Origin of the sequence: Shimia litoralis (assembly GCF_005518135.1) — a bacterium.
Taxonomy (GTDB): domain Bacteria; phylum Pseudomonadota; class Alphaproteobacteria; order Rhodobacterales; family Rhodobacteraceae; genus Shimia_E; species Shimia_E litoralis.
Genome location: NZ_SULI01000013.1, coordinates 1 through 57,671, shown reverse-complemented (window position 1 = coordinate 57,671; position 57,671 = coordinate 1). Strand labels below are relative to the sequence as shown.

At 53.8% G+C, this 57,671-nt stretch carries 45 protein-coding genes and 2 pseudogenes (1 of these 47 running past the window's edge); 22 read left to right on the top strand and 25 right to left on the bottom strand.

The window, feature by feature from the left end; genetic code table 11:
- The 9 genes from gltB to FAP39_RS11485 form a co-directional block, all read left to right on the top strand.
- Nucleotides 1-878, top strand: the final stretch of a protein-coding gene (gene gltB, locus FAP39_RS11520; protein WP_138016554.1) for a glutamate synthase large subunit. The gene continues 3,661 nt to the left of window position 1, outside the view; only the last 878 of its 4,539 coding nucleotides appear in the window; its start codon lies beyond the left edge, outside the window; the stop codon is at nt 876-878.
- 145 nt (nt 879-1,023) lie between these two features.
- On the top strand, nt 1,024-1,746 hold the full coding sequence (gene mtgA / locus FAP39_RS11515) for a monofunctional biosynthetic peptidoglycan transglycosylase (RefSeq protein WP_138016553.1): 723 nt from the start codon (nt 1,024-1,026) through the stop codon (nt 1,744-1,746).
- Between the two features lie 58 nt (nt 1,747-1,804).
- Nucleotides 1,805-2,470, top strand: a complete 666-nt coding sequence (gene fzlA / locus FAP39_RS11510) for an FtsZ-binding protein FzlA (protein WP_138016552.1) — start codon at nt 1,805-1,807, stop codon at nt 2,468-2,470.
- A gap of 30 nt (nt 2,471-2,500) precedes the next feature.
- Complete coding sequence (gene queG, locus FAP39_RS11505) at nt 2,501-3,565, top strand: tRNA epoxyqueuosine(34) reductase QueG (protein ID WP_138016551.1); 1,065 nt, start codon at nt 2,501-2,503, stop codon at nt 3,563-3,565.
- Between the two features lie 44 nt (nt 3,566-3,609).
- The gene (locus tag FAP39_RS11500) at nt 3,610-5,616 is read left to right on the top strand and encodes a hydantoinase/oxoprolinase N-terminal domain-containing protein (RefSeq protein WP_138016550.1); all 2,007 of its coding nucleotides are present in this window, start codon (nt 3,610-3,612) and stop codon (nt 5,614-5,616) included.
- A gap of 39 nt (nt 5,617-5,655) precedes the next feature.
- Nucleotides 5,656-5,781: a hypothetical protein gene (locus FAP39_RS17900; RefSeq protein WP_281280254.1), complete on the top strand. Its 126-nt coding sequence runs from the start codon at nt 5,656-5,658 to the stop codon at nt 5,779-5,781.
- The gene (locus tag FAP39_RS11495) at nt 5,778-6,623 is read left to right on the top strand and encodes a peptidyl-prolyl cis-trans isomerase (protein ID WP_138016549.1); all 846 of its coding nucleotides are present in this window, start codon (nt 5,778-5,780) and stop codon (nt 6,621-6,623) included. The genes FAP39_RS17900 and FAP39_RS11495 overlap by 4 nt, the downstream gene beginning before the upstream one ends.
- Complete coding sequence (locus tag FAP39_RS11490) at nt 6,620-7,633, top strand: HupE/UreJ family protein (protein WP_138016548.1); 1,014 nt, start codon at nt 6,620-6,622, stop codon at nt 7,631-7,633. The genes FAP39_RS11495 and FAP39_RS11490 overlap by 4 nt, the downstream gene beginning before the upstream one ends.
- A gap of 128 nt (nt 7,634-7,761) precedes the next feature.
- A complete protein-coding gene (locus FAP39_RS11485) occupies nt 7,762-11,364 on the top strand; it encodes a hydantoinase B/oxoprolinase family protein (RefSeq protein ID WP_138016547.1) in 3,603 nt (1,200 codons plus the stop codon).
- A gap of 80 nt (nt 11,365-11,444) precedes the next feature.
- Here FAP39_RS11485 and FAP39_RS11480 read toward each other — a convergent pair whose 3' ends face one another.
- Both FAP39_RS11480 and FAP39_RS11475 read right to left on the bottom strand, forming a co-directional pair.
- A complete protein-coding gene (locus FAP39_RS11480; RefSeq protein ID WP_138016546.1) occupies nt 11,445-14,579 on the bottom strand; it encodes an efflux RND transporter permease subunit in 3,135 nt (1,044 codons plus the stop codon).
- 3 nt (nt 14,580-14,582) lie between these two features.
- A complete protein-coding gene (locus FAP39_RS11475; protein ID WP_138016545.1) occupies nt 14,583-15,725 on the bottom strand; it encodes an efflux RND transporter periplasmic adaptor subunit in 1,143 nt (380 codons plus the stop codon).
- Between the two features lie 330 nt (nt 15,726-16,055).
- On the opposite strand from FAP39_RS11475, the gene rimP reads away from it, so the two are divergent.
- Genes rimP through infB form a run of 4 tightly spaced genes read left to right on the top strand, consistent with a single transcriptional unit; the run spans nt 16,056 to nt 21,402 of the window.
- On the top strand, nt 16,056-16,628 hold the full coding sequence (gene rimP / locus FAP39_RS11470; RefSeq protein WP_138016544.1) for a ribosome maturation factor RimP: 573 nt from the start codon (nt 16,056-16,058) through the stop codon (nt 16,626-16,628).
- Nucleotides 16,629-18,251 (top strand): transcription termination factor NusA, encoded by a 1,623-nt coding sequence (gene nusA, locus FAP39_RS11465; protein ID WP_138016543.1) that lies wholly within the window; start codon nt 16,629-16,631, stop codon nt 18,249-18,251.
- A 23-nt stretch (nt 18,252-18,274) separates the two neighbouring features.
- Complete coding sequence (locus FAP39_RS11460) at nt 18,275-18,907, top strand: RNA-binding protein (RefSeq protein WP_138016542.1); 633 nt, start codon at nt 18,275-18,277, stop codon at nt 18,905-18,907.
- Nucleotides 18,904-21,402, top strand: coding sequence for a translation initiation factor IF-2 (infB, locus tag FAP39_RS11455; protein WP_138016541.1), 2,499 nt, complete (start codon nt 18,904-18,906; stop codon nt 21,400-21,402). Before FAP39_RS11460 ends, infB begins: the two co-directional genes overlap by 4 nt.
- Nucleotides 21,403-21,502: 100 nt before the next feature.
- Here the strand turns inward: infB and FAP39_RS17895 are convergent, their stop codons facing one another.
- The 4 genes from FAP39_RS17895 to FAP39_RS11440 all read right to left on the bottom strand — a co-directional run bounded on the left by FAP39_RS17895 (nt 21,503) and on the right by FAP39_RS11440 (nt 24,292).
- Entirely contained in the window at nt 21,503-21,637 is a 135-nt protein-coding gene (locus FAP39_RS17895) for a hypothetical protein (RefSeq protein ID WP_281280253.1), read from the bottom strand.
- A 156-nt stretch (nt 21,638-21,793) separates the two neighbouring features.
- Entirely contained in the window at nt 21,794-22,195 is a 402-nt protein-coding gene (mutT, locus tag FAP39_RS11450; RefSeq protein ID WP_138016540.1) for an 8-oxo-dGTP diphosphatase MutT, read from the bottom strand.
- Nucleotides 22,192-23,421 (bottom strand): bifunctional glutamate N-acetyltransferase/amino-acid acetyltransferase ArgJ, encoded by a 1,230-nt coding sequence (gene argJ / locus FAP39_RS11445; RefSeq protein ID WP_138016539.1) that lies wholly within the window; start codon nt 23,419-23,421, stop codon nt 22,192-22,194. Before argJ ends, mutT begins: the two co-directional genes overlap by 4 nt.
- A gap of 4 nt (nt 23,422-23,425) precedes the next feature.
- Nucleotides 23,426-24,292 carry a peptidylprolyl isomerase gene (locus tag FAP39_RS11440; protein WP_138016538.1) on the bottom strand — a complete coding sequence of 289 codons (867 nt, stop codon included), beginning with the start codon at nt 24,290-24,292 and terminating at the stop codon, nt 23,426-23,428.
- Between the two features lie 172 nt (nt 24,293-24,464).
- Here FAP39_RS11440 and secA point away from each other — a divergent pair, with 172 nt between their 5' ends.
- The 3 genes from secA to FAP39_RS11425 all read left to right on the top strand — a co-directional run bounded on the left by secA (nt 24,465) and on the right by FAP39_RS11425 (nt 29,863).
- Nucleotides 24,465-27,158 (top strand): preprotein translocase subunit SecA, encoded by a 2,694-nt coding sequence (gene secA, locus FAP39_RS11435; RefSeq protein WP_138016537.1) that lies wholly within the window; start codon nt 24,465-24,467, stop codon nt 27,156-27,158.
- A gap of 96 nt (nt 27,159-27,254) precedes the next feature.
- Complete coding sequence (locus FAP39_RS11430) at nt 27,255-28,283, top strand: translocase (RefSeq protein ID WP_138016536.1); 1,029 nt, start codon at nt 27,255-27,257, stop codon at nt 28,281-28,283.
- A gap of 17 nt (nt 28,284-28,300) precedes the next feature.
- Nucleotides 28,301-29,863, top strand: a complete 1,563-nt coding sequence (locus FAP39_RS11425; RefSeq protein ID WP_138016535.1) for a phosphate ABC transporter substrate-binding/OmpA family protein — start codon at nt 28,301-28,303, stop codon at nt 29,861-29,863.
- On the opposite strand, the gene radC is transcribed toward FAP39_RS11425, so the two are convergent.
- Nucleotides 29,860-30,621: a RadC family protein gene (gene radC, locus FAP39_RS11420; protein WP_138016534.1), complete on the bottom strand. Its 762-nt coding sequence runs from the start codon at nt 30,619-30,621 to the stop codon at nt 29,860-29,862. The genes FAP39_RS11425 and radC overlap by 4 nt on opposite strands.
- Nucleotides 30,622-30,773: 152 nt before the next feature.
- Between radC and FAP39_RS11415 the strand changes: the two genes are divergently transcribed.
- Nucleotides 30,774-31,613, top strand: a complete 840-nt coding sequence (locus FAP39_RS11415; RefSeq protein ID WP_138016533.1) for an amino acid ABC transporter substrate-binding protein — start codon at nt 30,774-30,776, stop codon at nt 31,611-31,613.
- 80 nt (nt 31,614-31,693) lie between these two features.
- Here FAP39_RS11415 and dnaJ read toward each other — a convergent pair whose 3' ends face one another.
- From dnaJ to FAP39_RS11395, 4 genes are all read right to left on the bottom strand, one after another.
- Nucleotides 31,694-32,833, bottom strand: coding sequence for a molecular chaperone DnaJ (gene dnaJ / locus FAP39_RS11410; protein ID WP_138016532.1), 1,140 nt, complete (start codon nt 32,831-32,833; stop codon nt 31,694-31,696).
- Between the two features lie 80 nt (nt 32,834-32,913).
- Nucleotides 32,914-34,824 (bottom strand): molecular chaperone DnaK, encoded by a 1,911-nt coding sequence (gene dnaK, locus FAP39_RS11405; RefSeq protein WP_138016531.1) that lies wholly within the window; start codon nt 34,822-34,824, stop codon nt 32,914-32,916.
- 324 nt (nt 34,825-35,148) lie between these two features.
- Nucleotides 35,149-36,762, bottom strand: coding sequence for a polysaccharide biosynthesis protein (locus FAP39_RS11400; RefSeq protein ID WP_246059099.1), 1,614 nt, complete (start codon nt 36,760-36,762; stop codon nt 35,149-35,151).
- Between the two features lie 529 nt (nt 36,763-37,291).
- A complete protein-coding gene (locus FAP39_RS11395; RefSeq protein WP_138016529.1) occupies nt 37,292-37,480 on the bottom strand; it encodes a DUF1127 domain-containing protein in 189 nt (62 codons plus the stop codon).
- Nucleotides 37,481-37,672: 192 nt separating this feature from the next.
- Here FAP39_RS11395 and hslV point away from each other — a divergent pair, with 192 nt between their 5' ends.
- Complete coding sequence (hslV, locus tag FAP39_RS11390; protein WP_138016528.1) at nt 37,673-38,230, top strand: ATP-dependent protease subunit HslV; 558 nt, start codon at nt 37,673-37,675, stop codon at nt 38,228-38,230.
- Between the two features lie 56 nt (nt 38,231-38,286).
- Here hslV and FAP39_RS11385 read toward each other — a convergent pair whose 3' ends face one another.
- The 10 genes and pseudogenes from FAP39_RS11385 to regB form a co-directional block, all read right to left on the bottom strand.
- Nucleotides 38,287-38,658 (bottom strand): Lin0512 family protein, encoded by a 372-nt coding sequence (locus FAP39_RS11385; protein ID WP_138016527.1) that lies wholly within the window; start codon nt 38,656-38,658, stop codon nt 38,287-38,289.
- Entirely contained in the window at nt 38,655-39,005 is a 351-nt protein-coding gene (locus FAP39_RS11380; RefSeq protein WP_138016526.1) for a Lin0512 family protein, read from the bottom strand. Before FAP39_RS11380 ends, FAP39_RS11385 begins: the two co-directional genes overlap by 4 nt.
- Before the next feature lie 93 nt (nt 39,006-39,098).
- A complete protein-coding gene (trxA, locus tag FAP39_RS11375; RefSeq protein ID WP_138016525.1) occupies nt 39,099-39,419 on the bottom strand; it encodes a thioredoxin in 321 nt (106 codons plus the stop codon).
- A gap of 36 nt (nt 39,420-39,455) precedes the next feature.
- Nucleotides 39,456-42,863: a double-strand break repair helicase AddA gene (gene addA / locus FAP39_RS11370; RefSeq protein ID WP_138016524.1), complete on the bottom strand. Its 3,408-nt coding sequence runs from the start codon at nt 42,861-42,863 to the stop codon at nt 39,456-39,458.
- Nucleotides 42,860-45,731: pseudogene (addB, locus tag FAP39_RS11365) on the bottom strand (double-strand break repair protein AddB). Before addB ends, addA begins: the two are co-directional and overlap by 4 nt.
- Nucleotides 45,724-46,416, bottom strand: a complete 693-nt coding sequence (locus tag FAP39_RS11360) for a nucleotidyltransferase family protein (protein ID WP_138016523.1) — start codon at nt 46,414-46,416, stop codon at nt 45,724-45,726. The pseudogene addB and the gene FAP39_RS11360 overlap by 8 nt, the downstream one beginning before the upstream one ends.
- Nucleotides 46,392-47,414, bottom strand: coding sequence for an aminoglycoside phosphotransferase family protein (locus FAP39_RS11355; protein ID WP_138016522.1), 1,023 nt, complete (start codon nt 47,412-47,414; stop codon nt 46,392-46,394). The genes FAP39_RS11360 and FAP39_RS11355 overlap by 25 nt, the downstream gene beginning before the upstream one ends.
- Nucleotides 47,407-47,883 (bottom strand): tRNA (adenosine(37)-N6)-threonylcarbamoyltransferase complex ATPase subunit type 1 TsaE, encoded by a 477-nt coding sequence (tsaE, locus tag FAP39_RS11350; RefSeq protein ID WP_138016521.1) that lies wholly within the window; start codon nt 47,881-47,883, stop codon nt 47,407-47,409. The genes FAP39_RS11355 and tsaE overlap by 8 nt, the downstream gene beginning before the upstream one ends.
- 45 nt (nt 47,884-47,928) lie before the next feature.
- Nucleotides 47,929-49,368, bottom strand: coding sequence for a PAS-domain containing protein (locus tag FAP39_RS11345; protein ID WP_171006840.1), 1,440 nt, complete (start codon nt 49,366-49,368; stop codon nt 47,929-47,931).
- Between the two features lie 213 nt (nt 49,369-49,581).
- Nucleotides 49,582-50,976, bottom strand: a complete 1,395-nt coding sequence (regB, locus tag FAP39_RS11340; protein ID WP_138016519.1) for a sensor histidine kinase RegB — start codon at nt 50,974-50,976, stop codon at nt 49,582-49,584.
- 89 nt (nt 50,977-51,065) lie between these two features.
- Between regB and FAP39_RS11335 the strand changes: the two genes are divergently transcribed.
- The gene (locus FAP39_RS11335; RefSeq protein WP_138016518.1) at nt 51,066-51,689 is read left to right on the top strand and encodes an SCO family protein; all 624 of its coding nucleotides are present in this window, start codon (nt 51,066-51,068) and stop codon (nt 51,687-51,689) included.
- Between the two features lie 73 nt (nt 51,690-51,762).
- Entirely contained in the window at nt 51,763-52,317 is a 555-nt protein-coding gene (locus tag FAP39_RS11330) for an ActR/PrrA/RegA family redox response regulator transcription factor (RefSeq protein WP_138016517.1), read from the top strand.
- A 5-nt stretch (nt 52,318-52,322) separates the two neighbouring features.
- On the opposite strand, the gene FAP39_RS11325 is transcribed toward FAP39_RS11330, so the two are convergent.
- From FAP39_RS11325 to FAP39_RS11315, 3 genes are all read right to left on the bottom strand, one after another.
- Nucleotides 52,323-52,817, bottom strand: a complete 495-nt coding sequence (locus tag FAP39_RS11325; RefSeq protein ID WP_138016516.1) for a GNAT family N-acetyltransferase — start codon at nt 52,815-52,817, stop codon at nt 52,323-52,325.
- Nucleotides 52,814-53,407: an HD domain-containing protein gene (locus FAP39_RS11320; RefSeq protein ID WP_138016515.1), complete on the bottom strand. Its 594-nt coding sequence runs from the start codon at nt 53,405-53,407 to the stop codon at nt 52,814-52,816. Before FAP39_RS11320 ends, FAP39_RS11325 begins: the two co-directional genes overlap by 4 nt.
- 94 nt (nt 53,408-53,501) lie before the next feature.
- Nucleotides 53,502-54,446: a glycosyltransferase family 8 protein gene (locus FAP39_RS11315; protein WP_171006839.1), complete on the bottom strand. Its 945-nt coding sequence runs from the start codon at nt 54,444-54,446 to the stop codon at nt 53,502-53,504.
- 223 nt (nt 54,447-54,669) lie between these two features.
- Between FAP39_RS11315 and ahcY the strand changes: the two genes are divergently transcribed.
- A complete protein-coding gene (gene ahcY / locus FAP39_RS11310) occupies nt 54,670-56,061 on the top strand; it encodes an adenosylhomocysteinase (protein ID WP_138016513.1) in 1,392 nt (463 codons plus the stop codon).
- Between the two features lie 64 nt (nt 56,062-56,125).
- Here ahcY and FAP39_RS11305 read toward each other — a convergent pair whose 3' ends face one another.
- A complete protein-coding gene (locus tag FAP39_RS11305; RefSeq protein ID WP_138016512.1) occupies nt 56,126-57,079 on the bottom strand; it encodes a hypothetical protein in 954 nt (317 codons plus the stop codon).
- Between the two features lie 294 nt (nt 57,080-57,373).
- Between FAP39_RS11305 and FAP39_RS11300 the strand changes: the two are divergent.
- A pseudogene (locus tag FAP39_RS11300) lies at nt 57,374-57,604 on the top strand (DUF2853 family protein); the annotation flags it as partial.
- Nucleotides 57,605-57,671 lie beyond the last annotated feature (67 nt).

Here is a 57,671-nt window from a genome sequence, read left to right as displayed (position 1 = left end):
TCGATGGGGCTGCGGATATTACCTATAACCGTGACAAGCCGCGCAATGCGGTACCAGATACACTGGACGCGGAAATCGTACGGGACGCCGCGCGTTTCCTTGAAGACGGCGAAAAGATGCAACTGTCTTATGCGGTGCAGAATACGCATCGTACGGTAGGCACCCGCACGTCGAGCCACATTGTGCGGAACTTTGGAATGCGCAATGCGCTCCAAGAGGATCACCTGACGGTGAAACTCACGGGGTCTGCAGGCCAGTCTCTGGGCGCGTTTGCGGCTCCAGGCCTCAAGATTGAGGTCTCAGGCGATGCAAATGATTATGTTGGCAAAGGTCTGTCCGGTGGGATGGTTGTTGTGCGGCCTCCGATGGCATCGCCATTGACGGCTTCTGAAAATACCATCATCGGCAACACAGTTCTGTACGGTGCCACAGACGGGTATTTGTTTGCTGCTGGGCGTGCCGGGGAACGGTTTGCTGTGCGTAACTCGGGTGCCAAAGTGGTGATCGAAGGCTGCGGTGCCTGTGGGTGTGAATACATGACCGGCGGCGTCGCTGTGATTTTGGGCTCGATTGGGGCCAATTTCGGGGCGGGTATGACAGGGGGCATGGCGTATCTCTATGATCCCGACGGCAAGGCCGAAGACCTCATGAACCTTGAAACGCTGGTGACATGTCCTGTGGCGGTCGCGCATTGGGAAGATCAGCTTAAGGGGATGGTGGAACGCCATCTGGCAGAAACCGGAAGCCGTAAGGCAGCGGACATTCTTCAGCATTGGGATATCGAAAAATCTAACTTCTTGCAGGTGTGCCCAAAAGAGATGCTCGCGCATCTTCCGGCGCCTTTGACAGAAGAAAAGACCTCGATTCCGGCCGAGTAAACTGGTCTGTCAAGACAATGTAAGAGTACCCCGCAGGCGTGATGTGTGCGGGGTATTTCTTATTCTGAGAGATGACCACCGTATCCCACTGTTGCGTGAACGCCGGGACTGGCGTAGTCACCTTTGCTAGGTTTGGTATGGTACGATGGCAAAGAAAACAGCAGCAAAACCCAAGAAAACAGAGGGCTTTCGACAGCGGCACGCCAGACGTCTTCGACGCTGGTTTCGACGAGGGTTGATTTGGGCTGTGTCGTTGGGGATATTTGCAGTTTTGTTGTTCGCTGTCGTAAACCCGCCGATCACGTGGACCATGTATTCAGAAAAGCAACGCTTGGGGCGGCTGGATTATGAATGGGTGCCGATAGAAGAAATTGCCCCTGTCTTTTTGAGATCTGTGGTCGCTGCCGAAGATGCAAATTTCTGTCACCACTGGGGGTTTGACATGAAGGCTATTCGTGCGGCTTTGGCCGAGGGTGGTGCGCGTGGGGCGTCCACCATAAGCCAGCAAACTGTCAAGAATATCTATTTATGGCAGGGTCGCAGCTGGATAAGAAAATCATTAGAAGGTCTTATCACGCCAGTTATCGAGATTGCGTGGACCAAGCGCCGAATTCTGGAACTTTACGTGAATGTAGCCGAGTTCGATGCCGGCGTGTTTGGTGTGGAGGCGGCGTCGAGGCACTATTTTGGTGTTGGTCCCGAGCGGTTGACCGCGACACAAGCCGCGCGCCTGGCCGCGGTTCTTCCCTCGCCTCGCACGCGGTCTGCGTCGAAACCTTCGGCGGCTCTGCGCAAAAGGGCGCTGTCGATTATCGATGGAGCGGCAACTATTCGTCAGGATGGGCGGTCCGCGTGTTTCGAGGATTGAAAAACTTTGTACATCAGGGCATTGAGGGTGAACACTTTCCAAAACCAATGATGTGCTGATGAATCGCCTTTTCCATGTTCCGCTGTCTCCTTTCTGTCGAAAGGTTCGCCTGTCTTTAGCTGAAAAGCGGATCGAGGTTGAACTGGTGGAAGAACGATATTGGGAACAGGACCCTGATTTTTTACGGCGAAACCCTGCCGCCAAGGTGCCGGTTCTGAAAATTGACGGGAAGATAATGGCCGAGAGCGCCGCGATCTGTGAGTACTTGGAGGAGAAATATCCTGATCCTTCATTGATGCCGCGTGATCCTGATGCGCGGTACGAAGTGCGCCGCTTGGTCGCGTGGTTTGATGACAAATTCCACCACGAAGTCACGTCCAAGCTGTTGTATGAGCGTGTGAACAAAAAGGTTATGGGCGCTGGCTATCCCGATAGCACCAACGTCAAATCGGGCGCAAAGACCATCAAATATCACTTGGATTATATGGCGTGGCTGTTGGACCATCGGCGCTGGCTTGCCGGAGATTCGATGACGCTGGCTGATTTCGCCGCTGCTGCACATTTGTCCTCTTTGGATTACATTTGCGATGTCGATTGGAACCGGTCAGAGATTGTCAAAGACTGGTACGCCAAGATCAAGTCGCGGCCCGCTTTTCGGTCCATTCTTGCAGATCAGGTTCCAGGCTTCCCGCCGCCTGCACATTATGCTGATCTGGATTTTTGATCTTCGGGTCCAGAAGCATGGGGGCTAATGATGTCGTCTGATCTCAAGGCCCGTTTGGTTGCCGAAGCACAGGCGATTGGCTTTGATCTATGCCGAATTTGTCGGCCGCATGATGTCGGGCACGTTCCCGAGGGGCTCGCTGGTTTTCTGGCACAAGACTATCAGGGCCAGATGGGGTGGTTGAACGAACGCACCCATTGGCGCAGCAATCCCGCGGCGCTTTGGCCCGAGGCGCAATCTGTCATCATGCTTGGCGAGAGCTATACGCCCGAGCACGACCCCACTGCGGTTCACACTATGCCAGAGCGCGGCGCCATTTCCGTTTATGCTCAAAACAAAGATTATCATGACATTGTGAAAAAACGCCTGAAGCGGTTGGCCAGATGGCTGATTGCAGAAACAGGTGACGCCACTCAGGTCAAAGTGTTTGTCGATACTGCCCCAGTGCCAGAGAAACCGCTTGGTCAGGCGGCGGGATTGGGTTGGCAAGGTAAGCACACCAATTTGGTAAGCCGAGACCTCGGGTCGTGGTTCTTTTTGGGGTCGGTGTTCACCACCGTGCACCTAGAAGCTGACGCGGCTGAGGTTGACCATTGCGGATCGTGTCGGTCATGCTTGGATGCGTGTCCGACTGGTGCATTTCCCGCACCTCACCAGATTGATGCACGGCGCTGCATCTCTTACCTGACGATCGAACATCATGGTCCTGTAGATGAAGATCTGCGCCCAATGCTGGGCAACCGGATATACGGTTGTGACGATTGCCTTGCCGCCTGTCCATGGAACAAATTTGCAGTTGAAGCCAGCGAGATGCGGTATTTTGCTCGGGATGATTTGAAGGCGCCCGAACTGGCGTTTTTGGTGACTTTGGACGACGCAGAGTTCCGCAAGTTCTTTTCAGGGTCCCCGATCAAGCGCATCGGCAGAAACCGATTTATTCGCAATGTGCTCTATGCCATGGGCAACAGCGGTAACGCCGAATTTATGGCACCCGCGAGTTCTCTTTGCGCTGATCCTGACATGACGGTTGTTGACGCTGCCCAATGGGCTTTGAAACGACTGAAAGCTGTCGCAAATGGACAGGCACAGGCTTAGGTGCCCGAGGGAGTATCGGGCACGCGAAACTGGAAGGGCACCTCATGACATTGTCTTTGGGAGTGGATACAGGCGGCACGTATACCGATGCTGTGCTGATCCGTGATGAAAAAACTGTGGTGTCTTTCGCCAAATCCCTGACGACCCGTCACGATTTGGCCGTTGGGATTGGCAAGGCAGTACGTGCTGTACTTGCAGAGGCCGCGGTGGATGCATCAGAGATTGGGTTGGCGTCTTTGTCGACAACGCTGGCGACCAACGCTCTTGTTGAAGGGCAGGGCGGACGTGTCGCCCTTATTTTGGTTGGGTTCCGGGCGGGTGATCTTGAACGGCATGGGTTGGCGGATGCGTTGTCTGGCGATCCTGCGCTTTTGTTAGAGGGGGGGCATAATCATGCCGGAGGCGAGGCCAAACCCTTAGACGAAGCCACTCTGCGCGACTGGTTGGAGCAGCATGGCGCTGATGTGTCTGGATTTGCTGTTGCTGCTCAGTTTGCAACGCGAAATCCCGCCCATGAAATACAGGTCTCTCGATTGATTCATGATCTTACTGGGCGTCCTGTCAGTTGTTCGCACCATCTGTCGTCCAAGCTGAACGGTCCCAAGCGTGCGATGACCGCTGTCTTGAACGCACGGCTTGTCGGCATGATCGACAAATTGATTGGTCGCGCCCAGGACGAGCTCGAAAATTTGGGAGTCACTGCGCCCTTGATGGTTGTGCGAGGAGATGGAGCATTGATCTCGGCCGATTTCGCGCGTGAGCGGCCCATTGAAACAATCCTGAGCGGCCCTGCGGCATCTATTGTCGGGGCACGATGGATGACGGGTGCCCAAGAGGCATTGGTCAGCGATATTGGGGGCACTACGACAGATGTGGCGGTGTTGCGTCAGGGGCGTCCGGCCATTGATCCGAACGGCGCGCGCGTTGGCCGTTATCGCACCATGGTCGAAGCCGTTGCTATGCGTACAACAGGTCTCGGTGGGGACAGCGAAGCCCATTTTCTGACAGAGGGCCTCGCAGGGGGGGTGACTTTGGGGCCGAGACGGGTGTTGCCCATCGCGTTGGTCGCGTCGGAATCTCCGGAAATTGTGCATCGGGCGCTTGATGCTCAGCTGCGCAGCGTCATGCCAGGTGAGTATGATGCAAGGTTCGTCCGCGCAGTCCAAGGTGTACATGCGGGCGGTCTCGAGCCGCGCGAGGCAGCGCTGCTCGACCGTCTTGGTCAAGATTTGCACCCTGTTGGAGATGTGTTGCGATCGCGCATCGAGAGTAAATCGTTGCGGCGTCTTGTGGATCGAGGGTTGGTGCAATTGGCTGGCGTAACTCCCTCGGACGCAAGCCACGTGATGCGGACTTCAGATTCGTGGGATGCCGAAGCTGCGAGCAAAGCGCTTGCCTTGTTTGGCCGCCGTCGTACGGGGTCAGGCAATATGCTGGCGCCAAACCCTGAAGACATGGCCAAGATCATCGTGGATCAACTGACGCAGCAGACGGTTTTGGCTTTGCTAGAGACCGCTTTTGATGAAGAACAAGAAGACTTTGGTCTGCCCGCGGACGTGTTGTCACGACATGTGTTGATGCAACGTGGCCTTGCCAGACATCGAGGTTTGGTGCGACTTGAGGCAGCTCTCAATATTCCTGTGGTGGGTTTGGGAGCATCGGCGCGCACCTATTATCCTGCTGTGGGCGAACGCCTTGGCACGGAAATGAACCTGCCTGAACATGCCGGAGTCGCGAACGCGATTGGGGCTGTCGTGGGCCGTGTCACCATCCGCAAGTCGGGAACAGTCACATCTCCCGCCGAGGGGCGCTTTCGCGTGCACCTTCCAGAGGGGCCGAAAGATTTCTCTGATCCAACGGAAGCGCTTGATGAGTTAGAGCAGTATTTGCGCTTCGTCGCCGAAGAAGATGCGGTTAAGGCGGGCGCAGAAGGTATTCGGTTGGTGGCAGAGCGGGACCTTAAGACGGCGCAAGCCGAAGGCCGCGAAGTTTTTCTGGAAGGTGATATTTGTGTCGAGGCGTCAGGGCGGCCACGCATCGCCGAAGCATAGTACCTCAAGCGAGCGTTTTGGGGGGAAGAAACAGAAAATGTGCCCAGTTTTCGGCAGAAGCTCTTGCGAAATCTGGGCGATCTGGGTTTTCTGATCAAACAGACCTCGACCTTGATGATTGACTGTCTTGAAACGGGTTTGACCAAAACCGGAGAGCTCAATTGAAGCGCATACTAAGAGAGCCAATTTTCCAATTCCTGATACTCGCGTTTGTCATTTTCGCGTATTTTAACGTTGTTCAAAAGGATCGCCCAGCAGAGATCGAGGTGGATCAGATTGTGATCGCAGAAAATGATCTGCGCGTGCTGATCGAACAACATAAGTCAATTTGGAATAGATTGCCCACCGAAGATGAATTGAATGCGCTCATCGAGCGCACCATCCAAGAAGAAGTGATGATGCGCGAAGCGATCGCTTTGGGGCTTGATCGTGGGGATGCCGTAATACGTGCGCGCTTGAACCAAAAAATGCAATTTTTCAGCGACTCTGCAGTTCAAATGCTCGAACCTGATGATGCGATCCTGCAGGCCTTTATGGAAAGTAATCCAGCGTCCTATATGACCCCTGCAAAAGTCACATTCGAGCAGATTTTTTTAGGTGACGCTATTGATGAACAAGATGTGCAGCAGGCCCTTGAATTGCTCGCATCCGGCGCGTCCCCCGCATCTCTTGGGCGGCGCGGATTGTTGCCCAAGTCATTGTCCCAAGCCTCTGAACAAAACACTGACGGGACATTTGGGAACGGTTTCTTTGCTCAAGTTGCGAACACTAAAATCGGTGTTTGGGCTGGCCCGGTACGATCCGGCTTTGGTTGGCATCTGGTGAATGTGGGGCAATACGTTCCGGAGCAATTGCCGCCATTTGATCACGTCCGAAACAAGGTTCTCGCAGATTGGCGCAATGAACAACGCCAGATCGTGTCCAAGGCACAATATGCGAAGTTTTTGGCGGGCTATGACATTGTCAAACCCACGGCTGCGACTCTGCAAGCGGTTCTGAGCGAATGAAGTGGGCTCTGTGCCTTGTCTTGGCGTGTTGTGTCCTTCTGAGTCCGGATCGGTCTGCGCAGGCGCATGCGCTTGATCCTGGGTATCTGCAGATCGAAAACCTGTCAGAGACCACTTGGCGTGTGTTTTGGCGCAAACCAGCTGTCGCGGGAAAACCGATGGCTATTTCGGCGGTGCTGCCCGCCAATTGTCAGGGCCCAGAGCAGGAAGCACCACGCTTTGATGGCATAGCTTGGGTTGCTCAATGGGTTGTGCACTGTCCCAAAGGTTTGATCGGCGGGATCGTTGAAATTAGGGGGCTCGAAGCAACGCAAACCGATGTTTTGCTCCGGATCGAAGATGGTGATGCGCGGATATACACCGCACGCCTCACACCAAGCGCGACCAGCTTTCAAGTTCCCGAAGACGCCTCTTGGGGGCAAGTCTTCGCAAGCTATCTGGGACTCGGATTTGAGCATATCCTAGGTGGCACCGACCACTTGTTGTTTGTGTTTGCGTTGCTGTTACTGGTGCCAACGACCACACGATTGATCGGGGCAATCACCGCATTTACGGTGGCGCATAGCATCACGTTGGCGTTGGCCTCACTGGGATATCTCAGCGTACCGCCTCCGCCGGTTGAGGCGGTGATTGCATTATCTATTGTGCTGTTGGCCGTCGAAATCTTGCGACACCAAGAGGGAAAGCCGACCCTTACACAGTTGTACCCGTGGATCGTGTCGTTTGTCTTTGGGCTTCTTCATGGGTTGGGGTTTGCGGGCGCGCTCTCGGAAATTGGTCTACCACAAGGCGATATTCCCTTGGCGCTTTTGGCGTTTAACCTTGGCGTAGAAGCTGGTCAGATTGCGTTTGTGTGCGGTGTTGTGTTGATTTTCTGGGTGATCCGGCGCGTGGCGCCAAAGTTGGCGGATATTTCGAAACATCCCGGGTCAATCGGTATGAACACGGCCGGGTATGCAATCGGTGCTGTCTCGACGTATTGGCTGGTGGAGCGCATCGCCGCATTCTAGCCCGGCAGTTCGTTCGTGGCGTGGGGCTTTCCAATCTAGACCCCTGCAAGATGCAGGACTAAAGAATATCGACTGAACCTTTCGGGCGTTGCCCGGACAGAGGCAAACCAAGTGAAGGGCGCAAGTACATGTGGCAGTTTTGGATTGATCGTGGCGGGACATTCACCGACATCGTGGCACGCACACCGGACGGCGCGCTTCGCACGCACAAACTATTATCTGAGAACCCAGAGCAGTATCAGGATGCCGCCGTTCACGGCATTCGAGACATTCTGGGGGTGGGCGCGACTGGAGCAATCGAGCCGGGCACCATTGACGCCGTAAAAATGGGCACCACCGTTGCAACAAATGCTTTGCTGGAACGCAAAGGCGACCGCACGGCCCTGTTGATCACCAAAGGTTTTGGCGATCTTCTTAAGATTGGGTATCAGAACCGACCCAAGATTTTCGACCTGCATATTCAACTTCCTGATATGCTGTATGAGCAAGCCATCGAGGCTGATGAAAGACTTGATGCCACAGGACAGATACTGACACCGCTTGATGGTGAAGGTGTCAGAGCGGCACTTCAGGTTGCCTACGATACTGGCATTCGATCCGTCGCGATTGCGTTTATGCATTCTTACAAGAACGGAATTCACGAGCTTGAAGCAGCAGGCATAGCGCGTGAGATCGGATTTACCCAGATTTCAGTTAGTCACAATGTCAGCGCATTAATGAAATTGGTTGGTCGGGGCGACACCACGGTTGTCGATGCGTATCTGTCACCGATTTTGCGCCGCTATGTTGAGCAGGTGCGGGATGCCTTGGATGGCGGGGGACAAGACCAGAAGCAGCTGTTGTTCATGCAATCCAGTGGCGGCTTGACGGATGCGTCTCTGTTTCAGGGCAAAGATGCGATCCTCTCAGGACCCGCGGGTGGCGTCGTGGGTATGGTCAAGACCGCCGCGCAGGCAGGACATGATAAGTTAATCGGCTTTGATATGGGCGGGACATCCACAGATGTGTGCCATTTCGCCGGAAGCTATGAACGCAGTTTTGATACCGAAGTGGCCGGCGTGCGGATGCGCGCGCCAATGATGAATATCCACACGGTGGCGGCTGGCGGCGGGTCTATTTTGACCTTTCGGGACGGGCGTTACCAAGTCGGCCCAGAAAGTGCAGGAGCCAATCCGGGACCTGCGTGCTATCGACGTGGCGGACCGCTTACGGTTACGGATTGTAATGTTTTGCTCGGTAAACTTCAGCCACAGCATTTTCCGCATGTGTTTGGTCCAGATGCCAACGCCCCCTTGGATGTGGAGGTTGTCCGTCAAAAGTTTGCGAACCTTGCGCGCGAGATATCCGATGAAACTGGAGACCCTGTGCTGGCCGTCGAAGAGGTCGCAGAAGGTTTCTTGCGAATTGCTGTGGAAAACATGGCGCGGGCCATCAAGAAGATCTCGGTTCAGCGCGGGTATGATGTCACCAGCTATACCTTGAATTGCTTTGGTGGCGCGGGTGGTCAACACGCCTGTCTGGTGGCAGATGCGCTGGGCATGACCAAGGTATTCATCCACCCGTTTGCGGGTGTTTTGTCTGCCTATGGTATGGGGCTTGCTGAAATTAGGGCGCTGAGACAGGGCCAGTTTAACAAACCTCTTGCGGCTCAATCGACGGCAGAGGCGGCTGAAATGATGCTGCGGATGCAAAATGCGGCATCTGACGAAGTCATGGCGCAAGGCGCGGATGCGGTTGACCTATCGCTCGTTCAATTGGCGCATGTACGTTATGCAGGGTCGCATCAGGCGCTTGAGGTTCCGTTTGGTGCAGCGCTGGACATGCGTGCTGCGTTCGATGAATCGCATCGGGCAATCTATGGATTCGCCGATCCTGATCGCGAAGTTGTTTTTGAAGCAATCTCGGTTGAGGTGATCGGTCTTGCAGACACGGTGGCTCAAGACACCCTTGAGCACCAGAACACGGACCCAGTGCCGGTTGATCAGGTTGAGATCACGGCGGGTGGAGAAATGCAAACAGCACCGCTGTATTGGCGGGATGATCTACGACCCGGACAGTCCATTCAGGGGCCGGCAATCATTTCAGAAACAACCGGTACAGTGATTGTGGAACCCGAATGGGGTGCCGAGGTCGACCAGTTTGGCAATTTGATCTGTACACGCCTTGTCGCGCGCAGCTCTGTTGAATTGGTTAGCGCCCAAGCCGATCCTGTGATGCTCGAAGTCTTTAACAATCTCTTTATGTCTATTGCCGAGCAAATGGGCGCAACTTTGGCCAACACCGCATACTCTGTGAACATCAAAGAACGTCTCGACTTTTCTTGTGCGTTGTTTGATCCAGAGGGAGGTCTTGTTGCCAACGCACCGCATGTGCCTGTGCATTTGGGATCAATGGGCGAGTCTGTGCGCACGATCATCGACGGCAATAAGGATACCATGGTCGCTGGCGATGTCTTTATGTTGAATGCGCCATTCAATGGGGGGACGCACCTACCGGATGTGACGGTCATAACACCAGTGTTTGACGACATGGGAGAAGAGGTTCTGTTCTATGTCGGTTCACGCGGGCACCACGCCGATATTGGCGGGCGCACCCCGGGATCAGCGCCGCCTGACAGCACCCATATTGATGAAGAAGGCGTGTTGATTGATAACTTTAAGCTGGTCGATCAAGGTCGGTTCCTAGAGGCTGAAACGCGTGCGCTGCTTGGATCGGGCCCTTACCCATGTCGCAACATCGATGACAATATTGCAGATTTGGCCGCTCAGATAGCGGCGAATGAAACGGGCGCAAAGGAAGTGCGCAAAATGGTGTCGCAATTTGGCATTGGCGCTGTGCAAGCCTATATGGGGCACGTTCAGGACAATGCCGAAGAAAGCGTGCGCCGGGTTCTTGGGGCGCTGACCGATGGGCGCAATGTCTATCATCTGGATTCGGGGCAACAAATTCAGGTGGACATCAAGGTGGATCGGGGTGCGCGCAAGGCCACGATCGATTTCACGGGCACATCAGAACAGGATCGCGGGAATTACAACGCGCCGATCTCGATTTGTAAGGCGGTGGTGCTCTATGTGTTCCGCACGCTGGTTGGGTCGGATATCCCAATGAACGAGGGCTGCCTGAAACCACTGACCATCAAGGTTCCAGAAGGGTCCATGATTAATCCAAAGTATCCGGCGGCAGTTATCGCGGGAAATACCGAGGTCAGTCAGGCCATTGCCGATACGCTGTATGGTGCGCTGGGCGTTTTGGCGGGATCCCAAGGCACAATGAACAACCATATTTGGGGCAACGAAACGTTCCAAAACTATGAAACCATCTGTGGAGGAACCGGAGCCGGCCCCGACTTTGACGGGGCGGATGCGGTGCATTCCCATATGACAAACACGCTGATGACCGATCCCGAAATTCTGGAATGGCGCTTTCCGGTTCGGATTGACGAGTTTTCCATTCGCAAGGGGTCCGGTGGCGTCGGAAAACATACTGGCGGCGAGGGTATTCGGCGTAGGTTGCGGTTCTTGGAAAAAATGACCACCACGGTTTTGACCTCGCATCGTATCGTCCCGCCTCAAGGTGCCAATGGCGGTGGCCACGGCGGTTGCGGTCGGAACGCAGTAGAGCGCGCCAACGGAACGATTGTCGAAATGAAAGGCAATGACGCGTTGGATGTCGACATCAATGATGTGTTCATTATGGAAACCCCCGGCGGTGGAGGTTTTGGCAAGGCCTAACGTCGAGTGAGACAGTCATGATACAAAAGGCGCCGCACTCGGGAAGAGTGCGGCGCCTTTTTAGTCAAATATGTGGATCATTATTCAGCTTGGGGTGCTGCATCGTCTTGCTTGACGCCTTTGACCCATTCGCGGGACCGCTGCAGGATAACATACAACACCGGCACGATGATCACGCCGATCACTGTGGCCGCGAGCATACCGCCAAAGACGGCGATACCAATCGCCTTCTGGCTGGCCGCACCGGCTCCGCTTGCCATCAACAGTGGTACAACACCCAGCAAGAACGACAGCGCCGTCATCATCACAGCGCGGAATCTTTGGGTGGCGGCTTCGATGGCGGCGTCGCGAATGGACATACCGCTTGCGCGGCGTTCCATGGCGAACTCTACAATCAAAATCGCGTTTTTGGATGCCAGACCAATAAGCATGATCATCCCGATTTGGGTATATAGGTTCACATCCCCGCCCGACACCGACACAGCCGCCAGCGCCCCAAACAAGGCAACGGTTACAGACAGCAGGATACCTATGGGCATTGTCCAGCTTTCGTATTGTGCCACTAGGAACAAATACCCAAAGACGACGGCCATTACGAGGATCAGAACAACCAACCCGCCAGAGGCTTGTTGCTGTTGTGCGGTGCCGGTCCATTCAAACGAGTATCCGGGTGGAAGGGCTGTCGCGGCTTCTTCCTCGAGAATCCTGATGGCATCTCCGGTCGAAAGCCCCGGGGCAGGCACCGCGGTGACGGTTGCCGCACGGAACATGTTGTAGCGGTTCAATGCGACGGGACCGAGTTCTTTGCGCACGTTGATCAGCGTTCCCATCGGCACCATTTCGCCGGCTTGCGACCGTACGTAAAGGGTATCAAGATCCTCGACCTTATCGCGGTATTCACCGTCGGCCTGAATCATCACGCGATACACGCGGCCAAACAGGTTAAAGTCGTTCACATAATAGGACCCCATATAGGCCTGTAGTGTCTGGAACACGTCAGAAATTGCGACGTTGAGGGATTTGGCCTTTTCTCTATCCAGATCAATAAACACCTTGGGAACATTGGCGCGGAATGTAGAATATGACTGGCCAATTTCGGGCCGCTGATTGGCTGCGTACACCAAAGACCCGATGGCTGCGGACAGGTCTTGGGCGGAGCCGCCGCCTGTCTGCTGCACCTTCATTTCCACACCTGCGCTCATGCCCAGACCCGAAATAGGTGGGGGGTTGAACGCAATCACACTGGCGGCGATTTCCTGATTGGCCACACCCAGAATTTGGCTCAGAATGCCGTCTGCGCTGGTCTCTTCGGTGGTTCGAGTGTCCCATGGATCAAGGTTGGCGATGACCATGGCCCCATTGGAGCTGGATCCGCTAAGCATGCTATAGCCGTTGACCTGAACAGTAGACGCCACACCGGGGATTTCGAGAATTTTGTTGCTTACTCGTTCTGCGACAGCCTCGGTGCGCTCAAGGGATGCTGCGTCCGGCAATTGCACGTCGACAAACAAATAGCCATTGTCTTCCAAGGGAATAAACCCTGCGGGCAAGGCTTTGAGCAAGCCACCAGAGCCCAATATCATCGATGCCAAGATGGCCACGGCAAGCAACGGTACACGTACCAAACGGCGTACAATACCTACATATCCGCCACGTACGCCACCGATACCTTGTTCAAATTTCGCCAACATGCCTTTGGGTGGACCATCGCGCTTCTTCAAAATCAAACCGCACAGAGCAGGCGACAAAGTCAGAGCATTAATCGAAGAAATCACGACCGCGATCGAAATGGTGACGGCAAACTGTGAATACAGCCGCCCGGTAATACCTGGCATGAACGTGACCGGCACAAACACTGCAAGAAGTACAAGAGTTGTTGCGATAACTGGACCAGTGATCTGGCCCATGGCCTTGCGGGTTGCGTCGGCAGCACTCAGGCCTTCTTCGGCGATGATGCGCTCGACGTTTTCAACAACGACAATGGCGTCATCCACCACAATCCCGATTGCCAGAACCAAAGCAAACAGCGAGATCGTGTTCAGCGACATATCAAAGGCCAGCAGAAACGCAAATGTCCCGATCAGCGAGACCGGAATGGCCACAGCGGGAATGATTGTGGCTCGTACACTTCCAAGAAAGATGAACACCACTGCGATGACCAATACAAATGTCTGCATCAATGTGGACACCACGTCTTTGAGTGACTGGTTCACAAATTTGGTGGAATCAAATGGCACGTCATAGGCCACATCATCGGGAAAGACGCTCGCCAGACGGTTTAGTTCTGATTTTACACCATCGGCAACAGCCAGCGCGTTTGCGCCGGGTGCTTGGTAAATTGCGAGAACCGTGGCGGGTTGTCCGGAAAATCGACCCGATGCGTTATAATAGCTTGAGCCCAACTCGACTTTGGCGACATCGCGAATGCGCACGATGCTTCCCGCGTCTCCGGTGCGTAGCACGATGTTCTCGAATTCCTTCGCAGTGGTCAGGCGGCCTTTGGATTTGATGGTATATTGAAACTGTTGACCTGTGGGGATCGGAGGCGTGCCGATTTGTCCGGCAGAGACTTCTAGGTTTTGTTCGCGGATGGCCTGAATAATGTCCCCTGGAGTCAGGCCAAGCCCAGCCATGCGGTTCGGGTCCATCCACATCCGCATGGAGTAGGCATAGTCCGTCATGATGTCGGCGCTCCCGACCCCTTGGACGCGCGCAAGGGCGTCTTTTAGGTTGATCGAGGCGTAATTGGACAGAAAGACTTCGTCATAGGTTCCGTTGGGTGAAGACAAGGTCACCAACAGCAACATGTTGGTGGAAGATTTTTGCGTCACAACACCAGAGCTTGTGACCTCGGTCGGGAGTGAGGATGTGGCTTGGGCCACGCGGTTCTGCACATTCACCGATGCGATGTCGGGATCTGTGCCGACCTCGAATGTGACCGATAGGGAATAAGAGCCGTTGTCGGTGCTGTCAGATGACATGTAAATCATGTCATCGACGCCGTTGACTTGGGCCTCGATCGGCGCAGCAACCGAATTTTCGACGGTTTCGGAGTTGGCGCCGGTATAGGTGGCTTTGACGCTGACCACAGGCGGCGTGATTTCAGGAAACTGTTCCACCGGCAATACAAGAAAGCCGATAATGCCCATGATGGTTAATACCAAAGAGATCACAAAGGACATCTTTGGGCGTGAAATGAAGATTGAGGAAAACACGATCTATTGCTCCTCGCCACTGCCAGCCAAAATGGCATCAACCGCAACGCCGGGGCGAACACGTTGCAGACCTTCGACGATGACGGATTCGCCTTCGCGCAAACCATCTTCTACGACAACTGCGATTTCTACCTGACGGCCCAGCGTCACATAACGTTGCTCGACAGTTTGCTCTGATCCGACAACCAGAACAAAATCACCGCGCTGATCACGTTGCACGGCGGCTTGGGGAATCATCAAGGCCTCTCGGGGTTCTGTGTCTTCGATCCGGACCGTCAGGAACGAGCCATCCACGATCAAGCCCCGTGTATTGGCAAATTCGGCTCTCAGGGTGATTGTGCCGGTGGTTGGGTCTACTTGGTTGTCTACAAATGTGACATTGCCCGATTCTTCCAATTCCGTACCATTGGGCAGGATCACAAACACATCTGGGGCTTTTGGATTATTTGCCACTTCGCCGACATCCGCCTCGAAGCTCTCCATCACGGAAATGAGTTGTTTTTCAGTAAGCGAGAATTCTACATAGATAGGGGCCGTTCTGATCAGAGTGATCAAAGGTTCCGAAGAGGGGCCCACCAATTCGCCTACGCTGACTGACGTGCGCCCGACTCGGCCGTCGAAGGGTGCGTGAACCGTGGTGTATCCGACGTCTAGCTCTGCCAATTGAATGGCCGCAGCTGCGATTTGAAGCTGAGCCTGTGCAACCTGATTGTTCGCCAGTGCGATATCGCGGTCGGCCTCGGTCCCGGCTTGTCGGCGATACAACTCTTCTTTGCGCTCAAGTTCGACTTCGGACAGCTTCAGATTGGCTTCGGATTGGGCCATATCAGCCTTGCGCGCGGCCAAATTTGCCACATACGTGTCGGCCTCAATTCTAAAGAGTACATCGTCTTTTTTGACCTCGTCGCCGTCGTGCACGGTGATCTCTTCGACAAAGCCGCTGACGCGCGCTACGATGTTCACCTTATCAATGGCTTCACCGCGTCCGATAAACGTGACTTGATCGATCAACTCGTCGGTATAGGCGGCGGCGATGGATACTTTGGGGGCTGCAGGCGTGTCCTGAGCGCTGGACATCCCGCCAAGTGCTGCGAGGGCAGCGCCGAATGCGATTGTCTTGAGTGGCTTTTGGACTGAAATTCTCATGCCGACTACCTTACAAATAAATGTGTTTACGTCTGAGCCAGATCATTTTGACCCGCAGGGCAATATTGCGCGCCCCAAGTTTGAGTGTATTCAAGCACGTCCTGCTAGGTGGCACAATGCAAGACGATTCTGCATTCAGTGCTAAACGATAGAAATCAGGACCGTAGTTGCAGAAAGGGCAATTTGTGTCGATTGCTCAATGGTACTTGCAGACTCAGGTGTTCTTGCGTATATGGCTTTCAACAGCGGCGCGCAGGGGTCCAATCCTGACGTACCACCGGGAAAGATCGACGGGCCGCGGGCCCGTTTTTTTGTGCTTGGAAACACTATATGAGTGACATGATTGCCAAAGCTGCGATTGATCGCAAACTTGCTGACATTATCACCCCTGTCATCGAAGATATGGGGTTTGAATTGGTGCGTTTGCGTCTGATGGGCGGCAACACCCATACGCTTCAAATTATGGCGGAGCGCCCCGAGGGCGGTATCGAAGTAGATGAATGCGCCAAAATTTCAAACGCGATCAGCGCGATTTTGGATGTAGAAGATCCATTGATTGATTCTTATGTGCTTGAGGTCTCAAGCCCGGGAATTGATCGCCCACTGACACGTCTGAAAGATTTTGCGACATACGAAGGATATCAGGCCAAGCTTGAAACAAGCGAACTTGTTGGAGGGCGCAAGCGCTTCAAGGGTGTTTTGTCGGGTGTCGAAGACAACGAAGTGATGATCAACATCGAAGAAGGCACCGTGGGCCTTGAATTTGACTGGTTGGCAGACGCCAAGCTGGTTCTGACGGATGATTTGATCAAGGAAATGCTCCGCCAGCGCAAAGCCGCAGGCGACATCAACGAAAACGATTTTGACGAGATCGAGACCGAAGGGTCTGAGGAGGACAAGTAAATGGCAATTACCTCTGCAAACCAGCTTGAGCTGTTGCAAACCGCTGAGGCGGTCGCGCGCGAAAAGATGATCGACCCAGGCTTGGTTGTCGAAGCGATGGAAGAATCCTTGGCACGCGCTGCCAAGTCTCGGTATGGCGCCGAAATGGACATTCGCGTCGATATCGACCGCAAAACCGGTAAGGCAACGTTCACGCGTGTGCGGACTGTCGTCGAAGACGAAGAGTTGGAAAACTATCAGGCAGAGTTCACTGTAGAACAAGCCAAGCAATATATGGAAAACCCGTCGGTTGGGGACACTTTTGTCGAAGAAGTTCCGCCAGTTGAAATGGGCCGTATTGCCGCGCAATCTGCCAAGCAGGTGATCTTGCAAAAAGTTCGCGAAGCCGAGCGCGATCGCCAGTTCGAAGAATTCAAGGATCGTGCGGGCACAATCATCAATGGCGTGGTTAAACGCGAAGAATACGGCAACGTGATTGTTGATGTAGGACGCGGCGAAGGCATCTTGCGCCGTAACGAGAAAATCGGCCGCGAAAGCTATCGCCCGAATGATCGTATCCGGTGTTACATCAAAGATGTGCGCCGCGAGACACGTGGTCCGCAAATCTTCCTTAGCCGGACAGCGCCAGAATTCATGGCCGAGCTGTTCAAGATGGAAGTTCCCGAGATTTACGACAATATCATCGACATCAAAGCTGTGGCACGTGATCCCGGGTCTCGCGCCAAGATCGCTGTGATCTCTTATGATGGATCGATTGACCCTGTCGGGGCATGTGTCGGTATGCGCGGCAGCCGTGTTCAGGCGGTTGTTAATGAACTGCAAGGTGAAAAGATCGACATCATTCCTTGGAATGAGGATCAGCCAACATTCTTGGTCAATGCTTTGCAGCCTGCAGAAGTAACCAAAGTTGTTCTGGATGAAGAAGCTGGCAAAATCGAAGTTGTCGTCCCAGACGAACAGCTGTCGTTGGCAATTGGCCGCCGCGGTCAAAACGTGCGCTTGGCGTCTCAGCTGACCAATCTTGATATCGACATCATGACCGAGGCTGAAGAATCCGAGCGTCGTCAGAAAGAATTCGAAATTCGCACCAAGCTGTTCACCGAAACACTGGACGTGGATGAATTCTTTGCGCAGCTTTTGGTGTCCGAAGGATTTACCAATCTCGAAGAAGTCGCCTATGTTGAGCTTGACGAGCTTCTGGTGATCGATGGTGTTGACGAAAGCACAGCCGAAGAACTTCAGGCCCGTGCGCGCGATCACCTTGAAGCGCAAAACAAAGCAGCGATGGAAAATGCGCGCGCTTTGGGTGTCGAGGACAGCCTTGTCGAATTCGAAGGTCTGACACCTCAGATGATCGAGGCACTGGCCAAAGATGGTGTTCTGACGCTTGAAGATTTTGCGACCTGTGCTGACTGGGAGCTTGCCGGTGGTTGGACCACCGTGAACGGCGAGCGTTCAAAGGACGACGGTATTCTGGAACCCTTCGAGATGTCTCTCGAAGAGGCGCAAGATATGGTCATGACAGCCCGCATTATTCTGGGTTGGGTCGATCCTGCAGATTTGGAAGTCGCTGAAGAGGCATCTGAAGGCGACGAAGAAACAACCGAGGAGGCCGAGGCCTGATTTAGGGCCTCGGATACAGCCAGATGGGACGCGGTGGGCGAACCAAGGAACGGGCAGCAGGCCCAGATCGCAAGTGCATTGCCACGGGCGAAGTCCTGTCAACTGACGGGCTGATCCGCTTTGTGATCGGCCCTGATACCCAAATCGTACCGGATGTGCTTGGTAAGCTGCCGGGGCGAGGCATTTGGGTGGTCGCAGATCGTGACGCGCTGACAAAGGCCATGAAAAAGGGTCTTTTTGCGCGTGCGGCAAAACAACCTGTAACGGTGCCCGATACTTTGGTCGCCGAGGTCGAAACACAACTTGTGCGCCGCGTGGTGGATTTGATTAGCCTTGCGCGCAAGTCTGGCGAAGCCGTGACGGGCTATGAAAAGGTTAAAGACTGGCTCAGCAAAGAATATGCAGAGGTCTTGATTCAAGCTTCGGATGGATCTGGCCGAGGCAAAACGAAACTAAGCACGCCACATTACGGGCACTACATCGGTTGGTTGACCGCTGAAGAGCTTGGGCTGGCATTTGGGCGACAAACTGTGATTCATGGGGCGCTTGCGTCTGGTGGACTCACGCAACGTGTTGTACAGGAAGCCCAAAGGTTAAAAGGCGTACGTGAAATTGGGGCAGCAGGGGCTGCTCAGAAGGGTAAGACAGCTAGATGAGCGATAACGACGGTAAAAAGACATTGGGTCTGCGTGGAGCAGGAGCCCGTCCAGGCAATGTAAAGCAGAGCTTTAGCCATGGGCGGACCAAGAACGTCGTGGTGGAAACCAAACGCAAACGCGTTGTGGTGCCCAAACCAGGTGGCGCCAAAGCGGGTTCTGCTGGTGGGCGTGCGGGTGGAGACCCATCGCGTCGTCCTGCCGGAATTTCCGATGCAGAGATGGATCGCCGCCTAAAGGCCGTTCAAGCTGCGAAAGCACGCGAAGTTGAAGAAGCCGCTAAGCGGGTCGCTGACGAGAAAGCGCGCGAAGAAGAACGCACGCGCCGTCGCGCCGAAGCGGAAGCAAAAGAGCGTGAACAACGCGAAGCCGAAGAGCGCGCCAAGGCGAAAGCCGAGGAAGAAGAGCGTAAAAAGCGTGAGGCCGAAGAAACGGCTAAACGTGCGGCAGCCGCAGCAGCGGCACCTGCCCCAGCAGCAACGCCACGTTCCGAACAGCCGTCTGGCCGTCCGACTCCAAACAAACCGGCACCAGCCGCGACACCGCGCAAAGCGGATCGTGAACGGGCGCAGCGCAACAAAGGCCCCGTCGACAATCGCCGGTCTGGCAAGCTGACTTTGGGCCAAGCCACCGGAGGTGCCGGAAACCGTCACCGTTCGATGGCAGCCATGAAGCGTAAGCAAGAACGCGCACGTCAAAAAGCAATGGGTGGCACTGTTGAGCGCGAAAAGGTTGTGCGTGACGTTCAGTTGCCAGAAGCGATTGTTGTGTCAGAACTGGCGAACCGTATGGCCGAGCGGACAGCGGACATTGTCAAATCTCTCATGAACATGGGAATGATGGTGACGCAGAACCAAGCGATCGACGCTGACACTGCAGAGCTGATCATCGAAGAATTCGGCCACAAAGTGGTACGTGTTTCCGATGCAGACGTCGAAGATGTCATCAAAGAAGTAGTCGATGCTGACGAAGATCTGGTCTCGCGTCCGCCTGTAATTACAATCATGGGTCACGTTGACCACGGTAAGACGTCTTTGCTGGATGCCATTCGTGATGCCAAGGTTGTTGCTGGCGAAGCTGGCGGCATTACGCAGCACATCGGTGCGTATCAGGTGTCGACAGATGATGGCACCGTGTTGTCGTTCCTAGATACACCGGGTCACGCCGCGTTTACGTCAATGCGCTCACGTGGTGCTCAGGTGACGGATATTGTTGTTCTGGTTGTTGCTGCGGACGATTCGGTCATGCCGCAGACCATCGAGGCGATCAATCACGCCAAGGCTGCGCAAGTGCCTATGATCGTTGCGATCAACAAATGCGATAGACCTGCTGCGGATCCAAACAAGGTGCGTGCAGAATTGCTTCAACACGAGGTCATCGTGGAAGCCATGTCTGGTGAAGTGCAAGACGTCGAAGTGTCTGCAGTCACTGGCCAGGGTCTGGATCAGCTGCTCGAAGCAATCGCGCTACAGTCCGAAATTCTGGAACTCAAAGCCAATCCGGATCGTGCTGCGCAAGGCGCTGTCATCGAAGCTCAGCTTGATGTTGGCCGCGGCCCAGTTGCGACTGTCTTGGTGCAAACCGGTACATTGCGTCAGGGTGATATCTTTGTTGTGGGCGAGCAGTACGGTAAAGTACGTGCGTTGATTAACGACAAAGGCGAGCGCGTCAAAGAAGCAGGACCATCGGTTCCAGTCGAAGTTCTGGGCCTGAACGGCACGCCAGAAGCAGGCGACGTGCTGAACGTCACCGAAACCGAAGCACAGGCGCGTGAAATCGCTGAATATCGTGCTCATGCGGCGAAAGACAAACGCGCTGCAGCTGGTGCTGCGACCACGCTCGAACAGCTCATGGCGAAAGCCAAAGAAGACGAAGACGTCTCCGAGTTGCCAATTTTGGTCAAAGCTGACGTTCAAGGGTCGGCCGAGGCAATCGTTCAGGCGATGGAAAAAATCGGGAACAACGAAGTGCGCGTGCGCGTTCTGCACTATGGTGTTGGGGCGATCACGGAAACCGACGTTGGACTGGCAGAGGCTTCTGGTGCACCGATCATGGGCTTTAACGTGCGTGCAAACGCATCGGCTCGGAACACGGCGAACCAAAAAGGCGTCGAGATCCGGTATTATTCTGTGATTTATGATCTTGTGGATGATGTGAAGAAAGCGGCCTCGGGCCTACTATCTGCAGAAATCCGCGAGAACTTTATCGGATACGCCCAGATCAAGGATGTCTTTAAGGTATCTAACGTTGGTAAGGTCGCGGGTTGCTTGGTCACTGAGGGCGTTGCTCGCCGGTCTGCTGGTGTTCGCTTGCTGCGTGACAACGTTGTCATCCACGAAGGCAACCTTAAGACCTTGAAGCGTTTCAAAGATGAAGTCGGCGAAGTTCAATCTGGTCAAGAATGCGGTATGGCATTTGAAAACTATGACGATATTCGCGCCGGAGATGTGATCGAAATCTTCGAACGCGAAGAAGTGACACGTACACTCGACTAAGAAAATTTCACCTGCGTCAGTCGCGGCGCGGGTGCAAGACACCAAAAAAACAGGGGCTCCCAATCGGTAGCCCCTGTTTTCGTTTTCCGTGAGTAATACTCTAGGTATCAGATGAAATTGGTGTGCCTGTGTAAAGCATGTCACCCACGCGAACCGTGATTTTTCCATTTGGCAAAGCGCACTCAAACGTGCCCTGTACCGACACGCGCGTGCCCATCGTGATGGTTCTCAACATGTCAAATCCCCCCAAGTGAAGTGACGTTATCGAAAGGTTATATGAAGCGGCAGCTTTCACATAACCGTTACCTTAGGGTAAGATATTTGATGTGAGAAGTGTTTTTTCAGATGGCTAAGGTAGCTGGAAATCTTGGGGTAGACCTACGAGTGGTTTCTATAGCCAATCTCTCAGGATCGGGATCAGCGGAATGTCGGCGGGGGGCATGTCATAGTCCCGCAAGTTTTTCGGTCTGACCCAGCTCAGGGTTTGGCCTTCTCGGGCGACCGGCGTGCCTTGCCATTTCCGACATGCGAACAGGGGCATCAACAGGTGAAAATCATCATAGGAATGTGAGGCGAAGGTTAAAGGAGCCAGGCAGCTTGCCCATGTGTCAATGCCAAGCTCTTCCTGAAGCTCGCGGATCAAAGCCTGCTCAGGGGTTTCGCCGGCTTCTACTTTACCCCCAGGAAATTCCCAAAGGCCCGCCATAGACTTGCCTTGGGGGCGCTGCGCAAGCAGCACCCGCCCGTCAACATCAATCAACGCAACCGCTGAGACCAAGACAACTTTTTTCACGATCTATAGTCCGCGTTGATGGTGATATATCCGTGGGTCAAATCACAGGTCCAAACGGTTGCGCACCCGTCCGCAAGGCCCAAATCCACGTTGATCGCCAGTTCAGCCGATTTCATATAGTTTGCGCCATCGTCTTCTTGATAGTTCGGCGATACCCACCCGTTTTCGGCAACAAGCACATCGCCAAACCGGATCGTCAACAAGTCACGATCTGCTGCTGCACCGGATTTGCCAATCGCCATGACGACACGCCCCCAGTTGGGATCTTCTCCGGCAACGGCGGTCTTCACCAGTGGAGAATTGGCAATCGACATGGCATGCGTGCGTGCATCAGCGTCAGATGCAGCACCTGTCACGCAGACTTCGACGAACTTGGTGGCGCCTTCACCATCGCGTACGACCTGATGTGCAAGATCCAACATGACCTCTTGCAGGGCATCGCGAAATGGGCCGGTCTTGGTGTTAATTGAGACACCGCTGGCACCTGTTGCAGCAAGCAACAGCGTATCGGACGTGGATGTATCGCTGTCGACTGTGATGTTGTTAAACGTGAGGTCCGTCAGCTCGGACAGAATGGTTTGCAGTAACGGGCGCGCAATCTTGGCGTCGGTGAAAATATACACCAGCATTGTCGCCATGTCTGGCGCCACCATGCCCGATCCTTTGGCAATGCCGGAAATCCGCACTGGCTTACCATCGATCTGAATTTCAACGCCTGCCCCTTTGGCAAAGGTGTCCGTGGTGCGAATGCCATCCGCTGCGTCGTGCATGGCGGAGGTCGAGAGCATGTCGCGCAGATCGTCCACTTTGGCTGTAATACGTTCGTGCGGGAGCGGTTCGCCAATGACACCTGTCGATGACGAGAAGATGCGTGTGGCAGGCAAGCCCAAACTTGCCGCCACCGTTTCGGTGACGGCCTTTGTTGCGTCAACGCCGTTTTTGCCAGTGAACGCGTTCGCGTTGCCCGAGTTCACAATAATTGCCGCACCGACGTCGCTGTCGAGGGCGATTTTCTCCTGACAATCCAGCACCGGCGCGGAGCGCGTGGAAGACCGGGTGAACACGCCAGCCATTGTCGTACCCGGTGCGAGGCGCATCAATGTGACATCCTTGCGGTCTTGATATTTTACACCTGCGGAAATGGACGCAAATTCCGCACCAGCAATTTCCGGAAGATCAGGAAAACACGCAGGTGCCAAAGGAGATTTTTCAATTGTGTCGGCCATAAATTTAGTTCCCTTCAGAGACGGGTGAAAGCAGGTCAATATTTTTGATGATCGCGGGGTCCAGAGTTTGGGCGACGGCACTGTCAATGTCGGCTTTCTCTGTCAGGCTTGCGATATGTGCATCAATCGCGTTTTCCTGAATGACCGCTGTAAGCTCTTGGGTGACCTCCGCAAGGGCAGGGGCGGATTGAACTCGCGTGTCATTCAGAATGATCAAATGCCAACCGAATTGGGTTTGAACGGGCTCCGAGACATCCCCGATGGTCATGCCGGCCACAGCGCCTTCGAACTCAGGAACCATTTCACCTTTGCCAAACCATCCAAGGACACCGCCGGAGGCACCGGATGGGCCGGTAGATTTGGCCTTGGCCATTTCTGCAAAATCGGCACCGTTTTGAATGTCTTGGCGGATTGTGGCGGCCTCTTCTTCGGATTCTACAAGGATATGCGACGCGTTGTATTCTGGGGCGCCTGCAAAGTCGGCATATTTTTCGGCGTATGCCGCACTGAGTGCGTCTTCTGTGACCGCACCCTCAAGTGCATCTTGGATCACTTCACCGGCCACAAGTTGACGACGCTGGTTTTCCAATGCCACCTCAACCCGCAGTGGAAGATCTTTGGAATATGTTTGTGCGAGCAACGTTTGTTGGATGGCTTGATTGAGTACGGCATCAAACAACAGAGCGTCTTCGACTTGGTCGTATTGCGCCGGAAGTGTGCTGCGCACCATGATCAAATGGCCCAGAGTGATTTCCTCTCCGTTGACCACTGCGATCACATTTTCGGCGCTGACCTCTTCTTCTGCCACGGCGGGAGCAGCCAAGATAAGCGCAATTGCTGCGGACCGAAGAATTCTGAGGTGTTTTGACATCGTTTTGTCCTTGGTATGGGCCGCGTAGGTTGGCGGCGTTGACACTGTTACTGCCGCCCCTTACATCGCATTGAGGCGCAGGCAATTTGCCCGTTCCCCCGTTTGTATGAGCAGGGCGCGGCACGGGCAAGCAGATGCCGCGCATGATTGTGTCAATGAAGGACAAATACACATGCTGGGTATCGGTAAACTTGCCAAAAAGGTGTTCGGAACGCCGAACGACCGCAAGATCAAGGCAACCCGCACTATTGTTGACCAAATCAACGCTCTAGAGCCTGATTTTCAGAAACTTTCCGACGAAGAGATCATTGCCAAAACCGCCGAGTTTTCCGAGCGGGCAAAAGGTGGCGAAAACCTTGATACTCTTTTGCCGGAAGCATTTGCCAACTGCCGCGAAGCAGCGCATCGCGCACTTGGATTGCGGGCCTTTGATACACAGCTGATGGGCGGTATTTTCCTGCACGAAGGCAATATTTCGGAAATGAAAACCGGCGAGGGCAAGACCCTTGTGGCAACGTTTCCTGCATATTTGAATGCGCTGACGGGCAAGGGCGTTCATATTGTGACCGTCAACGATTATCTGGCCAAACGTGATGCCGAATGGATGTCGAATGTTTTCGGCGCATTGGGCATGACAACAGGCGCTGTATATCCTCAACAGGATGACGAAGAAAAACGCGCGGCCTATCGCTCGGACATCACTTATTCGACCAACAACGAATTGGGTTTTGATTATCTGCGCGACAATATGAAAAGTGATCTGCGCGATATGTATCAGCGCGATCATAACTTTGCGATTGTGGACGAGGTCGACTCGATCCTGATTGACGAAGCGCGAACTCCGCTGATTATCTCGGGCCCATCACAAGACCGTACTGAACTATACCAAGCCATTGATGTGCTGTTTCCCGAATTGGCAGATGATCACTACACGCTTGATGAAAAGACTCGTCAGATTTCGTTTACCGATGAGGGCAATGATTTCCTTGAGCAGCTTTTGCTGGAACGTGGCGTGTTGCCAGAAGGGCAGTCGCTGTATGATCCAGAAAGCACAACCATCGTTCACCATGTGAACCAAGGTTTGCGTGCGCATAAACTGTTCACCAAAGACAAAGATTACATCGTGCGGTCCGGCGAAGTGGTTTTGATCGATGAATTTACCGGTCGTATGATGTCAGGGCGTCGTTTGTCCGAGGGGCTGCATCAGGCGATTGAGGCCAAAGAAGGCTGTGACATTCAGCCAGAGAACGTGACGCTGGCGCAGGTGACGTTCCAGAACTACTTCCGTTTGTACAATAAACTGTCCGGCATGACCGGAACGGCGTCTACGGAAGCAGATGAGTTCGCCGAGATTTACGGACTGGGCGTGGTCGAAGTTCCGACAAACCGTCCGATTGCCCGTTTGGACGAAGATGATGCAGTGTACCGGACTGCGCGCGAGAAGTTTGAGGCGATCGTTGAGATCATCAAAGAATCCAGCGCAAAAGGCCAGCCAACGCTGGTTGGGACAACATCGATTGATAAGTCCGAGTTCCTCAGTGATTTGCTGAAAAAAGCAGGCGTAAAACACAACGTTCTGAACGCTCGCCAACACGAGCAAGAAGCGCAGATTGTTGCGGATGCTGGTAAATTTGGTGCGGTGACCATCGCCACAAACATGGCTGGCCGTGGTACGGATATTAAGCTGGGCGGCAATGTCGAATTCAAAGTGATGGAAGCCATCGCAGCGGACCCCGACACCCACCCAGATGAAGTGCGCGCGCGTATCGAATCCGAGCATGCTGCCGATGAACAAGCGGTCAAAGATGCTGGCGGGTTGTTTGTTTTGGCCACCGAGCGCCATGAAAGCCGTCGGATCGACAACCAGTTGCGTGGTCGTTCGGGGCGTCAGGGTGATCCGGGTCGTTCGTCGTTCTTCTTGTCACTCGAAGATGACTTGATGCGCATTTTCGGCTCGGAGCGGTTGGACAAGGTGTTGTCGACACTGGGCATGAAAGAAGGTGAAGCGATTGTGCACCCTTGGGTGAACAAATCCTTGGAGCGCGCACAGGCCAAGGTCGAAGGCCGCAACTTTGATATTCGTAAGCAATTGCTCAAATTTGACGATGTGATGAATGATCAGCGCAAAGTGATCTTTGGTCAGCGCCGTGAGATCATGGAAGCCGAAGACCTGTCCGAAATCGCACAGGATATGCGCCACGAAGTGATCGAGGAGCTGATCGAACAGTATATGCCGCCCAAAACATATGCTGATCAATGGGACACGCAAGGCCTGCACGAGGCCTGCGTTGAACAGTTGGGCATTGATGTACCAGTTGCCGATTGGGCGGCCGAAGAAGGTGTGGATGATGATGTCATCCAAGAACGTCTTGAGGGCGCGGCAGATGAGATGATGGCGCAAAAGGCGGCTAATTTTGGCCCTGAAGCCATGCGCATGGTCGAAAAGCAAGTTCTGCTTCAGACAATCGACACCAAGTGGCGCGAGCATCTTTTGACGCTGGAACATTTGCGGTCGGTTGTTGGATTCCGTGGATACGCCCAGCGTGATCCGTTGAATGAATACAAAACCGAATCCTTCCAGCTGTTTGAAAGTATGTTGGATGGTTTGCGCGAAGATGTGACCAAAACGCTGTCGCAAATTCGCCCGATGTCCGACGAAGAACAGCAACAACTGGCCCAAGAAATGGAAGCCCGTCGTGTGGCCGCTGCAGATTTTGCGGATCACAGTGCCGCGGTTCATCCCGGAGAAGCCAGCGAAGGCTTTGACGAAAATGATCCTGCAACTTGGGGAAATCCAGGGCGCAATGAAAGCTGCCCATGTGGGTCAGGAAAAAAATTCAAGCATTGTCACGGGCGTGTCGCCTGAAATTCCGTAACAGATTAAGACCAAAAGGGCGCCACATGAGCGCCCTTTTTTTGTGCGAAGAAACTTGCGGGGCAGTACGAGTTTCGGAGTAATAGTATGTCAAAAATGATTAATGTGTATCGGCGGTACGCTCTTGCCGGAGCGACATTTTCGGTCGCCATTTCTATCGGGTTTCTCATGCAATCCGGTGAAGCCAACAGTGCTGGACGGTTGTCACAGCAGCCAGCAAGTGGTGTGACACCTGATCTCGGCGCCGCGACACCTGCGCGCTTGCCGCCAGAGGCATTGCCGCCGTTGAGCGATGTTCAAGATCTTTCAGCGTTGCCGATGTTGCCGCGCGAGATTGGCCCCAAGGCGGATTTCCCGTCACAGCCAGTTATTCTGACTGTGTCACGAGATTCTCCTGTAGGGATGATGCCTGAAGAAGAGACCACTCCGATGTTGGGGTGCGATGTAGCCTTGCTGGCAGAGCCAGAAGCCGGTGCAATGGTGCGCGTGTCCTTGTCTGCCCCATGTTTGATGGGCGAGCGGGTCACGCTGCACCACTCAGATATGCGCTTTACTGAATTGGTCGGCGCGGATGGGATGTTGACGGTGTCGATCCCGGCCCTGACAGAGCAAGCTGTGTTCATTGTGGCCTTTGCAAACGGTGAGGGAGCCGTAGCAAGCGCAAATGTCCCGTCCTTGCCGTTCTATGATCGCGTTGTGGTTCAATGGAAGGGGCCCGTGGGGCTGCAATTGCATGCTCGTGAGTACGAGGCCGATTATGGCAGTGACGGCCATGTTTGGCGTGGCGCATCGCGAGACGTGTCCATCTTGGCGAATGGTCAAGGTGGATATCTGACCCGACTGGGCAATACGCAGACCCCTGATGCGCTTATGGCAGAGATTTATACATTTCCGTCAGGTACAGCGCCGCTGCAAGGGCATGTGCGTCTGAGCGTCGAGGCCGAGGTCGACGCCGTCAACTGTTCTAAGGACGTCACGGCGCAATCGATCCAGCTGCGCAGCGACAAGCCTCCCAAATTGCAGGACTTTCATCTGACGTTGCCCGATTGTGATGCAGTTGGTGAATTTCTGGTGTTGAAAAACCTGCTGGAAGACCTGACAATCGCGCAAAACTAATTGCGGGTAGATGGTCATTGGATAACTTCTTACGTGCGGCGGTATTCGCCGCACTTTTCCTTTTTTCAAGTGCGGTTTCTGTAATCGCACAGGACGTGACGCTGACCTCTCGCGACGGTGATGTCGAAATCAGCGGTAACTTGCTTGGTTTTGATGGCGAGTTTTATCGTATTCAGACCACCTATGGTGAATTGACCGTAGATGGGTCAGGGGTGATCTGTTCTGGCCCTGCATGCCCAAGCCTGACTGCATTTGTGGCGGAAATCTCGATTTCTGGCGCAGCGACGATGGGCGAGGTTCTTATGCCGGCTTTAATCGAGGCGTTTGCGCTCAGGAATGGATACACTGTGGTGCGAACCGCAGGAGATTTAACGCGGTTTGAGTACGCACTTAAGGACGGCACGTCTGATCAAACGTTGGCGCGTTTCTATTTCCATGTCTCAAACTCGGACGAGGGCTTTGCCGATCTTCTGGCAGACGAAGCTGATATCGCGATGTCCTTGCGTGAAATACGGGCCACCGAGGCCAAACGTGGGTACGAAGCGGGACTGGGAGACATGCGCGCAGCAAACCGAAGTCGCGTGCTTGCATTGGATGGCATGGTGCCGATCGTTTCGCCGGGAAACCCCGTGAAGATGATTTCCCCCCAAACACTTGCCGAAGTCTTTGCCGGAAAAATTGATAACTGGCAGGATTTGGGTGGACCGGATGCGCCAATTGGTCTGCACTTGCTGACGCGCGCCTCAGGGTTGGCGCAAGCAGTCGAAGACCAACTGATGTCGCCAGCGCGGGAACATCTGTCCACCACGATTGAACGGCATGACCGTAATCTATCGCTTTTATCCGCCGTGATGCGCGATCCTTTTGCGATTGGGATCACAAGTTACGCTGAAACGGGAAATACGCAACGTTTGACGCTTACAGGGTCATGTGGGTTTTCTCTGGATGCCTCTCGCCAGACCATCAAAACAGAAGATTATCCGCTGACTGCACCGATGTTTCTCTATGTGCCTGCACGACGCTTGCCGCGCATCGCTCGTGAGTTTCTTGCATATACACGAAGCCCGTCAGCCCAGATCGTGATCCGGCGAGCCGGATTTGTCGATCAGTCGGCGGAAGAGATTCCCGTGAACCTGCAAGGGGATCGGTTTGTGAATGCGATTTCTGTGACTGGTAATGATGTCCCTTTGACGGAATTGCAGCGCATGGTAACGACGTTGGCGCCAATGAAGCGGCTCAGTATCTCGTTTAGATTTCAGGCGGGGTCGACACGTTTAGACGCGCAATCCAGATCCAACATTCAGCAACTGGCCCGTGCGCTTGAGGCGGGGCATTACGATGCGCGACGAATTGTATTCGTTGGGTTCAGCGATGGTCAGGGTGCCGCACCAGCCAATCGCGAAATCGCATTGCGCCGTGCGCAAACCGTGCAATCGGCCGTGATGGCGGCTGCTGAAACTGCGGACCTCGAACAGTTGGACGTCACAGTGGATGCGTTTGGCGAAGCGATGCCAATGGCGTGCGATGATAGCGCGTGGGGCCGGCAAGTGAATCGACGGGTCGAGGTGTGGGCGCGCTAGAGATATCCCTCTGTGCGAAAGCTAAGTTCGCGGGATTTTCCGATGATCAGGTGGTCATGCAGAGTGATGCCCAAGGCGGTTGCAGCAGCATTGATTTGTTCGGTCATTCGGATGTCGTCGTTTGACGGGGTCGGATCACCGGATGGGTGATTGTGCACCAAGATAAGGGCATTTGCGTTGAGCTCCAGGGCGCGCTTGGCGACTTCTCTGGGATAGACCGGTACGTGGTCGACCGTGCCTTGGGCTTGGGCTTCGTCCGCGATCAGTATATTTTTTGTATCAAGGTACAGCACCCGAAATTGCTCTGTGTCGCGGTGGGCCATGGCTGTATGGCAATAGTCTAGCAATACGTCCCAGCTGGAAAGAACATGCCTTTGGATCACGCGCGAGCGGGCCAGTCGGTGGGCCGCGGCTTCGACCAGTTTGAGTTCCAGAATCACTGCCTCGCCGACACCAGAGATTTCGGCAAGCCGTGCGCGTGGCGCGGAGAGCACGCGATTAAAGTCGCCAAAGGTATCTAGAAGTGCTCGTGCAAGCGGTTTTACATCGCGGCGCGGAATTGCGCGAAACAACACGAGTTCAAGCAACTCGTAGTCTGGTAACGCATCCGCCCCGCCATCAATAAATCGCGTCCTCAGTCGCTGTCGATGATCGCGAATATACGAAGGTAAGCGGCCACTTGGCAGAGGGGGCGCTGACGCTTCGTCCGTCGAGAGCAGCGGTAATAGCATTTCAGAGAATGTATATTGGTGGGCCATTCCCGAAGCATGGGGCGTTAAGGTTAACAAAGTCTTATTTGGTCTGGCATGCGCCCTAGTACGCAGACCCGAAGTAAATCCTTGAAAATGTAGATTGCTGATCGGCCTGACCGCGCTATTGTACCGCTAAATTTTCAATACAGGACGTTCCTATGCTTAAGCTTATTTTTCCTTTTCTTGCAGGCGCCTTCCTTGCTCTGCCCGCCTCGGCCCAAACTTTGGATCGTATCAAAGAGACCGGTCAGTTGAACCTTGGGTTTCGTACAGATGCAGCTCCTCTGTCGTTTCAGCGCGAGTCTGGTGAACCTGCTGGGTACGCCCCACAAGTATGCGTGCACGTCGGACAAGCGATTGCAAATGTGTTGAAAATGGACAACCTACAGGCAAATTTTGTTGCGGTTGATGCGGCCAACCGTTTTGACAAAGTGGCGAATGGCGACATCGATCTGCTGTGTGGTGCGGCAACCATTACGTTAAGTCGTCGCGAACACGTCGATTTTTCGGCGCCCATTTTTGTTGATGGTACTGCGATCCTGCAAATGAAAGGTGCTCCGGGGACCTTTGCAGATATGGCTGGCAAAAAACTGGGTGTGCGTGGCGATACAACCACTCAAGAAGCGCTTGAGAATTCCTTGAAGAGTGCTGGAATGGAAGCCGAAGTCGTAACCTTCGTGAGCCATGATGCCGGAATTGCCGCGATGGAGAACAAAGAAATCGATGCCTATTTTGCGGATCAATCGATCTTGGCTGGTTTGTTTTTCAACAGCGACAAAGCGGACAACTTTCAAATGTCCAACGAAATCCTAACCATTGAAAAGCAAGGTCTGGCATTGGCTCGCGGCGATGCGGAATTCCGTTTGCTGGTCGATACCGCTCTGTCGGAACTGTATGCCAACGGCACGATGCAGAAAATTTTTGCGGATGCGATCCCAGGGGTGCAGCCTGGTTTGGCAATGCGCGCCCTCTATGTGATTGCGCCGACGGTCGAGTAACGCCCAACAGTTTAGGCACCAATAGAAAAGGGCGCGGTCCGAGCCGCGCCCTTTTTGTATCAGTTGTTGTGGATCAAAAGTCAGCCCTTCATGGAATCCCAGAAGTTTTTGACTGACTTGAAGAAGTTGCTGCCAACCGGATTATTATCTTCCGAAAGCTCTTCGAATTCACGAAGAATCTCCTTCTGACGGCTGGTGAGGTTCACTGGCGTTTCTACGGCCATTTCGATGAACATATCACCAGCGCCAGCACCGCGCAGTGCAGGCATACCCTTTGAACGCAAACGCATCTGGCGACCGGCTTGGCTTCCAGCAGGGATTTTGACGCGACTGCGGCCGCCGTCAATTGTAGGAACCTCAATGTCGCCACCAAGTGCGGCCGTTGTCATCGAAACGGGCACGCGACAGAACAGATCATTTCCATCCCGCTCAAACAGCTTGTGCTGGGTGACCTCGATAAAGATGTAGAGGTCTCCGGTTGGGCCGCCGCGCATGCCGGCCTCGCCTTCGCCAGACAGGCGGATACGTGTACCTGTTTCAACGCCCGCAGGAATGTTCACTGACAAAGAGCGATCTTTTTCCATGCGCCCTTGTCCACCACAGCCCTTACATGGGTTGTTGATGATTTGACCCATTCCGGAACAGGTTGGACACGTGCGTTCAACCGTAAAGAACCCTTGCTGGGCGCGCACTTTTCCCATGCCCGAACATGTGGGGCATGTCGCAGGTTCGGCACCACCTTCAGCACCTGATCCGTCGCATGACTCGCATTGTACGGATGTGGGTACATTGATGGTCTTTTGTAGGCCGGAGTAGGCTTCTTCCAGCGTGACGCGCAGGTTATAGCGCAGATCGGAGCCACGTGCGGCACGTTGATGACCGCCACCACGACCCCCCATGAAGTCGCCGAATAGATCGTCGAACACATCGGAAAATGCGGAGCCAAAGTCGCCCTGGCCAGGGTGTCCGCCGCGTGGGCCGCCACCCATACCACCTTCAAAGGCCTGATGGCCAAATCGATCGTATGCGGCCTTTTTTTCGGCATCTTTTAGAATTTCATAAGCTTCGTTGGCCTCTTTGAACTTGCCCTCAGCTTCTGGATTGTCTGCGTTGCGGTCTGGGTGCAGCTCTTTGGCTTTTGTGCGGTAAGCTTTTTTGATCTCGTCCGCCGAAGCCCCTTTGCTGACGCCAAGCACCTCATAGAAGTCACGTTTTGCCATGGGTTACTCCTTTGGCTCGGAACAAAGCGGGCCAGTCCGGCAACCGGACCGGCCCGTCATTGGGTCCGAATAACGCGCAATTAGCGCTTGTCGTTGTCCAGATCTTCAAAGTCGGCGTCGACGATATCTTCGTCGCCAGCTTCGTCTGCCGCCATTGGTTCGTCTGCGGCTTCGTCTTGGCTGGCTTTGTAGATAGCTTCGCCCAACTTCATCGCTGCTTCGGTGACGTTCTGGATGCCCGATTTGATTTTGTCGGCTTGTGCATCATCTTTTTCAAGATCATCTTTCAGCGCGGCAATAGCCAAATCAATCGCTTCGATGGTCGTTGGATCCACCTTGTCCGAGTGCTCTTCCATCGACTTTTCGGTCGAGTGGATCAGGCTCTCAGCTTGGTTTCTCGCTTCGATCAACTCGCGACGGTCTTTGTCCGACTCGGCATTCTCTTCGGCGTCTTTGACCATTTTCTCGATGTCTGCATCTGACAGGCCGCCAGAAGCTTGGATCGTGATTTTTTGCTCTTTACCAGTGCCTTTGTCCAAAGCGCCCACAGACACGATGCCGTTTGCGTCGATGTCAAAGGTGACTTCGATTTGGGGCATACCGCGCGGTGCGGGTGGAATTTGCTCGAGGTTGAACTGACCGAGAATTTTGTTGTCGGCAGCCATCTCGCGCTCGCCTTGGAAACAACGAATGGTCACAGCGTTCTGGTTGTCTTCTGCAGTCGAGAAGATTTGCGATTTCTTGGTTGGGATCGTTGTGTTGCGATCGATCAGACGTGTGAACACGCCGCCCAATGTTTCGATACCCAGCGACAACGGTGTTACGTCCAGCAGAACCACGTCTTTGACATCGCCTTGCAAAACACCAGCCTGAATGGCCGCACCCATGGCAACCACTTCATCAGGGTTCACACCTTTGTGGGGCTCTTTGCCAAAGAATTTGGTCACTTCTTCGACGACCTTGGGCATACGCGTCATACCACCGACCAGAACGATCTCGTCGATTTCGCTGGCGTTCATGCCCGCATCTTTCAACGCAGCCTGACAAGGTTTGATAGATGCCTTGATCAGATCAGCAACCAGAGATTCCAGTTTCGCACGAGTCAACTTGATCACCAAGTGCAGAGGCTGGCCGCTGGATGGGTCCATCGAGATGAACGGTTGGTTGATCTCTGTTTGTGACGAGCTGGAGAGCTCGATTTTGGCTTTTTCCGCAGCTTCTTTCAAACGCTGCAGAGCCATTTTGTCTTTGGTCAGGTCAACGCCGTTTTCTTTTTTGAATTGATCCGCGAGGTAGTTGACGATGCGCATGTCAAAGTCTTCACCACCAAGGAAGGTGTCACCGTTGGTCGATTTGACCTCGAATAGGCCGTCATCAATTTCCAGAATGGTCACGTCGAAAGTACCACCACCAAGGTCATAAACCGCAATGGTGTGTGTTTCTTCTTTGTCCAAACCATAGGCTAGCGCGGCAGCAGTGGGTTCGTTGATGATGCGCAGTACTTCAAGGCCAGCGATCTTGCCAGCGTCTTTGGTCGCCTGACGTTGGGCATCGTTAAAGTATGCAGGCACGGTGATGACCGCTTGCGTAACTTCTTCACCAAGATAAGACTCGGCTGTTTCTTTCATCTTACCCAAGATGAAAGCAGAGATTTGGCTGGGCGAATATTTTTCGCCGCGGGCTTCGACCCATGCATCGCCATTGCCGCCATTGATGACGTTGAACGGCATGTTCTTCAGGTCTTTGGCTAGATTGGCATCGTCAACACGACGGCCGATCAAACGCTTTACGCCAAACACGGTGTTTTCAGGGTTTGTGACGGCCTGGCGTTTTGCCGGCTGGCCTACAAGGCGCTCGTCTTCTGTAAAGGCTACGATAGACGGCGTGGTGCGTGCACCTTCGGCGTTTTCGATTACCTTGGGCTGCGATCCATCCATGATGGAAATACAGCTGTTTGTTGTACCTAGGTCGATACCGATTACTTTGGTCATTTTAGATCCCTTTCACTTAAGGCGATATTTCGAGACGTGGACCCGTTTTGGCATCCAAGCCCCGATCCGGTTAGCAACGCACCTTTGGGTGCATCACGCTTCGCAGGGTATATAGGGAGCGGAAAAAGGCGCTGCAAGCACCTCAAACACAGGCTTTGCGTAAATTTGGCGATTTTTCAGAGTTTGGGCCTGTGCTAGCGGAGATTCGTATCAAAAGGCGACAATATGGCCGATTTTACCAGAAAGCTCGCATGCCATCACATGCGAGCTTTGTGTCTGTTCATTTGAATACGTATGTCATGATCTAACTGTCTGGTAGAGCAGTTAACCCGCCCAAGGTTTTTCAGTTGGCTCGTCCAATACTTGCTTGTGATAGCCTTCTACTCGATTCGCGATTAAATCACGCAAGCGATTGGCTGAGGCATCATCCAAGCAAGTGTGAATGTCACGAACCATTGAGGCCACTTCGATCTGTGAAAGCATGTTTTCTTCGGCGCGCATGATTTTTGGATGTGGCGTTGCGCGCAGGCTATCATCGTCAATCAGAAGCTCTTCGTACAGTTTTTCACCCGGACGTAATCCGGTATAGACAATCTCGATGTCGCCGACACCGGTGGACGGGTCTTTTACGCTGCGTCCTGACAGGGTGATCATTTGGCGGGCAATATCGGAGATTTTTTGAGGTTGCCCCATATCCAGCACAAACACATCGCCACCTTGTGCATACGCTCCAGCGAGCAATACAAGACGTGCGGCCTCTGGGATTGTCATGAAGAAGCGCGTAACTTCGGGGTGTGTGACCGTTAGGGGGCCGCCCGCTGAAAGCTGTTTCTGAAACAGCGGCAGAACGGATCCAGAAGATCCCAACACATTTCCAAAACGCACCATAGCATATCGGGTTGTGTCTGAACGAGTTGCCAAATCTTGAATGACCAGCTCGGCCATGCGCTTGGTTGCGCCCATGACATTTGTTGGCCGCACAGCTTTGTCCGTCGACACAAGGATAAACCGCTCGATACCCGCATGTCGGGCAGCGTCTGCGACCACTTGCGTGCCAATCACGTTGTTGCGCACCCCTTCCAGCTCGTTGTCTTCGACAAGTGGAACGTGCTTGTAGGCTGCGGCATGAAGGATAATCTCCACGCCTTCCTCGGCAATAACACCGCGCACGCGCTGTGGATTTGTCACGGATCCAAGGCGTGCTGTTACCGCGATGTTCCGTTTGCTGGCTTCCTGCATCAGCTCTTTGTCGATGGAATACAGCGCAAATTCGCTTTGTTCAAAAAGAACGATTCGCGTCGGGTTGCAGTTAAGCAATTGGCGACAGAGTTCAGACCCAATAGACCCGCCAGCGCCGGTGACCATGACAACGCGATTTGCATAGGCTTCGGCAATCTCTGGAGCATGTAGATCAACCTTGTCGCGCCCAAGAAGTGCGTCTGGGGTGACAGGTTTAAGGGCACCGTCCGAATTCCCCGACATCATGTCGATGTAAGACGGCAGGACTTTGACTTCGACGTTGAGAGATAGCAGGCCCTTGATCAGATCATTGCGGCGGGACTCGGAAATTGACGGAATAGCTAACAGAACTTGCCGAATTTTGCGCTTTTCAATCAGTTCGTCCAAATTGCTTGGCTTATACACGGGCAAACCAGCAACCATCAGGCCCTGAAGGTTGATATTGTCATCGACGAAAAATACAGGGCGCGCTTCTTTTGAGCGTTGCAAGGCCATGGCCAGCTGAATGCCCGCAGCGCCTGCGCCGAAAATAGCAACAGGCTTGCGGTCAGCTTCGTGTGCGGCAAACCGTGTTAGTACAGCAAGCCCTAATATGCGAACGCCAATTGACCCCAGAAAAAAGACAGTTCCCATAATAATTGGAACTGAGCGTGGAGCGGACAGATTGAGCAAATAGCTTACAATCATTGCCATAAACATAAGTGCAGTGGCACCTGTCGCGATTCGCAGAATGGCCCTATTTTCGAGGCCTTCAAGCTTGATTCGTTGAATCTTCAAAGCACAGATCAACGCAGTGCCCAAAAGGGTTACAATTGGGAACAATACCCAAGAGCCTTGCATCATCGGCACAGGCCATGGGGTCCCGTATCGCAACGCAAACGCTACGAACAAACTTAGAGGGATAAGAAGCGTATCTACTGTCAAAAAAATCGAGTGCTTAGCAGATCGAGGCAGCTCGTGTAGGTCGGAAATATGCATCTGAAAAATCTTCAATATATGATTTAGATGGGGAACTTCTTACAGTTTTTTTCTGTTTTGGGCAAGATATTCGTCAATGGTGATCCGCGCAGTATTGCCGCTGCGTATGAAATCTTGTTCAGACAATGGTCTTGGTTCGCACGCTGCTCGTGCTGGTAAATATAGAATAGCCAGCAAACGTTATGTTCGCTGGCCTCTGGGCATTATGTGTCGATCGAATGTACCGAACTTGTCTAACCGTGTGGTCCGGTTATCCGATGTCGGAACGGGTCACACCGATATCTTCAAGTCTGTCTGCTGACATACCTAATAGAATATTGCGGGTCACGCGCGCTTGATTCCATTGAATGAAAGCGTTACGAATATTTTCGAAAAACTCGACAACCCGCAGGGTTGCGACGGCGCCCATTGGGGCGTGATTTGCGGCAGTGCTAGCCATTTGCGCATTCCTTTACTTGTTGCCAAGAACATCCTCGGCTGTGTGGGTCATCTAGGGTGAGGTCCGATTTTCTACAATTGCTGAATCCGCAGGCCCGCAATGCACGCCTTGCATAGCGATCATGTGAGAGGAAAACACGTTGCGGCTTGCGCTTGGGAACCCCATATAAAAGAACAGAAAACGGAGGCACGCATGGCAGACGATCAATTTCCAGGTTGGCACGGCACAACCATTATTGGTGTTAAAAAGGATGGCGAAGTCGTCATCGCAGGGGATGGGCAAGTATCGCTTGGTCAGACAGTCATCAAAGGAACAGCGCGAAAAGTGCGCCGCTTATCCCCGGGGGGCTATGATGTTGTCGCGGGATTCGCGGGATCAACTGCAGATGCGTTTACCTTGCTCGAGCGTCTCGAAACCAAATTAGAGGCAACGCCGGGACAATTGGCTCGGGCCTCGGTCGAGCTCGCCAAAGATTGGCGTACGGACAAGTATCTTCAAAAACTCGAGGCGATGCTGATCGTGTCCGATGGCACGGATATATTTGTGATTACCGGTGCGGGTGATGTGCTTGAACCAGAGCACAATGTTGCGGCAATCGGGTCCGGTGGGAATTTCGCGCTGGCTGCTGCACGTGGCATGATGGACACGGATAAAACTGCCGAAGAGGTCGCGCGCGCAGCCATGGCGATTGCCGCAGATATTTGCGTTTACACCAATGGCAAGCTGACGGTCGAAACCATAAAGGCATAACACCACAGGTTCTATTGTGCCTCAAAAGGCGCATGCCAGTTTCGTGGCTTGCGCCTTTATGCGTCTGTAGACAGCGCCCAAGCGCCAGCCATATCAGGCAAGAAGGCTTCGATAGCCGCAGTGGCAACGATATGTGCCGCGCCGGTCTCTGGATCAACAACGTTGAGCCCGCCTTTGACCGCTTGAACCGAGCAGCGTCCACGCGGCATGTCGGCGACAATCGCGGCACAATCAACTTTGTCAGGCTCTTGAACCGCGACGGTGACTTGGACACGCATTTCAGTGTGTGACACACCCAGCTTGTCGAATAACGTGATGGACGAATGGTGCAGGGCATCTGCAACAGCGCGACGGGCCGCCTTGGTGTAATCTTGGCCATACAGGTCGTTGCCCGTGCCCATTTCCAGAATGATACGCTTTTCGCTCATGATGACCGCTCCATATCAAAAGACACCATCACAGCGGCATTCGCGATAACGGTATTGGCAGTTTGATCAGGCTTGGGGATGTCCAGCCCGCCTTGAACAACCCGAATTGTGGGCTGGCCGTATGGGAAAACGTCTTCGAGATCACGCGTTTTAACCAACTCGGGCTTGGCCACCCCGATCTCAACATCAATGATCATCGCATCTTTTGGGAAATCGAACAGTTCTGCGATTGATAACGAGTTATGCCAGAGCGCATCTTTTATGGCGCGTTTTGCCGCCTCGGTGTAATCTTCACGTCGAAGCGATGTGCCCATTCCGAATTCAACAACCATGCGAGTCTTGGCCATGATGTGCTTGTCCTTTTATCAAAGTTGCGCGTGCCCCAATGAAAAAGGCGCCTTGTTGCCAAGACGCCTTTTGCATTCAATTCTCAAGAGAATTCAAAGAGAGTCTTCGATCCAGCTTTGCAGAGCCGCTTTTGGTGCAGCGCCTGCGCGGTTAGATACCACTTGGCCATCTTTGATGATGAACAGCGCGGGAATACCACGAACACCCATTGCCGCAGCGGCATTCGGGTTTGAATCCACGTCGACTTTGGCGATTTTGACCTTGCCTTCAAATTCGGCCGACAATTCCTCTAGGGATGGGCCGATTTGTTTACATGGGCCACACCATTCTGCCCAGAAATCCACAACAACGGGGATATCGGATTGAGTGACTTCGGCTTCGAATGAGGCATCGGTGACAGCGACAGTTGCCATGGGTATTCTCCTGAATGGAATTTGCTTGAGCAGAACCTATGTATGCGACGCCGGAGCGTCAAGGTGGGGCGTGGATTGCAGCGCCTGTGTCACGCATTCGTGCGACAGGGGCATAATCTGGGCTGTTTTGGTCCATAGGATGGCTGTTTTGACGGTATGGTTTGGGTAAATCTGTTTCAGCGCATGGCTGTATGCGCCCATCTGCCGCAAAATACCTTCGGGCACGTGGGCTTCGGTTTTCGGCACTGTGGCGTTTGTTTTGAAATCAATGGCCGTAACTGCATCAGGCGTCACGATCAGGCGGTCAATGATGCCATGCAGGCGCGCAGTGCCCAGTTCGGCAGTGATGGGAACCTCTGCCAAGGTTGTGTCTGCGAACACCCAAGCCAGATCAGGCGATTGCAAAACTTGAGCCGCCTCGTGTGCAAGCTCTGGGATATGGGATGCGTTTGGTGGATCTGACAACCCAAGCAAAAGGTTTTCAGACATCGAGGGCCATTGAGACGGCGGGTGCTTTGGCAGATGCTCTAGCAAGAGATGTATCCAAGTGCCACGTGCCATTGCGGCCTCTTCGTCTAGCCCTGCATCACCGGGCAGTGCCTTGGCGCCACCCAGATCAGACGGAGACACGGCAACAGGCGGGTGCTCAACATCTTCTGCATTCCTTGAAAAATGCTCGGGCAGATCTGCAAGCGGGGCGGCCTGTATCTGTTCTTGTTCGACTGTAGGGCCGGACCAGTCACCGTGCGCATACCGAAGACCGGTGCCCCCTTCAAACATCTGTTCTTGCGCGCCAAGTGCCTGCATGCCGCGCTGGATGAATTCGTACCATGTCTGGCCGTCTTTGCCCAAATCACCAGCTGCCGTCACAATAAGCCATTTTTCGGCGCGGGTCATTGCCACATATAACAGGCGCAAGCGCTCGCTCAGCAGGGCGTCGGCTTTGGATTGACGCGCCTGTACAATGGCATCCGGCGCAGAGTCTGCCGAAATACTCCAAAGCGCTGTGCCCTTGTGGTCAATGATCTGGGCGTCGTTGCGGAGGATGCGCTTGCCTGTATCGGGCAGAAAAACAACGGGTGCCTCGAGCCCCTTGGATCCGTGCACGGTCATCACGCGAATGCGATTGCCCGCGCTGTCCATCTGGCGTTTGATCTCCAGTGCGTCCGCATCCATCCAGACAAGAAATCCGGTCAAGGATGGAACATTGCTGCGCTCATAAGCCAACGCCTGAGAGAGCAAGGCATTGATGCCGTCTTCGGCTTCGACGCCTAACCGGGCAAGCAACTCATGACGGCCCTTGTGGCGAATGAGGATGCGTTCGATCAAATCGTAGGGTCGTAGGAAATCGGATGTGCGACGCAGATCGTCCAGAATTGCCAGTGTGTTGGGAAAGTCGTCGTGACGCTCTCTGAGGGCTTGCCACAAAAACTTTGCCTTACGCTTGTGGGCCAAATCGTACAATTCTTGTTCGCTCCAGCCAAACAATGGTGACTTTAGCGCTGTCGCAAGAGAAAGGCTGTCTTCTGGCGTGGCGAGAAATGCCAAAAGCGCCGCCAAATCACGTACCGCCAATTCGGCACCGACCTTCAAGCGATCTGCACCTGCGATGGGCAACTCTTTGCTCTTACACGCACGAATGATTTCGTGGAACAGATCGGAGCGGCGCTGAACCAAAATCAGGATATCACCCGCTTGAACGGGCCGCTGTGAATAGACGCCGTCATCGCCGATTTTGTCCGGGATCGTTTGTTTTGTGTCGATCATCTGTTTGATCGATTCAGCAACCTGATTGGCCAGCACGACGGTATGGTGGGTCTCGCCCAAACGGTCGACGGGCTTGTACCAAACGCCCTTTTCCGGTTTTGGAGTCGCTTCGACGACGGGCCAAATATCCACACGACCCGGCATGTCGTTGTGAAAGGCGCGGTGCTTCATGTCTTGCGGGAAACTTGACCCAGTGGTGTGCGCAAAGCACTCGTCAACCAACCGCAAAATGGCAGCGGAGGACCGAAAAGAATACTCTAACCCAAGTCTATTTAGTGGCTTTCCGGCAGGAGCAAGGCGCACGGCAAATTCTTCCTGCATGCGATCGAATTCGGCGGGGTCGGCCCCCTGAAAACTATAGATAGATTGCTTTTTGTCTCCGACGACAAAAATCGTGCGTTCTTGATCTTGTCGGGCTCCACTGCCGCTGGTGAATTCTTGGGCAAGGCGTTCAATGACCTGCCATTGTACGGGGCTGGTATCTTGGGCCTCGTCCACCAAAATATGGTCAATGCCACCGTCCAGTCGAAACAGCACCCATTCCGCAACAGCGCGGTCATTCAATAAGTTGCGCGCGCGCAAAATCAGATCGTCAAAATCCAACCAGCCGCGGCGCTGCTTTTCCTGCTCGTATCGTTGCAAAAACCGATGCCCAAATGCCGAAAGCGTGGCGGATCGGCGTGCTGTCATGATCGAGAGCCGCGTTTGGCGCGCATCTTCGACACGTTTCATCAGCGCCTCGACGTGTGGCATCAAGGCGACATGTTTTGATTGTACGGCCTTGGTTGGAAACGTGCCCAACTTGGCAGTAAAGGGCGCTTTGCCGCCTTTGGTCAGAAATACGTCTTCCAGCGCTGGCAGGGCCGCAAAATTTAGCGCGGCGATTGCATCAAGCTTGGTCGCCGCCTTTTTGTCATTCACGCCACCGTGGCGCAGGGCCTCGATAAGCGCCGTGATTGTGTCGCGCTCATTCCCCAGAAACACCCGTTCTTCAAGCGCTGCTTCGCTCATGGTCACGGGTTGATCCAGAATGCCCAAGATATCGGCCACATCTGTGATCTGCTCAAAGGACATACGATGCCCAATGATTTCTCGGCAGAGCGTATCCAAACTCTCGCCCGTAAATGCGCTTGCCATCGCACGCACCAATGCGGCGTCTTGGTCCTCTGGGGCGGTGTCCTCCGCCATAGAATCCAGCACGTCCTCGCGCAACAGCGTTGCCGCGCGCTCTTCCATTTCGGCAAACATCGGTGACACGCCCGCCTCTAATGGAAACCGCCGTAGGATTGATGAGCAAAACGAGTGGATGGTTTGTATTTTGAGGCCACCGGGCGTTTCGATGGCGCGAGCAAACAACGTGCGTGCATCGCGCAAGATGTCTTGTTCATAAGGGCCGGAAACCCCCAGAGTTGCGAGTTCCTTGCATAGGTCGGCATCGGATTTCATTGCCCAAGCGCCGAGCCGTTCAAACAGGCGGTTCTGCATCTCGCTTGCGGCAGCCTTGGTATATGTGAGGCACAAAATATGTTGAGGTAACACGCCCTTGAGCAACAGGCGCGCCACGCGGTCGGTCAAAACACGTGTTTTCCCTGATCCTGCATTTGCCGAAAGCCAAGTCGACTCGAGCGGTCGTGCCGCCTGAACTTGTCGTTCTGTCGCGTCGTTCATGGGATTCATGACAGATCCTCGGGGTTGGGGGTATCCGTCGCGTCCCATTCGCCAAATCTGGCAAGCTGGTCATACTGGCCTTCGTCGCGGTCGCTTTGCATGGCGCGGCGGGCGGTAAACCCATGGGTGACGTCCGCGTAATACGCGATCAGTTCAGAAAATTCTGACCAAATTTGCGTGGCTGGCGTATCTTCAAGCGGGGCGGCGACCTCTTTTGGCTTTGGGCCCAGTCCCAGATATATCGCCGCGGCGACATCCGCAGGGTCAATATCGCGAAACCCGCCCTGTTCCGCCATCGCGGCTTCTAGCAATAGCTGTTTATCAAAGTGGGTCTGCTCGTCTTTGCTGGGCGGGGTGCCGGTTTTATAGTCATAGATCACAAGATCACCGAATTTGGTGCGATCAATCCGGTCCGCTTTGGCAACCAGAGTGAACCCCAAATCGGCAATACCTAGCTGAGCAGATCGTTCATACGCGATGGGCTTGCCGATGTTCCGCCGTGCTGTTTCCGTGTCTATGAAGTAGTCCGCAACGCGATCAAGGCGCGCACTCCACAGTGCGCGGGCTGTCGGCCATGGAACCTTTTGGGCCAAAACAGTTTCCGCAATGGACGTCAGATGTGTGCGGGTCAGCAGCGCGGGGTCAGCCGAGGCATCCTTGACGAACTGTTCCAGAACATCGTGCACGACGATCCCGCGCAAGAGCGCATCAGGGGTCTTCATCAACGGATCAAGCGGGCGAAGCTTAAGAACGTGCCGCGCATAGATGGCATAGGGATCCCGAATAAGCCGTTTGATTTCGGTGACGGACAGCTGTGTCAGGCGCGCGCTTTTGGGCGGGCGTGGCGATGGTCGATGGGCGGGTGTGATGCTTGGCGCGTGCTCGAGGGCGCGGACCAATGACAACCAGTGGTCACCGCGTCGTGTCATGGCCTCTAGGGCGGCAACGCCCCCTTGATCGGGCAACCCACTCAGCAAATTGGTCAGGCGGTTGACCCAACGTGACGGAACGGTTTGGGCCTCGTCTGACCTGATAGACCGAGAAAGCCAGACCTCTGGTGCACCGATGGCTTGCTGGAAGTCATGCGCGGCCAGTCCGATCCGGCGTTCAGGCAAGAGCAATCCGGCGTCGTGGCGCATTTTACGATTAAGCCATGGATCGGGGCTTGGGGCTTCCGGCCAACTGCCTTCGTTCAGCCCACCCAATATCACCAGATCAGCGCCTTGGACACGAGCTTCGAGCGTCCCCCAAATCAGGATATGAGGATGACCTTTGTCCCGGTCTCGTACCTCGCCCCGCCCTAATACAGCGCCGAACAGATCGGAATAATCAGTTGGTCCAATTGGGCCAGCATATTCGGCTGAGTCTCGCAGGGTTTGGATGAGTTTGGCGGCTTCGCGACCTGCGGCTTCGTCCCACAAACCACCGGAACCGTCCGGCGCACCATGGGCCAGTGTTTCTGACAGGGTGATATGTGCCTCAAGGCGTTCGGAGAACGCGTGCTCACCGCCCAATTCCTGATCGCAAAGGTTGCGAACGACCCACGAAATCCAATCGTCTAAATCTGACTTGTGCGCTGATGCCCATGCCAAAAGGAACTCTGTGTCGGGATAAGTCACACCTGCTTTGCGGATCGCAAGTTCTAGGTCCCGTGTATGTAGCAGGTGCTCGTTGCGATCGTGACCGCTGTGGCACAGTGGATGCTTGAGCAGCGTCAGCAGAGCCTCGGATGTCAATTTCCGCTGAAACAGAGCCGATACGTGTCGCAAAAATCGGCCCGGAGGTGTGAGTTGGAGTGGAATTCCCGCGCTATCGTCGGGTGTGATCCCCCATCTGTCCAATGACGCGGTGACCTGTCGTGTCAGCATTCGGTCAGGCGAAATAAGGGCGGCGGTCTGGCCGTCATGGGCCGCTTGGCGCAACCGCATTGAGATCGCCAATGCCTCTTCGCGCAGCGACGTGGCCTGAAGCAGTGTGATATCTTGGGTGCACTGTGGAATATCAGTCAGAGCGGGCCCTTCGCTGAGCCATTGATCCGTGACCGGCGCTGGGCGAAGCGCCAGAGACACCAGACGATTTCTTGCGGCAGAAGGTACCGCGTCAGCATGCCATTGAGTGACGTCGCTTGGCACTGCCTGCACGCCATCCAATAGCTTGCGAAAGCGGAATTGTGGATGATCTTCGCTATGTAAGGCTTCTGTTAGGGCACCCCAGACATGGTCGGGCATGTCGAAATCATATCCAGGTAACACCACAGCCCCCTGTGGTAACTTTGAAATCGCCTGNGGGGGGGCATTCGACCCATCTTTGAATGCGTTGTTCCACGATCAACCGCTGCCGGGACTCGGTGTCAGGTGCCGTGTCGACATTGTCGAGAAAATGCCGCGCAATCGCAAAGAACGATTTGGCGCGTTCCCAATGCCCGGATTGATCCGACACGTCCAACGCGTCGATGGTGTCGGGCGATACGCCTTCGCCGTTCATTTCGTCCATCAGTCCGGCAAGACTGTCGGCGAGATCATATAGGGATGCGCGTGCGGCAAGGTCAGGTTGAGCACGCAAAAGGTTCGAGATGAGTTGAATAAGCTCAAATCGGCGCCGTAATGGGGATACCGCTGCTGGAATATCGGAGTTGGTCGCAGCGCGGCCAAAATCGGTCAAAAGTTCGATGCGCGGCAACAAGCAGGCTGGGCCTTGATCGAACAGTATGCGAATGCGCCGCTCCATTCGGTGCGTGTTCACGATCAACTGAACGCGCGCCAGATCTTCCGGTGGTCGGTGGGCAAAGCGCGCGCGGAGTCCTTGGACAAGCATCGCAGGAAAGTCTGCACCCGGTGCAATACCAAAAATGCGCGGCTTATCAGTTGGGTCAAACATCGTTTTTGTCCAAAAGCGTTTCTGCCACTTCTATCCCTTGCGGTGACCCGACATCACACCATTGCCCCGAATAAGCGACCCCAAATAGTTTCCCTTTGGGCTGGAGCATGTTCCATAGCTCATTCAGTGAGAACGCCTTATGGGGGATTGTTGCAAGTCCGCTTGTTTTGATGATTTGGACGCCCCCGAATACCACATCCGGACCGCGCGTCAGCCGCCCGTCGTCACCGATCAGAAAGTCACCGTGTCCCTTGTGGCCCAGTGCACTTTCGGGCGGCACACAGAGCAATAGAGCATCCATAATGTCGGGGTTCCATGCATCTAAGAGCGTTTCAAACGGGTTTGGACCTTTCCAAATGGCATCTGTGTTGCTGGTAAAGACAGGCCCGCCGCCTAGCAAAGGCAAGGCAGCGCGCAATCCACCCCCTGTTTCAAGGATGTCCGGGCTTTCGTGCGAGATCAGAGCATCGCTGCCGGCCAAATGGTCGGCCATTTGTGCCGACCGATAGTGTGTATTGACCACTATTTTTTCGATGTGCGCTTGGCGGACCCACGACAAGGTGTGATCAATAAGCGCTGTGCCAGCAACCTGGACAAGGGGTTTGGGTTGTGTGGCTGTCAAAGCCCCCATTCGCGTGCCAAACCCGGCCGCAAATAACATCACAGCTGTGGGATTGTCGCACATTTTTCTTTTAGCCTTGCCAGTATTGCGTCAGTCGGTGTGGGCATATCTTTCAGAATGATGTCTGAGACCGGTGCGAGCGCTGGATGGGACAGGTTTCTTAGAATGAATTCCCAGACACGCGGGATAAAGTCGACATAATGCGGTTTCCCCGAAACCATACAGAGTCGCGCAAATACTCCGAGAATGCGTAGGTTTCGTTGGACGCCCAAGACGTGATAGGCGGCTAGAAACTGGGCTCGATCTTGACCAGTTCGCGAGACATAGTAATCGATCATGTCATTTTCGACGTTTTGCGGGACGTCGCGCCGCGCGTCTTGCAACACAGACACCAGATCATACGCCCTATGACCTGCCATCGCATCTTGAAAATCAAGCAATCCGACACGCGCAGCACCTGTCCGTGACGGCAACCAAAGAAGGTTCTCCGCATGATAATCTCTTTGGATCAAGACATCTGCATCAGACGCATATTCTTGCAAAATCGGCAAAAATGCCGCTTCAAACGTCTCGGCCAGTTCCTCATACGCAAGATCACACCCGCGCCGATACCAACGATACGATAGGGCGGCCATTTCGGTCATGATTTTGGGAGAATACGCCACAAGGTCAGACGGGGCCGGATGTTGATGCAACTCGGTGAGCACATCGGTTGCCGCAGTATAGAGCATATGCTCTTGTTCGGGGTGTTTGGGAATGACTCTTGCGAATAAATCGTCGCCCAAATCTTCGAGGAGCAAAAAGCCATTTTCGGCGTCTTGGCTCAGTATTTGGGGGGCAGATAGGCCAAGTTGAGATAAATGTTGAGCAACTCGTAAAAAGGGCCGGACATCCTCGCCTTTGTCAGCCGGAGAATCCATCAAGATCGCGACGGAATTATCCGGCTTGCGCAGTCGCTCGTAGCGTCTATTTGAAGCGTCCCCAGCGATAGGAGCACGCGCCGCATCGGCCCAGCCGGAGGCCTCAAGAAATTGCGTGAGTCGCACGTCACGTTCAGACATTTCTAAGACTTTCTATAAGTGGGAGCCAGCGATCGTCAGCCCAGCTTACCGTCAGTTTTCTGGTCTCTTCACTGGACCCCAGTTCAAAGGACAACCCAAGTGCATTCTCTGGCGCCAATTCGGCCAATCTATCGGGCCACTCAATCAGGCACAGCGCATCTTCAAAGGCATCCAGCAGCCCGAGCTCCACAACTTCGTCCGGTGCGGTCAAACGATATAAATCCGCATGCCAGATATCAAAAGCGTTAGTTTCATAGGTTTGCACAAGAGTGAATGTGGGGGATGGGACGTCTTCTGGCTCTTGAAGCAACGACTGAATGAGGGCGCGCGCAAAATGGGTTTTGCCGGCGCCGATGTCACCTGCAAGCAAAAGGACATCACCTGCGCCCAGTGATTTGGCCATCAGTGTTGCGAGAGCGGCCGTAGCATCCGCAGATGTAAGATGAATTTGAAAGGTTCCGCCAGACATGGCCGCAGATTACTATGCCAGCATCTGCCTGCAAGCGGCATCGCCTCAATCTGCGATATTTTCCTCAAGCTGAAGCGGGGGCTGAGCTAGGGTCCGTGTGTCGGCCGTCTGAGTGTCAAAAATGACGACTGTCGCACCGCCGTTCAGAGGCAGTACGCGTACATCCACAGGGGTTCCGTCTGTAAGCGAAACGTGCCGGATAATGGGGGTTCGGGCGTTTAGGTCGAGGATATTTTGTCTGATATCGCCCCACGCTTGCGTCTCGGCGCACATTTGCCGCCAGTGTTGGATTGCGTCTCGCAGGGTGTACTCGGCAAATGTTGTCTCGGGGTCAGAACGCCAGAGTTCTTGGTATGCCAAACTACAAAAAATCAATGATCCTGCAGGTGAAAATACTGCCACAGCCCGATCCAAAGCATCCAACACCGACTGACCCAATTCGAGTTCGGCTCGAAAGCGGCGAGTCAGTGATATTTCTGCGCTAATATCTTCGAACAAGAAGGCTATGGCGCCATCGGGGTGCGGTCGTCCTGAAACGCGGTATGTTACGCCCGAGGGGAGGGTCCATGTTTCGGAATATCGATCATCTGAGGCCGCGACGACAAGTTCGGCAAGATGTTCGCGCCAAGATGCATAATTCTTTGGTTCTGGCATCATCCGATTTTCTCGTAAGCGATCGAAGAACGCCATAAGATTGGGGCGTCCGGACAAAAATTCTGCTTGTAGGGATGTGAGGTCAATCAGCGCAGGATTGAACAATGCCAACTGCCGATTCCGATCAAAAATCGCAAGACCGATCGAAAGCTGGGCAAATGTTTTTGTGAGCGTCTGCACGAAATTTCGCTGGGCAATTTCCGCGTTGACGATCGCATTGGCATCAGTCGCATAGTGCATTCGGGTTTGCGCGGAATTGACCGTCGTAACATCATACCAATAACAGTGGTCCTTGGTGTGGTCAGAGATCGCACATCTGACGGCTATGTTGTCGGGTGCCTCTGACTTAAGGTCAAAAATATCCGGTATATCCGCCCCGTCCCATGGCTTGCCAAGTTTTTCGCACAGCGACAGATACGCCACATTTGCCCACACGATTGTTCCGGTGTGATCTGAATGCCAAATCGGGTAGGGCACAGCGCTTACGGCGCGATTATTCGCGGTCATGTCTTCGGTTTGGGGAGCGGGCGATGTATCTGCGGGAATGTGAAGAGAAACACGGCAAATATCCCCCCACTCTTCGAGAACAGCAATTGCGGCATCATCTGGATCAAGGGCTGCGTGTGTATGGAGCTTGTCTTGGCCTGTATGACCTTGCGACGTTGGAAAGCTGGGGAATCGCTGGGCAAGCGTTGCCGCGAAAGCGGACCATTCGACAGCATCAATATTCGCGAGGTTCAGGTACTTTAGTGCGTGGAGGTTTGCATCGATTAGGACGCCATTCTCAAAAAGGAAAACTTTTCGATGGGCGTCCAAACTTTTGTGTGTCAAGGCCAAGGCTGCACTGTTCGAGGGGCTTGGTTTCAACGCAAACCAAAAAATTGCCGTGATTACAGCCACACACAAAGGCGTCACTAGGATGATGCTAAGCGGTGTGATGTCCATTCTGGCAACCAATCAAGAATTCGAGCGTCAAATACTATCAGCCAACTTGGGTTAATAGGTGGTTAACTTTGAAGGAAAGCCCCCTTGATGGTGACGATTTCACCCTAGAATTACAGGGTTTTCACCCAGTGGGTTCTTTTCTTCCTTAAGTGGTGAGAGCAGCTCTCTTGGCCAGACGACCTCGACAATTGCACCTTTCGGCGATGGCGTAGTTTGATCTCCAGATTTGCTGAGCGACCCATTCGCAAAGCTAAGCTCGGCGCCGGTGCGTTCAAGCAGGGTCTTCGCAATAAATAGCCCCAGCCCCATACCTTCATACCCAGGGCGTTGTTTGCGGTCTCTCTCGCTCTTGCGCTTGCGTACGAAAGGATCACCGATCCGACCAATCAAGTGAGGGGGATATCCTTTACCGTCATCCATGATTCGTAGTGTGATCCGCGTGTCCGTCCACGAGGACTCGACCCAGACGTTTTCCTGCGCAAAATCGACAGCGTTTTGAATCAGGTTGCGTAACCCATGAATGATTTCCGGCCGTCGCTGAATCGCCGGCACACTCTCTGTAGGGAAGTGGTCTGGAGCTCTTTCAAAGTGAATGATCTTTCCGCGATCCAAATGTGGTTCTGCCGCTTCTTCGACCACCGTCAGGAGCGGTGCTCTACGCAAATGCAGGTCATCTTTTCCTGCGCGCCCCATTGACCGAAGAATTTCACGGCATCTGTCGGCCTGTTCCCGAATAAGTGCAGCGTCTTCGAACAATTCTGGACGATCATCCAGTTCGTCCATGAGCTCCGCGCTGGTAAGCTTGATCGTCGCAAGAGGAGTTCCGAGTTCATGGGCTGCCGCTGCAATAACGCCTCCCAAATCGGTGAGCTTTTGTTCGCGGGCTAGGGCCATTTGTGTCGCGGTTAGGGCCTCTGACATCGATGCCATTTCCGATACCACGCGCCGAGAGTAGGCTGACGAGAACACGATTGCGATCACAATGGCCACCCAAGTGCCGTACAAGAACACATCTGGGATACGCAATACGAACCGCTGCTCGGTGCGTAGGGGCATGTGAAACTCGAGCATGAGTGTCACCAATACGATGGCAACTGCCGCCAAGGATGCTGTGGATCTTGCTGACAGGACCGATGCAGAAATGGTGATCGGCCCAACAACGAGAATCGCGAACGGATTATGAAGACCACCTGTCAAAAACAGCAAAAAACATAACTGTAAGAGGTCAAACAAGATCATCAGCGAGTTTTCCGACTCGGACAGCAGTTTGTTTTCTGGAAACACAAACATGGCGATCAAATTGCCAATCACCGAGATGCCGACGGCCAAATAGCAAAGGCCATATTCCAGTTCGAGCTCGAATATGCTCTGTGCGACGATCAGGGCGGTGATTTGCCCAATGACGGCAACCCAACGCACAACAATAATTGTGCGCAGCCGAATCCAGTTGCTTCGACGTTCGCCAGATATCAACTCGGAAGAGAAATCCGTCATAATAGCGCCTTTGTGACTTGTGTGTTTCTGAACAATTGTTAGGAGTCTGCCACAGATCAATCAATACAGCTTTGGGTGAAGGGGTCATCATGGTCCGAAATTTTGCAGTAATCGCGGTGGTCGCCGTAATCGCCCTGTTGGGTGGCATGTGGTATATGTCCAAAGATGCCGCTGGCGATGATCAGTTTGCACAATGCCGACAAGGCCAAGTCGCAGGCGGCACGTCAGCGATTGGTGGGCCATTCACCTTGGTCAGCGAAACCGGAGAGACAGTCACAGACAAAGACGTCATCACCGAGCCATCGTTGCTATATTTCGGCTATACGTTCTGTCCTGATGTGTGCCCGTTGGACAACTCGCGCAATGCAGAGGCCATCGAATTGCTCGAGAGCCGCGGTCAGATCGTTCAGCCCGTGTTCATTTCCATTGACCCAAACCGGGACACGCCCGAAGTCATGGCGGAGTTTACCGATTATCTACATCCACGGATGCTGGGCCTGACCGGATCCGCAGAGCAAGTTAAAGCCGCCTCGCAAGCGTACCGCACCTACTATAAAAAGCAGGAAAGCGATGATGAAGAGTACTATTTGGTGGACCATTCGACCTTTACGTATCTGGTCATGCCCGAGCAGGGATTTGTGGAATATTTCAAGCGAGATGTGACACCAGAGCAGATGGCGGACCGAATTGGCTGTTTTGTCAATAACATGTAATTTCGGCACATCGTTTGACCCTCCTGAATTACCAAGCTAATACTTGTAGAAATTCTCTGGAGGACAGCAGCGGATGGCAGAAAATAACCTGCGCAACATCGGGCCCGACAAATCGCTATTATTGGTGGATGACGACGAGCCTTTCCTGAGACGACTTGCCAAGGCTATGGAAAAGCGAGGCTTCGAGGTCGAGACAGCAGGATCCGTTGCCGCAGGTAAGGCTATCGCGACCGCCAGACCACCGGCTTATGCCGTTGTTGATTTACGCCTTGAAGATGGAAATGGACTGGACGTCGTCGAAGTATTGCGCGAGCGACGTGAAGATTGCCGTGTCATTGTTTTGACTGGCTACGGTGCAATTGCAACGGCGGTTGCCGCGGTCAAGATTGGCGCGACGGATTACCTGTCAAAGCCAGCAGATGCCGCAGATATTATGAACGCGCTCTTAAGCCCCGAAGACGCTTTGCCGCCCCCGCCGGAAAACCCTATGTCGGCAGATCGGGTTCGGTGGGAACATATTCAGCGGGTTTACGAGTTATGTGATCGTAATGTGTCTGAAACTGCGCGCCGCTTGAACATGCATCGCAGAACGCTGCAGAGAATTTTGGCGAAGAGATCTCCGAGATAGGGGACCTATGTGTCTCTCAGGTCATATCGTTTAAGGATTTTGTCTACGATATGGCCGTTCGAGAGGGCGACGCCTTCAAGTCGATCCCAAATGCGAAACCCTCTGCTTTGGTAATACGCCAGCCCGCCCGAGTTGTCGGCGCGGATATTTGCATTGATCCAGTCATACCCCAAATCTAGCGCAGCGTCGCAGGTGGCCTCAAACAGGCTTGATCCGATCCCAAGCTTGATCTGGCCTATCTTGACGAAGGTTCCGATATCGCATGCATTTGATGGCAAGTGATCCCAAGGGCCGATCCATTGAAAGCCAAGGATGTCTCCCTGCGGTCCTGTTGCCACATGCCATGCGGAGCGATCGCGATTTGCATTCAGCCAATCCCCGAGCGCCGAAGCGGATAACGGGGTGGTCAGTGCGGAGGTGCCACCCGCAAGAATGATATCGTTCAAGAGGTCCGCGACCTCGCGCAAATCTGCTGTTGCGCCAGCGCGTACAGACATCATGCCGTCCCCATTTCTGCGATCAACGTGTGATGTCGGGCGGTAAAATCTGCTCGCACCTCGACGGGCGGGCGCAATCGGATACTAAGCCCCTTGATCAGAGATGTGTCGGGTTTTCCAAAGAGTTTATCCGCCTCGGTCTCTGAAAATCCGGCGATCTCGATGGCCTCCATCCACGCGCTGATCCGATCTGCCTTCTTGATTTGGCGTTTGATTTGCACAGGGGTGACAGCCGGCAGGCCAAAACGAATGTGAATTGCCGCCGTAAGCCGATCGTCAAGGTCGCCATAGCTGGGGCCGACGGCCGCCTTGACTGGCGATATCATGTCGCCAATCACGTATTCAGGCGCATCATGCAAAAGGGCTGCGAGACGCCATTTTGCTGGAATTTTGGGGTTTAGACGCGCAAACAACGTTTCGACAAGCACGGAATGCTCTGCCACGGAATAGGCGAAATCGCCTTTGGTTTGGCCGTTCCAGCGCGCCACAAATGCCAACCCATGGGCGATGTCTTCGATTTCTATATCCATCGGAGTGGGGTCGAGAAGATCAAGTCGTCGTCCAGACAGCATACGTTGCCACGCGCGGGTCATGCATATTCCAATCGTAATTCGTTTTGGTGGGTGGTTGCGCGCGCATCATATCATTTGCACACGCTAAGAGAAGTCCCCGCTGAAGGCTGGAATGCTATTTTAGGGTCGTCAAATCTGTCTCAAATCTTTTGGTCAATTTGTGCAGTGCACGCAGGCCTAACGCGTGATGGATCAGGGCCGTTATCCGGGCGCGCCATGTGGTGTCATAGGCGCTTGGCTCAAGTGGTGATATCGCTTGATCTGGAAAATGGCGGGCCAGAAAAAGATACAAAGACACCGATAAGGCGCGCGGGTAAACCGTATTGGTGTCCCACGGTTTTGAAAAGCCGCAGAAGTGTAGGATTTGAGGCTGCGCAAACACGGAAAACAGGGGGTAGTTTGAAGACCATTGCCAGTTCCATGTGGGATGAAGTTCGGCGATTTCGTCCATCAGAACAAGATTCACAAGCGATTGATCATGTTGCAGCAAGTGTTCGCCACGCTGGTTTGCCTCAAGCATGCGCTCCAAACACCTGTCATCGACGTACCGTGCACAATCTATGAGTTGAACGCCGGAGTTTAGATATTTTTGGTGCCGAATTTGCCGTTTTTCATAATCATGGATGGGCTTGTTCAGGTTTTTCCATTGCTGAACATCGCGTGCGCTGGCAATGACACAGTCGTTTAGGTCACATTTGAATAGAGCGCAAAGGCGGTCCGTCTGGATCATCGTATCTGCGTCCAGATACAGAATCCGGTCGTATGTTGCGTGAAAATACCTTGGCAACCAAAGCCGCAAATAGGTGGTGATGGGCAACCATCCCAACGGCAGGTTCTCCGCTGCGATCTCGGACTGCAAATCGATGTGCACAGACCGGATACCAAGGTCAGCAAAGTGTTGCGGAATATCCAATCTGTCGAGGCTACAGATCAGGACATCAAAATCCCGGTTCGGCGTGCACAGAATGGCCTGTTCCGCGCTGTACAGTGCATAGGGCAACACGTTTTGATCGACGCAATATGTGATGGCATTGCGGTGCCTTATGGGGGATCGCGACACTGGGGTGCCTCTAAATTGCTTACAAAGGATGTCGTCACTCTGCACGGAATTGGTGCCAAAGGTAAGCTCTGTCGTGTTACGGAAGCGAAAGTCACGCACATTGGATGCATCTGTGAATTGACTGAGAAACGCTGTGTTTCGCTTAGGAAACCGCCCGGCATTGTTCAAAGCGTCCGTCAGTGTTATCTGATCCCCAAATTCAATGCGTAAGGAGCAGGGCGCGATGGCGACCGATTACATTGTAAAAGATATCAATCTGGCTGATTTTGGCCGTAAAGAACTGGACATTGCTGAAACCGAAATGCCGGGCCTGATGGCGCTGCGTGCGGAATATGGCGAAAGCAAACCCCTCAAGGGGTCGCGCATTGTCGGGTCCTTGCACATGACCATTCAAACGGCTGTTCTGATCGAAACATTGGTCGAGCTGGGTGCCGACGTGCGCTGGGCGTCGTGCAATATCTTCTCGACCCAAGATCACGCTGCTGCGGCGATTGCTGCTGGTGGAACGCCGGTGTTTGCGATTAAGGGCCAAACCCTGACCGAACATTGGGACTATCTGGATCGTTCGTTCATGTTCCCCGAAGGTGCGAACCTGATTCTGGATGATGGCGGCGACGCAACTTTGTACGTTCTGCTTGGCGCGCGGGTCGAGGCTGGCGAAACTGATCTGATCGAAACACCGACCTCAGAAGAAGAGATCGCTGTTTTTGCCCAAATCAAAAAACGTATGGCGGAAACACCCGGTTGGTTCACAAAAACACGCGAAGCCATCCAAGGCGTGTCCGAGGAAACCACCACAGGCGTGCATCGCTTGTATGAACTTCACAAAAACGGCCAGCTACCTTTCCCGGCCATTAACGTGAATGACTCGGTCACCAAATCCAAGTTTGACAACAAGTATGGCTGTAAAGAGTCTCTGGTCGACGGCATTCGTCGCGCCACTGACACGATGATGGCTGGTAAAGTCGCCGTTGTTTGCGGTTATGGCGATGTCGGCAAAGGCTCTGCTGCGTCTCTCGCAGGTGCAGGTGCGCGTGTCAAAGTGACTGAAGTTGACCCGATTTGCGCCCTTCAGGCAGCAATGGACGGGTTCGAAGTGACCACTTTGGAAGACGAAGTTGCATCCGCGGATGTCTTTATCACCACGACGGGCAACAAAGACGTGATCCGCATCGAACACATGCGCGAGATGAAAGACATGGCGATCGTTGGCAACATCGGTCACTTTGACAATGAAATTCAGGTCGCAAGCCTGAAGAATCACAAGTGGACAAACATCAAAGAACAAGTGGACATGATCGAAATGCCTTCTGGCAATCGCATGATCCTGTTGTCCGAAGGGCGCTTGTTGAACCTTGGTAACGCGACTGGCCACCCGTCATTCGTGATGTCGGCAAGTTTTACCAATCAGGTTCTGGCGCAAATCGAACTTTGGCTGCGTGGCGACGAATATAAAAATGAAGTGTATATTCTGCCCAAGCATCTGGACGAAAAAGTGGCGCGTCTGCACCTTGGCCGTATTGGTGTAAAGCTGAGCAAGCTGTCGAAAGAACAAGCTGACTATATTGGCGTGAGCACCGACGGCCCGTTCAAGCCCGAGCACTATCGCTACTAAGTCGTACGAACGATCTAAGAGACGCCGCCAAGGTATTCCTTTGGCGGCGTTTTTGTGTCCGGCGCTATCTGTGCCGCGCCAGTATCGCCTTGCGATCCATATTGCGCAGCATCGAAGCAACGGCCAACGGTGGGGCGAATCCTTCGATGCGCATGACGGTTCTGGGGCTGAGCGGGGCGGAAATTTTCATGAGAACGCGGTGACTTAGGGCCTGACCAATAGGCTGAGTCCGTGCGCTTGTGCCAACGGGTCTTGTGCGGTTAAGGATCGGTATGCCGCCCAAGCGGTTCTTTTCCAATATTTCCTTGGATTGAAGCTTTTTGTTTTCGACAGGAATCAGTGCTTCGACCCATGTATCTGGCGACTTTTTTGTCCCCAAGGCGGATGGCGCCCCAAGAAAGGCCAGTTCCGCCACAAGATAACTGTTATCGGGATGCAGATACACAGCATGTGCACGCTTGTTGGACAGCACACGTTGCTCCAGATCAGGAGTTTCTGATCTGCGAATGAATTGGGTCAGCCTGCGATATGCAGTGTGGTCTTTGAGCTCGATTGTCTTGCCATCGTAATGTTTCGGCCATTGGGCCTTGAGTGTTGCAAGAAGATTCGGGCGTTGGGCGTCCAGGGCGGTGATACGTATCCAGCCCTTGGGCGGTTTTGGCATGAAGATCATTGGTGTTTGTCGTGGATCCGAGGTTACCCCCAACGTATTCCCAAAGAAGAGCCTTTGAAGAAAACTGCCGGTGGGTTCCGGCAGGTCCTGATCGTGCAGGGCGCTGTATGTTTCCTGCTGGGCCATCGCAGACACCACTTTAAGGTTTTTGAACATAAAGAACGCGTACAGAGACATGGTGATAAACAACGTCGCCAAAATTCCGATGATGACGTTGATGAGCCAACCTGTGTTTTGCCGTTTGGGTGGTGTGGCGCGTTCGAACTGGGGTGGTTCAGGTGTTTCGCCAACTTGTTTTTGAATGCGCTGTAGACGCTCTTGGAAATCGGATTGCTTTTTTGACATCTTGGAACTCAATAAATTTTTTACTGCAAAAATAGGCCATCTGTTTGCCAGTGCCATGGGGCCAAATTGAGACCAAAAACCAATTAATTTTGGCCGCTTGAGCAAGGTCTACATTTGGAATTGGACATCTGCTCGGATCTGAGTTTTCGCGTGTGTGGTGCATGAGTTGGCCAAAGGGGGAAGGGATACGCCTTTTTCCCTTTGTGATAGAAGATTGATTGTCTAACCTATGAACAGCCGCAAAACATGCGCGCACTGAATTCTGAAATTGAATTGTCTAAGGGGAGAATGAAAATGGGTAAACGCGATGATTTGATCGCCAAATATGCGGATGACCTGCGCAACAAATGCGGTATGGATCCGGATATGGATTTGCTCACCAAAGTCACCATCGGATGTGGCCCTGCAATCTACAATGATGATGCATCCACGGTTGCGTCCTCTCAAGAGAGCGAACTTGAAACAGTCAAAGAGAACTTCCTCATGAAAAAGCTGGGGCTTTCTGACAGCCCAGCCTTGATGGAAGGGTGAAGTGGTCCTGCTTTTTAGGACAGGTTTGCGGCTTGGCTAAGATGCATCTGGTTTATGTTCA

Coding starts and splice junctions, on each gene's coding strand:
- FAP39_RS11440 (WP_138016538.1), bottom strand. CDS start 24,292: ATGTCAAAACACCTCAGAATTCTTCGGTCCGCAGCAATTGCGCTTATC.
- fzlA (WP_138016552.1), top strand. CDS start 1,805: ATGAATCGCCTTTTCCATGTTCCGCTGTCTCCTTTCTGTCGAAAGGTT.
- tsaE (WP_138016521.1), bottom strand. CDS start 47,883: ATGTCTGGCGGAACCTTTCAAATTCATCTTACATCTGCGGATGCTACG.
- dnaJ (WP_138016532.1), bottom strand. CDS start 32,833: ATGGCAAAACGTGACTTCTATGAGGTGCTTGGCGTCAGCAAAGGGGCT.
- FAP39_RS11400 (WP_246059099.1), bottom strand. CDS start 36,762: ATGTTTATGGCAATGATTGTAAGCTATTTGCTCAATCTGTCCGCTCCA.
- FAP39_RS11385 (WP_138016527.1), bottom strand. CDS start 38,658: ATGAGCGAAAAGCGTATCATTCTGGAAATGGGCACGGGCAACGACCTG.
- FAP39_RS11475 (WP_138016545.1), bottom strand. CDS start 15,725: ATGAGAATTTCAGTCCAAAAGCCACTCAAGACAATCGCATTCGGCGCT.
- mtgA (WP_138016553.1), top strand. CDS start 1,024: ATGGCAAAGAAAACAGCAGCAAAACCCAAGAAAACAGAGGGCTTTCGA.
- FAP39_RS11380 (WP_138016526.1), bottom strand. CDS start 39,005: ATGGCCAAGACTCGCATGGTTGTTGAATTCGGAATGGGCACATCGCTT.
- addA (WP_138016524.1), bottom strand. CDS start 42,863: ATGAATCCCATGAACGACGCGACAGAACGACAAGTTCAGGCGGCACGA.
- dnaK (WP_138016531.1), bottom strand. CDS start 34,824: ATGACCAAAGTAATCGGTATCGACCTAGGTACAACAAACAGCTGTATT.
- trxA (WP_138016525.1), bottom strand. CDS start 39,419: ATGGCAACTGTCGCTGTCACCGATGCCTCATTCGAAGCCGAAGTCACT.
- FAP39_RS11500 (WP_138016550.1), top strand. CDS start 3,610: ATGACATTGTCTTTGGGAGTGGATACAGGCGGCACGTATACCGATGCT.
- FAP39_RS11360 (WP_138016523.1), bottom strand. CDS start 46,416: ATGTGCGACAATCCCACAGCTGTGATGTTATTTGCGGCCGGGTTTGGC.
- FAP39_RS11320 (WP_138016515.1), bottom strand. CDS start 53,407: ATGACCCGCGCGTGGCAACGTATGCTGTCTGGACGACGACTTGATCTT.
- FAP39_RS11395 (WP_138016529.1), bottom strand. CDS start 37,480: ATGGCTAGCACTGCCGCAAATCACGCCCCAATGGGCGCCGTCGCAACC.
- FAP39_RS11305 (WP_138016512.1), bottom strand. CDS start 57,079: ATGTCAAAAAAGCAATCCGATTTCCAAGAGCGTCTACAGCGCATTCAA.
- FAP39_RS11325 (WP_138016516.1), bottom strand. CDS start 52,817: ATGATGTCTGTACGCGCTGGCGCAACAGCAGATTTGCGCGAGGTCGCG.
- nusA (WP_138016543.1), top strand. CDS start 16,629: ATGGCAATTACCTCTGCAAACCAGCTTGAGCTGTTGCAAACCGCTGAG.
- FAP39_RS11355 (WP_138016522.1), bottom strand. CDS start 47,414: ATGTCTGAACGTGACGTGCGACTCACGCAATTTCTTGAGGCCTCCGGC.
- FAP39_RS11430 (WP_138016536.1), top strand. CDS start 27,255: ATGTCAAAAATGATTAATGTGTATCGGCGGTACGCTCTTGCCGGAGCG.
- ahcY (WP_138016513.1), top strand. CDS start 54,670: ATGGCGACCGATTACATTGTAAAAGATATCAATCTGGCTGATTTTGGC.
- secA (WP_138016537.1), top strand. CDS start 24,465: ATGCTGGGTATCGGTAAACTTGCCAAAAAGGTGTTCGGAACGCCGAAC.
- argJ (WP_138016539.1), bottom strand. CDS start 23,421: ATGGCCGACACAATTGAAAAATCTCCTTTGGCACCTGCGTGTTTTCCT.
- rimP (WP_138016544.1), top strand. CDS start 16,056: ATGAGTGACATGATTGCCAAAGCTGCGATTGATCGCAAACTTGCTGAC.
- FAP39_RS11490 (WP_138016548.1), top strand. CDS start 6,620: ATGAAGTGGGCTCTGTGCCTTGTCTTGGCGTGTTGTGTCCTTCTGAGT.
- FAP39_RS17895 (WP_281280253.1), bottom strand. CDS start 21,637: ATGTTGAGAACCATCACGATGGGCACGCGCGTGTCGGTACAGGGCACG.
- radC (WP_138016534.1), bottom strand. CDS start 30,621: ATGGCCCACCAATATACATTCTCTGAAATGCTATTACCGCTGCTCTCG.
- infB (WP_138016541.1), top strand. CDS start 18,904: ATGAGCGATAACGACGGTAAAAAGACATTGGGTCTGCGTGGAGCAGGA.
- queG (WP_138016551.1), top strand. CDS start 2,501: ATGTCGTCTGATCTCAAGGCCCGTTTGGTTGCCGAAGCACAGGCGATT.
- FAP39_RS11415 (WP_138016533.1), top strand. CDS start 30,774: ATGCTTAAGCTTATTTTTCCTTTTCTTGCAGGCGCCTTCCTTGCTCTG.
- hslV (WP_138016528.1), top strand. CDS start 37,673: ATGGCAGACGATCAATTTCCAGGTTGGCACGGCACAACCATTATTGGT.
- regB (WP_138016519.1), bottom strand. CDS start 50,976: ATGACGGATTTCTCTTCCGAGTTGATATCTGGCGAACGTCGAAGCAAC.
- FAP39_RS11460 (WP_138016542.1), top strand. CDS start 18,275: ATGGGACGCGGTGGGCGAACCAAGGAACGGGCAGCAGGCCCAGATCGC.
- FAP39_RS11335 (WP_138016518.1), top strand. CDS start 51,066: ATGGTCCGAAATTTTGCAGTAATCGCGGTGGTCGCCGTAATCGCCCTG.
- FAP39_RS11485 (WP_138016547.1), top strand. CDS start 7,762: ATGTGGCAGTTTTGGATTGATCGTGGCGGGACATTCACCGACATCGTG.
- FAP39_RS11330 (WP_138016517.1), top strand. CDS start 51,763: ATGGCAGAAAATAACCTGCGCAACATCGGGCCCGACAAATCGCTATTA.